Genomic DNA, 41,846 nt, shown 5'->3' on the forward strand with positions numbered 1-41,846 from the left:
CCGATCTCCAAGGTCCGGGGCGGATGTCAGTGCCGGGCTCTAGGCTGGCCGGGTGTCCAAAACGCCGGTGAGAGCACAGGCCAAGGGGGCTGGGCGGGTGGTTGTACGTCGTGATTCCGCTGTGGGCGAACAGAACCCCGGCGGTGGAAGAAAACCGGCAAAGGTGACGAAAAGTGCTCCGGTGAAGAAGGCGGCCGCCAAGCCGCCGAAGGAGGAGTCGCGCACCGCGCTGGTCCGCCGCGCCCGCCGGATCAACCGCGAGCTCGCCGAGGTGTATCCGTACGCCCACCCGGAGCTGGACTTCGACAGCCCTTTCCAGCTCGTGATCGCCACGGTCCTGTCGGCGCAGACGACCGACCTCAGGGTCAACCAGACGACGCCGGCCCTCTTCGCCAAGTACCCCACCCCCGAGGACCTGGCCGCGGCCGTCCCCGAGGAGGTCGAGGAGATCCTGCGGCCGACCGGCTTCTTCCGGGCCAAGACCAAGTCCGTCATGGGGCTGTCCAAGGCGCTGGTGGAGCAGTTCGGCGGCGAGGTGCCCGGTCGGCTGGAGGACCTGGTCAAGCTGCCCGGCGTGGGCCGCAAGACGGCCTTCGTCGTGCTGGGGAACGCCTTCGGGCGGCCCGGCATCACCGTGGACACGCACTTCCAGCGGCTGGTGCGGCGCTGGCGGTGGACGGACCAGACCGACCCGGACAAGATCGAGGCCGCCGTCGGCGCGCTCTTCCCCAAGAGCGACTGGACCGACCTCTCGCACCACGTGATCTGGCACGGCCGCCGCATCTGCCACGCCCGCAGGCCCGCCTGCGGTGCCTGCCCCATCGCTCCGCTCTGCCCGGCGTACGGCGAGGGCGAGACGGATCCTGAGAAGGCGAAGAAGCTCCTCAAGTACGAGAAGGGCGGCTTTCCGGGCCAGCGCCTGAGGCCCCCGCAGTCGTATCTCGACGCGGGCGGGAAGCCGGCCCCGCCGCTGGGCGCCGGATGACGGGCGCCCCAGCGCTCAGGGCCCCGATCGGGTGGCCCAGGAACGATCTCGGGCACCCGGGACGTTGGACTCGGCAGGACGGGGGTGGCGATGACGCGCGCGAGTGAGACGCAGGGTGGGCCGGTGACGCTCAGCACCGAGGGGCTGCCCGAGTGGCTGGACCCGGTGGTCCGGGTCGTGGAGACGATTCAGCCGCTCCAGCTGAGCCGCTTCCTGCCCCCGAAGGACGGGGCGGGGCGGCAGTCCGCCGTGCTGGTCCTCTTCGGCGAGGGTGAGCGCGGGCCCGAACTGCTGCTCATGGAGCGGGCCAGTTCCCTCCGATCGCATGCCGGGCAGCCCTCCTTCCCCGGCGGCGCCCTCGACCCCGAGGACGGCGACCCGAAGGCTGACGGGCCGCTGAGGGCCGCTCTGCGCGAGGCCGAGGAGGAGACCGGGCTCGACCCGGCCGGCGTCCAGCTCTTCGGCGTCCTGCCCAGGCTGTACATCCCGGTCAGCGGCTTCGTGGTGACCCCGGTGCTGGGCTGGTGGCGGGAGCCGACCCCGGTCGGCGTCGTCGACCCGAACGAGACGGCGCGGGTCTTCACCGTCCCCGTGGTGGATCTCACGCACCCCGACAACCGCGCCACCACGGTGCACCCCAGCGGCCACCGAGGTCCGGCATTTCTGGTCGAATCCGCCCTGGTGTGGGGCTTCACGGCCGGAATCATCGACCGAGTGCTGCACCACGCGGGCTGGGAGCGCCCCTGGGACCGTGACAAGCAGGTCCCGCTCGACTGGCGGTCATGACAGGGTGTCTGCCGTGCTGTGTCTTCCCGGGGGACGCCGTATCGGATCGCCGCTGCGCGGCGGGCCGGCCCCCGGCCGACCTGAGATGACCGCGAAGTGACGAGGCGAGGCTCGAACCGGTGAACGTGCTGGACATCCTGTTGCTGGTCGCCGCCGTGTGGTTCGCGATCGTGGGCTACCGACAGGGCTTCGTCGTCGGCATCCTGTCGGTGATCGGTTTCCTGGGCGGCGGTCTCGCCGCCGTCTACACCCTGCCCGTCATCTGGGACGCCCTGACCGACAACGCCGAGGTGAGCACGACCGCCGCCGTCGTCGCGGTCGTGGTCGTCATCGTCTGCGCGTCGGTCGGCCAGGCACTCACCACCCACCTGGGCAACAAGCTGCGCCGGTACATCACCTGGTCCCCGGCCCGCGCCCTGGACGCGACCGGCGGCGCCCTCGTCAACGTCGTCGCGATGCTCCTGGTGGCGTGGCTGATCGGCTCCGCCCTCGCCGGCACCACCCTGCCGACCCTCGGCAAGGAGGTCCGCAGCTCCAAGGTGCTCCTCGGCGTCTCGCGGGCACTGCCCGACCAGGCCGACACCTGGTTCGCCGACTTCTCCTCGGTGCTCGCGCAGAATGGCTTCCCGCAGGTCTTCAGCCCGTTCGCGAACGAGCCGATCACCGATGTCCGGCCGCCGGACCCGGCCCTCGCGAACAGTCCCGTGGTCACCCGCGCCAAGCGCTCCATCGTCAAGGTCACGGGCACGGCGCAGAGTTGCGGCAAGGTCCTGGAGGGCAGCGGCTTCGTCTTCGGCGACCGCCGCGTCATGACCAACGCGCACGTCGTCGGCGGCGTCGACGAGCCCACCGTCCAGATAGGCGGCGAGGGCAGGAAGTACGACGCGAAGGTCGTCCTCTACGACTGGCACCGCGACATCGCCGTGCTCGACGTGCCCGGTCTCAAGGCGCCGGCCCTGAAGTTCACGGCCAAGGACGCCCGCAGCGGCGACAGCGCGATCATCGCGGGCTTCCCGGAGAACGGCTCCTACGACGTCCGGGCGGCGCGCGTGCGGGGCCGCCTGCCGGCCAACGGCCCGGACATCTACCACCGGGGCACCGTCCGCCGCGAGGTCTACTCGCTGTACACGACCGTCCGCCAGGGAAACTCCGGCGGCCCGCTGCTCACACCCGAGGGCGCCGTCTACGGGGTGGTCTTCGCCAAGTCCCTGGACGACGCCGACACCGGGTACGCGCTCACCGCGGACGAGATCCGGGAGGACATCGTCAAGGGGCGTACCGCGAACCATCAGGTCGACAGCGACAGCTGCGCCCTCTGAGCCTTCGCGCGAGCGGGGCGTCAGCCCCGGGGGTGACGCAGGCGTACGGAGACCCAGCGTGCCCTGCGGCGCAGGATGCGCGGGATGCCCACCCGGAGGTCCGTGCCCGCTATCTGCGGGGCGGCACCCCGCTGGTGGGAGCCCAGGCCGCCGGCCGAGCGTCGGGTACGTGCCGCGTCACTGTAGTCGTGCGTCCAGCCCATACCCCGACGTCTGCCCCTGCCCCAAGGTCGATAACCGCCCCCAGGGTCCCCAATTGGCCTATGCGCCAGGCAATTGGCCGTTCGTAGGACACGCGTTCAGGTCCCGATACCGGGCGCGTCCGATCGGTCACCGATCGGGTTCGGAATCCTTCAGCCAATTGACCAGTTCTGCACTGAAAGCGGCCGGATCCTCCTCGTGCGGGAAGTGGCCCAGCCCGTCGAACAGCCGCCAGCGGTACGGCGCTTCGACGTACTCGCCGGATCCGGCCGCGCTCCGCGTGCGCATCACGGGGTCGAGCGAGCCGTGCAGATGGAGGGTCGGCACCCGCAGCGGCCGCTTCATCCGCCGGTTGAACTGGATGCCGTCCGGGCGGGCCATCGAGCGGACCATCCAGCGGTACGGCTCGATCGCGCAGTGGGCCGTGGACGGGATGCACATCGCGCGCCGGTACGTCTCCAGGGCCTTCTCGTCGGCCAGGTCCGGCCCGGACCACTCGCGGATCAGCTCGCCGACGAGCGCGCCGTCGTCCGCGGTCAGCTGCCGCTCGGGGATCCAGGGCCGCTGGAAGCCCCAGATGTAGGAGCCCGCGCGCGTCTGCCTGACGTCCGAGAGCATCGCCGAGCGCCAGCGCCGGGGATGCGGCATCGAGGCGACCGCGAGCCGTCGGACGAGCTTGGGGCGCATCACGGCCGCCGTCCACGCCAGATAGCCGCCCAGGTCGTGCCCGACCAGCGCGGCGTCCGGCTCGCCCAGGGAGCGGATCACGCCGGTGATGTCGAGCGCGAGGTTCGCCGGGTCGTAGCCGCGCGGGGTGCGGTCGCTGCCGCCGACACCGCGCAGATCCATGGCGACGGCCCTGAAGCCCTCGTCCGCGAGCGCGGTCAGCTGGTGCCGCCAGGTCCACCAGAACTGGGGGAAGCCGTGCAGCAGCAGGACGAGCGGCCCGTCGCCCACCTCGGCGATGTGGAAGCGCGCGCCGTTGGCGGCGACGTCGCGATGGGTCAGCTTCGTGCCGTCGGGGAGGACGTCGGGCCGTACGACCGAGGCCGGCTGCGCCGAAGGTGTGGCGGGATCCGTCATGAGGACGAGCGTGCCACAGCCTCGATGGCCTCGGGGGCGCGGTCCTCGAGAGCGGGGAGTTCGGGTCGCGGGTGCGGCTTGGCCTTCTGCAGCACGTTCGCCGTCTCCTTCATGGACGCGGCGACCTTCTGCGGGCCCTTGCCCTTCTTCGCCTTCTTCGCGAAGACGACGCCGATCAGCACGAGGACGACGGCGATCAGGACATTGGCCGCGAAGGACAGCAGGAAGCACCAGCCGAGGTTCCAGCCGCCCTCGCCGTTGTGCCCGCCGGTCCAGGCGTGAATGCCGTACGCCAGCGCGAAGTTGAGCATCGGCAGCGAGAACACCAGGATGGCGGCGGCCACCGTGAACGCGCCGCCGCTCGTCGCGCCGCGTTTGACGTCCTGCTTGAGCTGCGCCTTGGCCAGTGCGATCTCGTCGTGCACGAGCGCCGACATCTCGGCCGTCGCGGAGGCGAACAGCTGGCCGATGCTGCGTTCGGCGCCGACCGGGCTGCCGTCGGGTGCGCTCATCGCGGTCTCCCTCTTCTGCCGTACTGCCTTTGAGCGGTCCTTTTGTACCGTCCCGTCAGATCATGCCGGACGGTCGTCGTCCTCGCCTGCCCCGCCCGGTACTTCGGCAAGCGCGCGTCGCTCGGCGGCCTTCACCTCGGCGAGCCTGCGGTGCTCCGCGGCCTTGTTCTCGTGGATCACGGCCATGCGCAGGTGGTACGCCGGATCGTCCTGCTCGTAGATGTCCGGCACGCCGTCGAGGTCGTCGTCGCGCTCCTCGTCCTCGCACATCTCGCGGTACTTGGCGTTGCGTATCTTCAGCAGCACCGTCGCGAGCAGGGCCGCGATCAGCGACCCGCACAGGACGGCGGCCTTCACCTCCTCCGTCAGCACCGTGCTCCCCTCGAAGGCGAGCTCGCCGATCAGCAGCGACACGGTGAAGCCGATGCCGGACAGGGTCGCCACGGCGAACACGTCCGCCCAGGCGAGGTCCTCGCTCAGGGACGCCCGGGTGAAGCGGGCCGTCAGCCATGTGCCGCCGAAGATCCCGACGGTCTTGCCGACCACGAGCCCGAGGACCACGCCCAGCGTCTCCGGCTTGGTGAACACATCGCCCAGGGAGTGGTGGGAGATGGTGACACCGGCGCTGAACAGCGCGAACAGCGGCACCGCGAGACCCGCCGACAGAGGCCGTACGAGATGCTCCACGTGCTCCCCGGGGGAGTGTTCCTCACCCTCGTGGCGGTGGCAGCGCAGCATCAGGCCCATGGCGACGCCCGCGATGGTGGCATGCACGCCGCTGTTGTACATCAGCCCCCAGATGACGAGGGCGAGCGGGACGTAGACGTACCAGCCGCGTACCCCTTTGCGCAGCAGCAGCCAGAAGACGGCGAGGCCCACGACGGCGCCGCCGAGCGCGGCGAAGTCGATGGTGCCGGTGAAGAAGACGGCGATGATCAGGATCGCGAAGAGGTCGTCGACGACGGCGAGGGTGAGCAGGAAGGCACGCAGGGCGCTCGGCAGGGACGTGCCGATGACGGCGAGGACCGCCAGCGCGAAGGCGATGTCGGTGGCGGTGGGCACCGCCCAGCCCTCGAGCGAACCGTGGCCGGTGAGGCTGGTGAGGGTGTAGACGAGCGCCGGTACGGCCATCCCGCACAGGGCCGCGACGACCGGCAGGACGGCTGCCCTGGGGTCGCGGAGATCGCCCGCGACCAGTTCGCGCTTGAGCTCGATGCCGGCGACGAAGAAGAAGATCGCGAGCAGTCCGTCGGCGGCCCAGTGCGCGACCGAGAGGTGCAGGCCGAGGGCCTCGGGGCCGAGGTGGAAGTGGCTGGCGGTCTCGTAACTGTCGTGCAGCGCGGGCACGTTCGTCCAGACCAGGGCGGTGACCGCGGCCACGAGCAGCAGTACACCGCCGACCGTCTCGGTGCGCAGCGCGTCCGCGACGAAGGTCCGCTCCGGCAGGGACAGCCGTCCGAGAACCTTGCGGGCAGGGGTGGTGCGGGGCGCGGCCACGGTGGGGACCTCCGGTCGGTGGGCAGGACTGGCTACTTGCCGACCAGACTTCCCGGCGCACCTTTGCTTAGTTTACCTAAGGTGCAGACGGAGGAATCCGGCGATCCCTACGTTAAGCGGGAAAAGGGCACCCGGCGCGCCTGTGGCCGGGTGCCCTCCCTGACGTTCGCGTCCTCGCGGACTCCTCGCCGGGTGCTCAGTTCTCGCGGGGTGTTCAGTCCTCGCTGGGCGCCGAGGGGAGCTTGGCCTGGATGAGGTCCATGACCGTGGAGTCGGTCAGCGTCGTCACGTCGCCGAGCTGGCGGTTCTCGGCGACGTCGCGCAGCAGGCGCCGCATGATCTTGCCGGAGCGGGTCTTGGGCAGCTCGGCGACCGGCAGGATCCGCTTGGGCTTGGCGATCGGGCCGAGGGTGGTACCGACGTGGTTGCGCAGCTCGCCGACCAGGTCCTCGCTCTCGGCGGCCGTGCCGCGCAGGATCACGAAGGCGACGATGGCCTGCCCGGTGGTCTCGTCCGTCGCGCCGACGACGGCCGCCTCGGCGACCGAGGGGTGCGACACCAGCGCCGACTCGACCTCCGTGGTGGAGATGTTGTGGCCGGACACGAGCATCACGTCGTCGACGCGGCCCAGCAGCCAGATGTCGCCGTCGTCGTCCTTCTTCGCGCCGTCACCGGCGAAGTACTTGCCCTCGAAGCGGGACCAGTAGGTGTCGATGAACCGCTGGTCGTCGCCCCAGATGGTGCGCAGCATCGACGGCCACGGCTCGGTGAGCACCAGGTAACCGCCGCCGCCGTCGGGCACCTCGTTGGCCTCGTCGTCGACGACGGTGGCGGAGATGCCGGGCAGCGGGGTCTGCGCGGAACCGGGCTTGGCCACGGTGACACCCGGCAGCGGCGAGATCATCATCGCGCCGGTCTCGGTCTGCCACCAGGTGTCGACCACCGGTGTGGTGTCGCCGCCGATGTTCTTGCGGTACCAGATCCAGGCCTCGGGGTTGATCGGCTCACCGACCGACCCGAGGACCCGCAGGCTGGACAGGTCGAACTTCGCGGGGATCTCGTCGCCCCACTTCATGAACGTGCGGATGGCGGTCGGCGCCGTGTACAGGATCGACACCCCGTACTTCTGCACGATCTCCCAGAAGCGGCCCTGGTGCGGGGTGTCCGGGGTGCCCTCGTACATGACCTGGGTGGCGCCGTTGGCCAGCGGCCCGTAGACGATGTACGAGTGCCCGGTGACCCAGCCGACGTCGGCCGTGCACCAGTACACGTCGGTCTCCGGCTTGAGGTCGAAGACGGCGTGGTGGGTGTACGCGGCCTGTGTGAGGTAGCCGCCGGAGGTGTGCAGGATGCCCTTGGGCTTCCCCGTCGTGCCGGACGTGTACAGGATGAACAGCGGGTGCTCGGCGTCGAAGGCCTCCGGCGTGTGCTCGGCCGGCTGGCGGTCGACGGCCTCGTGCCACCACACGTCCCGGCCCTCGGTCCAGGCGACCTCCTGGCCGGTGCGGCGGACCACGAGCACGTGCTCGACGTTGTCCACGCGCGTGACGGCCTCGTCGACGGCCGGCTTGAGCGCGGCCGGCTTGCCGCGGCGGTAGCCGCCGTCCGAGGTGATGACCACCTTGGCGTCGGCGTCCTGGATACGGGTGGCGAGCGCGTCGGCGGAGAAGCCGCCGAAGACGACGGAGTGCGCGGCGCCGATCCGGGCGCACGCCAGCATCGCCACCGCCGTCTCCGGGATCATCGGCATGTAGACGGCGACCCGGTCGCCCTTCCGCACGCCCAGCTCCAGCAGGGCGTTGGCGGCCCTGCTCACCTCGTCCTTGAGCTCGGCATAGGTGATGGCGCGGCTGTCGCCGGGCTCGCCCTCGAAGTGGATGGCGACGCGGTCGCCGTGCCCGGCCTCGACATGGCGGTCGACGCAGTTGTACGCGACGTTGAGCTCGCCGTCCTTGAACCACTTGGCGAACGGCGGGTTCGACCAGTCCAGCGTCTCGGTCGGCTCCTTGGCCCAGCTCAGCCTGCGTGCCTGCTCGGCCCAGAAGCCGAGCCTGTCAGCCTTGGCCTGTTCGTACGCGTCCGCCGTGACGTTGGCGTTCGCGGCCAGGTCGGCCGGCGGCGCGAAGCGTCGCTCCTCCTTCAAGAGGTTGGCCAGGCTTTCGTTGCTCACGACATCTCCCTTTCTCAGGGTGTCCGTTGTGTCCCGGGCCACAGCTCATCAGACCCGGGGGGCCGATGACAAGGGCCGACGGCAAAGTGGTTTAGACCTTTCAAGGGAGTGCTGCGGCTCGTGGCGTCATCCGTACCCACGGACCCCGGGGAGACGAAGTTCAGCCTTTGTTACGCCTCTCACATCCCGGTCCGCCGGCACCGCGGGGAGCCGGTCACATCTTTGCCGCTCGGGGAGTGTCCGGCAGGCCGGCCGCCTCCACATGGCCGAACACCCCGTCACCGTCCGCCCCGGTGAGCAGATACGCCTGCGCCTCGCCCACCTGGAAGTACATCCCGTGCAGCGCCAGCGTGCCGTTGCGCAGGGCCCGGGCCACCGATGCGTGGGCGCGCAGATGCTCCAGCTGCTGGACCACGTTGGTCAGGCAGAGCCGCTCGGCCGCGTCGGCCGGCGCCCGGCCCGCCAGCCGCGCCGGCGGCCGGCCGTCGTCGGCCATCCGCTCAAGGCTCGGCAGCCCGTGCCGCAGCCAGCGCCGCAGCGGGGTCGCGGCGCCGCCGGGCTCGGCGGTGAGCAGCGCCTGCATGGCGCCGCAGCCGGAGTGCCCGCACACCGTGATGGAGCGCACCTTCAGCACGTCCACCGCGTACTCGATCGCCGCCGCCACCGAGTCGTCGCCGCCCTCCTCGCCGGGCAGCGGGACGAGGTTGCCCACGTTGCGCACCACGAACAGGTCGCCGGGACCACTGGAGGTGATCATCGAGGTGACCACCCGGGAGTCGGCGCAGGTGAGGAAGAGCTGGGAGGGCTGCTGCCCCTCCCGGGCCAGACGGGCCAGCTCACCGCGCACCAGCGGTGCGGTGTTGCGCTGGAACGCGCTGATGCCGCGCGCCAGTTGGTGTTCGGTGCCGGCGCCGACCCCGGGGCCGTCGCCGTTGCCCGATCCGTCCCGTCCCTCCCGTCCGTCGGGCGCACCGGGGGTGCCGGCGGGACGCGCGGGCCCGGGCCGCTCGCACCGGTGGTTGCGCCACGGCGTCCAGGGACGGCAGCGGCAGCCGACGGATGCCTCGCCCCGGCCCGGCTCGCCCTGCTCCACCCCGGCGCCGGGCGTGGGCCCGTCGGCACGCGCGCCGGTTGCGCGGCCCGCCACCTCGGCGGTGCCACCGCGCGCGGTGTGCGTGTTCTGCCAGTCCTGCAGGGACTCGTACGCCGCGTGGTCCATGAAGGACCCGTCCAACTCCACGACGGCATGGGTGCCTTGGGGGACGAGATGCAGGGCCCGGCTCAGCCGGGGCACCGCGAGGAACGTCAGCTGGCCCCGGACTCGGACGTGATGGACTCCTTGCCTCTCCTCGTGCGTGATGCGGGTGCGGGCGAGGCGGTGCATGGCGACGGCGACGGCCACGGCGATCCCCAGGGCCACGCCCTGCAGGACGCCGAGGAGCACGACGCCGAGGGTGGTGACGGCGTACACCAGCACCTCGCGGTGGCGGGTCACCGTGCGGATGTGGTGCAGGGACACCATCTGGATGCCGACGGCCATCACCAAGGAGGCGAGTGCGGCGAGCGGGATGCACTCCAGGAGCGGGACCATCAGCAGCGCGGCGATCACTACGAGAACGCCGTGCAGCATCGTGGAGTTCCGGCTGACGGCACCGGCCTTCACATTCGCCGAACTCCGCACCGCCACACCGGCGACGGGCAGTCCGCCGAGCGCGCCGGAGACGATGTTGGCGGCGCCCTGCCCGAGCAGTTCACGATCCAGGTTCGCGCGGCGCACACGGGTGGTGAGGCCGGGCCGCGCCGCCACCAGCTTGTCCACGGCGACCGCCCCGAGCAGCGACTGCACACTGCACACGAGGGTGGTGCTGAGCACGGCCGCGGCCAGCCCGAGCACCGGGCCCTCGGGCAGTCCGGCCAGGGCGTGGCTGCTCCAGGACGGCAGGTCGACCCTGGGCAGGCTCAGCCCGGCGAGGGTGGCGGCCGCGGTGGCACCGGCCACGGAGACGAGCGCGCCCGGGATTCTGCGCAGGGCACCGCCCACCCGGCCGGGGATCCGCGGCCAGAGCAGCAGCAGCGTCAGGGTCAGCGCGCTCACGGCCACGGCGGCGGGGTGCAGGTGCGCCAACTGGGCCGGCAGAGCACGGAGGTTGGCGAGCACGGAGCTCTGCGGAGTCCCGCCGAGGACGATGTGCACCTGGGCGACGGCGATGGTGACGCCGATACCGGCGAGCATGCCGTGCACGATGGCGGGGCTGACGGCGAGCGCGGAGCGCGCCACGCGCAGGCAGCCCAGGCCGAGCTGGGCGAGTCCGGCGAGGACGGTGATGGCGCAGGTCGTGCGCCAGCCGTACCGGTGGATGAGGTCGGCGGTGACCACCGTGAGTCCGGCGGCGGGGCCGCTGACCTGGAGCGGGCAGCCGCCGATCCATCCGGCGACGAGCCCGCCGACCGCGGCGGCGACCAGCCCGGCCTGGAGCGGGGCGCCGGTGGCCAGGGCGATGCCCAGGGACAGCGGCAGGGCGATCAGGAAGACGGCGATCGAGGCCGACAGGTCGGCGCCCGCGATGCGGAAGCGGCGGTGCGGGCCGGGCGGTGGGCTGTGGGGCTGGTGGGCGTGCTCGGTCCGGGTCGGGTCGGTGGCGTGGGTGGGGGCGCAGGCGGACATGGTTCCCGTCTCCTCCGGGCGGCGCGGTCGCGGTTCTGGTTCGGCCCCGTCGATGGGCGGGGTGTCGGTCGCGGCCGTGGGTCACGGCGTGCAGCGGCGGGATGCATCAACGCTCGGTAAACAGATCGTAATTCAGAGTAAAGGACGGGCATGGACTTTGCTGGCAAATGGGGTATCGAACCGTTCCAATGAGTGAAGCGGTCATTTCATCGGCTTGTCGTACTAATTCCTTCTCGGCCTCGTGCGACCTTGGCGGCGCTGCCGGGTCTTCCCGGCAAAACACCAGAAAACGCCTCCATCGGCGTTGGCCTGAGAGAAGGAAGAAGGTGAGCGGAACATGGCCGCCACCCACAGGATCACCGCGGGCGCCGTGCTCGCCGCGGCCTGTGCCGCGTCCGTCGCCGGCTGTGCGCTAGGCCCCAACGGTCACAAGGACGGGGCTCCCGGCCCGCAGAAGGCCAAGCCGGCCCGGGCGCCGGGGAGCGTCGTCCGGCTGATCGGTGACGGCTCCACCGCGTACACCGGAGCCCAGCCGCACCTGCCGAGACCGCAGCGGCTCGAGCCCGGCCAGAAGCCCCCGCAGTTCGTCGTCTTCTCCTGGGACGGCGCGGGCGAGGACAGCCAGAAGCTGTTCTCCCACTTCCGCAAGGTCGCCAAGGCCAACAACGCGACAATGACGTTCTTCCTCAGCGGCGTGTACATGCTCCCGGAGGAGAAGCGCGACCTCTACAAGCCGCCGCAGCACTCGCCGGGCCGTTCCGACATCGGCTTCAACGACGAGAAGGGCATCGCCGACACCGTGAAGCAGCTGCGCCTGGCGTGGCTGGAGGGCAACGAGATCGGCACCCACTTCAACGGCCACTTCTGCGGCAAGAACGGCGGGGTCGGCGAGTGGTCGGTGGATGAGTGGAAGAGCGAGATCTCGCAGGCCAAGCAGTTCGTCAAGACCTGGAAGACCAACACCGGGATGAAGAAGGCGGCCCCGCTGCCCTTCGACTACGACAAGGAACTCATCGGCGCGCGCACACCCTGCCTGGAGGGCCAGAAGAACTTCATGCGGGCCGCGAGCCAGATGGGCTTCCGCTACGACACCAGTGGCGTCAACGAGCAGGTCTGGCCGAAGAAGAAGCAGAACCTGTGGGACCTGTCGATGCAGCTCGTGCCCTTCCCCGGGCACTCCTACGAGCAGCTCACCATGGACTACAACTTCATGGTCAACCAGTCCGGCACCCGGACCCAGGGTGATCCCGACAAGTACGCGTACTGGGGCGACCAGATGCGCGACGGCCTGCTCAAGGGCTTCCGCCGCGCCTACTACGGCAACCGCGCGCCCCTGATCATGGGCAACCACTTCGAGTCGTGGAACGGCGGCACCTACATGCGGGCCGTCGAGGAGGTCGTCGAGAAGGTCTGCAACAAGCCCGACGTGCGCTGCGTGTCCTTCCACCAGCTCGCCGACTGGCTGGACGCCCAGGACCCGAAGGTCCTGGCGAAGCTGCGCGCCCTGAACGTCGGCGAGGCCCCGAAGCAGGGCTGGGCCCACTATCTGTCGGGCAGCCCGGCCCCGGCTCCGAAGGGCGCTCCGGGGGCGCCGCCGGCCAAGGGATAGCCCCGCGTCACACGGGGGCGGTGACGCTCTCGCCCAGCACGAAACCGGGGTCGACCTGCGCCGCCAGGTCGGCCCCCGCACGGGCGCTGCCCCACGCGTCCGCGTTCTTCAGGTGGAAGTGCACCATCTGGCGGGTGTAGCGCTCCGCGTCGCGCAGTTCGTACGTCGCGTCCGCGGCGATCCGCAGGGCACGCAGAGCGCTGTGGTTGACGTCCTCCAGGAGCTCGAACCGGGGCGGGCGGCCCTTCTCCATGGCGCGCACCCAGTCCGACTGCCCGACCGTCACCAGCAGGTCGTCGCCGACCTCGGCGCGCAGGAAGTCGACGTCCTCCCGGCCCTGCACCTTGTTGCCGACGACCTTGACCACGACGCCGAAGTCACGGGCGTACTCCTTGTACTGGCGGTAGACGGAGACCCCCTTCCGGGTCGGCTCGGCGACGAGGAACGTGATGTCGAAGCGGGTGAACATGCCGGAGGCGAAGGAGTCCGAGCCGGCCGTCATGTCCACCACGACGTACTCGCCGCGGCCGTCCACCAGGTGGTTCAGGCACAGCTCCACCGCCCCCGTCTTGGAGTGGTAGCAGGCGACCCCCAGGTCGGCGTCGGTGAAGGGGCCGGTGACCATCAGACGGACGGCGTCGCCGTCGAGTTCCACCGGCCGGGCGCAGGCGTCGTAGACCGGGTTGTCCTCGCGGACGCGCAGCAGCCGCGAGCCCTCGCCGGGCGGCGTGGTCTTGATCATCGTCTCGGCGGAGGCGATACGCGGGTTGGAGCCGCGCAGGTACTCCTTGATCAGCGGCAGCCGGTCGCCCATCGCGGGCAGCGCGGCGGCCTCCGCCTCGTCGAGGCCGAGCGCGGCGCCCAGATGCTGGTTGATGTCCGCGTCCACCGCGACGACCGGCACCCCGGTGGCCGCGAGATGGCGGACGAACAGGGAGGACAGGGTGGTCTTGCCGCTGCCGCCCTTCCCGACGAAAGCAATTTTCATGTTCACGAAGAGTAGTCGCCGTATAGCTGTATGTGACAGAGGGGCGTGAAGAAGACCACTCGATCGTGGGGCGCGCTCCGGAGGTGGCTAGGGTCGTACTCATGAGTACGACAGGCGCGACCGCCGATCCGCTCGCGGCCCTGGGCTCGCTGCCCGGCGTGGCCGAGTCCGTGGAGTCCGTGCGCAAGGCCGTGGACCGGGTCTACGGGCACCGGGTGATGCGGCGCCGCAGCAACGAGATCACCTCCGAGGCGGCACTGCGCGGTGCCCGCGGTTCCGCGGCGCTCTCCGGCGCCGACTGGGAGCTGGAGGAGGTGCGCCGGCGCAGCGACTTCGCTGGCGACGACGCGCGCGTGATGGGCGCGGCGCTGCGGCTGACCGCGGAGGCCGGCCAACTGCTGTCCATCTGGCGGCAGTCGCCGCTGCGGGTCCTGGCCCGGCTGCACCTGGTGGCCGCCGCGACCGGCGGCGACGAGGTCGGGCGGCCGCGGCAGGCCGGCGAGCCCGTCGACGAGCCGCTCGTCGAGCTGGACCTGCCGGGTGCCGACGAGGTGCACGGCCGGCTGGAGGGGCTGTCCGATCTGGTCATCGCGGGCAGTTCCGCCCCCGCCCTGGTCATGGCGGCCGTCGTCCACGGCGAGCTGCTCGCGCTGCGCCCCTTCGCCTCCTGCAACGGCCTGATCGCGCGCACCGCCGAGCGCATCGTCCTGGTGGGCAGCGGTCTCGACCCCAAATCGGTCTGCCCGGCCGAGGTGGGCCACGCCGAACTGGGCCGCGCGGCCTATCTCGCCGCGCTGGAGGGATACGTCTCCGGGACGCCCGAGGGGATGGCCGCCTGGATCGCCCACTGCGGCAGGGCGGTCGGGCTGGGCGCGCGCGAATCCACGGCCGTGTGCGAGGCGCTGCAGCGCGGGGCGGCGTAGCGGGGCTCGAAAAGATGCGGCGGTACGAGGATTCGTACCGCCGCTGGCATGCCCACCGGGTTACCAAGCGTCCTCGATGTGTTGCCCATCAGGTCGGGACTTTGCCCGTCACCTGGTGCGGCTGGCCCGTAATCGACGGGTCGACGTCGCGTGGGTGCTCGGTGTTCATGCTCGGTCCGTGGGGCCAAATGCGTTTTTAAGGTGATCCTTTCGGATGTCCTTGGTCTCGCGGGCCGTTAACCCCTTTGTACTCCAGGACCGAACCAAGCGGAACCCCTCGCTGTACTTCTTTACTTTTGGTCTCAAATAGGTTGCAAACGGGCGCCGGTATGGCGAACGAGGCCCGAGTGTTGCGGATTCAACGGGTTGTTGTTCCCGGGATTCCGTAACTCAAAGAGGCATCGCCCGGCGACGGTTGGCGTACCAGACCAGACCCGCGGTAGCGGCCGCGGCGCCTATCGCGGCGGCCGCGACGAGGGCCGGGCGGGGCGGTACGGAGAACCCCGGGATCCGCTGCTTGAGCCGGACCGGACGGTGGAAGTCGAGGATCGGCCACCCGCGCGCGAGTGCCTCGCGACGCAGCGTCCGGTCGGGGTTCACGGCGTGCGGATGACCGACCGCCTGGAGCATCGGCAGGTCGGTCACCGAGTCGCTGTAGGCGTAGCAGCGCTCCAGGTCGTACCCCTCCGACAGGGCCAGCTCCTTGATGGCCTCGGCCTTCGTCGGGCCGTAGGCGTAGTACTCCACCTCGCCGGTGAAACAGCCGTCCTCGCCCACGACCATGCGCGTGGCCACCACGCGGTCCGCGCCGAGCAGCTCGCCGATCGGCTCCACGACCTCCGCGCCGGACGTCGACACGATGACGACGTCGCGGCCGGCGGTGTGGTGCTCCTCGATGAGGGAGGCGGCCTCGTCGTAGATGATCGGGTCGATCAGGTCGTGCAGCGTCTCGGCGACTATCTCCTTGACCTGCTGGACGTTCCAGCCGCGGACGAGTGAGGACAGGTACGCGCGCGTCCGCTCCATCTGGTCGTGGTCCATGCCGCCGACGAGGAAGACGAACTGGGCATATGCGGTACGCAAGGCGGCCCTGCGGTTGATCAGGCCGCCTTGGTAGAACGACTTGCTGAACGTGAGTGTGCTCGACTTCGCAATGACCGTCTTGTCCAGGTCAAAGAAGGCCGCTGTGCGGGGCAAGGAGTGGTTTTCCACGACCCCGAGCATAGGCGCAGCCCATTCGGCGTAAGGTGAGGCGCGTGGGTTTGCCTGAGAGGGCTCTCGGGTACACCATGGAAGTCACGGATCGTTCGCGACCGTGCTAACCCGGCCCGGCTCCTCCCCCCCCGAGTCGGCCGTGGAGACGACCCCCACTCTCCCCCCCGGTGGGGGTCGTCGCATGTCCGGGCGGGTTTTTCCTTTTTTCATGCGGTTGTACGGCCGTTGCGTGGCGGCCCCGGCCGTCGCGTCGCCATGCCCAAGATTCGTCACTGTGTGTAGTTGTCGGGCTGCTCTGCGGCAGTCGTGCGGGGCGTGTGGAGGCGTCACCGCTAAGGGTGACGGCGATATTCACAACCGCTGAGCCGTCCACAGTTATCGACCAAGATCCACACGATTTCCGGGACCGCTGCACGGTGATTCAAACGCGTCTCGCCCGGGCCGAGTTCATGGCCGGTTCCGGTTTGCCGGGCGGGTTTGGCCGGTTCGTATCGGCCGTTCATATGAAGGCCGGTTGCCGGTTCTTCGGACGTTTGGGAATCGCGTGACCGCAGGGGCTGCGCGAGAGATGCAGCGAAGGGGGATGGAAACCGTGACCGGAGCCGTCACACACGAACCACCGTCCGCCGCCTCGGGGCGGCAGGCCGGACCACTGATCGTCACGGAGGACGCCGAACTGCTCGACGACCTGTTGCGCCTGTGCGCCGCGGCGGGCGCGACACCCGAGGTCCACCACTCGTTCCCGGAGCGCGCGGGCAGCTGGGAGGCGGCACCGCTCGTCCTGGTCGGCGACGACGCCGCGCGGCGGGTGCGCGGGGCCGCGCGACGGCGAGGGGTGGTGCTGGTCGGCCGCGACCAGGACGACTCCGGGGTCTGGCGCCGCGCCGTCGAGATCGGCGCGGACCACGTCCTGATGCTGCCCGACGGCGAGCAGTGGCTGGTCGACCGCATCGCGGACGTGGCCGAGGGGGTGGGCCGGCCCGCTCTCACGGTGGGCGTCATCGGCGGTCGCGGCGGGGCCGGGGCGTCCACGCTCGCCTGCGCCCTCGCCGTCACCTCCGCGCGGGAGGGACTGCGCACCATGCTGGTGGACGCCGATCCGCTCGGCGGCGGACTGGACGTCCTGCTCGGCGGCGAGAGCGCCGCGGGGCTGCGCTGGCCCGCCTTCGCCGCCTCCCGCGGCCGGGTCGGCGGCGGCGCGCTGGAGGAGTCGCTGCCGCAGCTCCACTCCCTGCGCGTGCTCAGCTGGGACCGCGGCGACCGTGTGGCCGTCCCGCCCCAGGCCGTGCGGGCGGTGCTGGCCGCGGCCCGGCGGCGCGGCGGCACCGTGGTGGTCGACCTGCCGCGCCGCGTCGACGACGGCGTCGCCGAGGCGCTCGCCCAGCTCGACCTCGGGCTCCTGGTGGTCCCCGGCGAACTGCGCGCCGTGGCGGCCGCCGGACGGGTGGCGTCCGCCGTCGGCATGGTCCTGCGCGACCTGCGGGTGGCGGTACGGGGGCCGTACGCACCCGGGCTCGACGACCGCGAGGTGGCCCGGCTGCTCGGACTGCCCCTGGCCGGAGAGATGCCCCTGGAGTCGGCGCTGCTGCGCCCCGGGGAGGCCAAGGCGCCGCCGGCGGCCGGTGGCCGCGGCCCCCTCGCGCGCTTCTGCAAGGAGTTCTGGGAGCGGTCGCTGGCGGAGGCGGGTGCCGCATGAGCGCGGGATCGAAGGCGCCGCCCGCGCTGTGGCGGCCGGGCCGGACGGTGGCCCGCACCGAGGCGGCGGACATGCCGCCCGGGCTCCTGGACGGCGTACGGCGGTGGCTGGTGGAGAGCGGAGCCGAGCCGACACCCGCGCGCGTGGCGCAGGCGCTGCGGGAGCAGGGGCGGGTGCTCGGGGACGCCGAAGTCCTCGGCGCGGCGGCACAGTTGCGGTCCGAGCTGGTCGGCAGCGGCCCGCTGGAGGCGCTGCTCGCCGACCCGTCGGTGACCGACGTGCTGGTGACGGCCCCCGACCGGGTCTGGGTGGACCGGGGCGGTGGGCTGGAGCTGACGCCGGTCTCCTTCCCGGACGCCACGGCGGTGCGACGGCTCGCGCAGCGGCTGGCCGCGGTGGCCGGCCGGCGCCTCGACGACGCGCGGCCGTGGGCCGACGCCCGGCTGCCGGACGGGACACGGCTGCACGCGGTGCTGCCGCCGGTGGCGGTGGGCTGCACCTGCCTGTCGCTGCGGGTCGTACGGCCACGGGCGTTCACCCTCGACGAGCTGGTCGCGGCGGGCACGGTGCCGCCGGGCGGGGGACGCGTGCTGCGGGCGCTGATCGAGGCACGGCTGTCCTTCCTGATCAGCGGCGGGACCGGCAGCGGCAAGACGACTCTGCTGAGCGCGCTGCTGGGGCTGGTCGGACGCGGCGAGCGGATCGTGCTCGCGGAGGACTCGGCGGAGCTGCGCCCGGACCATCCGCATGTCGTCCGCCTGGAGACCAGACCCGCCAACCAGGAGGGCGCGGGACGCGTCACGCTCCAGGACCTCGTGCGGCAGGCGCTGCGGATGCGCCCGGACCGGCTGGTCGTGGGTGAGGTGCGAGGGCCCGAAGTGGTGCATCTGCTGGCCGCGTTGAACACCGGGCACGAAGGCGGCTGCGGCACCCTGCACGCCAACGCGGCGGCCGACGTGCCGGCCCGGCTGGAGGCGCTCGGCACGGCGGCCGGACTCGACCGGGCCGCGCTGCACAGCCAGTTGGCGGCGGCGCTGTCGGTGATCCTGCATCTGGTGCGGGACCGGTCCGGGCGGCGCCGCATCGCCGAGGTGCATGTGCTGGAACGGGATCCGTCGGGGCTGGTGCGGACGGTGCCGGCGCTGCGGTGGGGTGCGGAGGCGTTCGCGTACGAGCAGGGCTGGGAGCGGCTGCGGAGCCTGCTGCGGAACGAGGGGGAGCGATGACGGGTATGGACGGTACGGCGACGGGGGCCGCCGTGATGTGTGCGGGTGCGGCGGCCGTGCTGATGAGCGGGTGGCACTCAGGGGCGCGGCGGGCCCGGCTGCTGCTCGCGGGCGGCGGTGCGGCGGCGAGCGGGCCACCCGCCCGGCGGGAGGTGCCCCAGGGACTGCGACGGGTTCGCGGGCGGCTGCGGGCCGAGTGGTGGGCGCCGGCCGCCGGGGTCCTGCTGGCGGTGCTGGGCGCCTCGGTACTGCCGGTCGTCGCGGGGGCGGCCGGGGTACCGCTGCTGCGGCGGCTGCGGCGGGCCGCCGAGGCGCGGCGGGCCCGGGAGCTCCGTCGCGACGCGGTGATCGCGCTGTGCGGGTCCCTCGCCGGTGAGGTGCGGGGCGGGCGGCAGCCGGGCGAGGCGCTCTTGAGCGCGGCGCGGGACTCCGGCGGGCTCGGAGACGCGCGGGCCGCGGTGCTGGCGGCGGCGCGGTTCGGCGGTGACGTGCCGGGTGCGCTCACGGCGGCGGCCCGGCAGCCAGGCGCCGAGGGGCTGCTGGGTCTCGCCGCGTGCTGGCGGGTGGCCGTGGATCAGGGCGCGGGTCTGGCGGCCGGACTCGACCGGCTCGAAGGGGCGCTGCGCGCGGACCGGGACCGGCGTGCCGATCTGCGGGCGCAGCTGGCCGGGCCGCGGTCCACGGCGGCGATGCTCGCGGGGCTGCCGGCCGTCGGTCTCGCCCTCGGTGCCGCCCTCGGGGCCGATCCGCTGCGTGTGCTGCTCCACACCGGCGCCGGGCTGGGCTGCCTGTGCGTCGGCGGTGCGCTGGAGGGCCTCGGGCTGTGGTGGGCGCTGTCGATCGTACGGCGGGCGGAGGCGGCATGAGCGCGGAAGTTGTCCACAGGCTGGGGGCGGCCTCGGGGGTTCTGATCGCCCTCGGGTGGCTGCTGCACCGGCTGGAGGCGGTCCGGCGGGAGCGGAGGGTGGCCCGGCGGCTGGCCGCGCTGGTGGCGGACGCCGAGGAGAAGCGCCGCGGACCGCACGTCGAGGTACGGGACGCCGTGCGGCGGTGGCTGCCCGCGGCGGGCGTGGTGTGCGCCGGGTGGGTTCTGGCCGGCGGCCTCCTCGGTGCCGTCCTGGGGCTGGCCGTCGCGGGCGCGCTGTGGTGGTGGCGCGGCAGACAGACGGCCGCGACCGGCGCGGAGGTGTACGACCGGGGCGAGGCGGCCCGTCAACTGCCGCTCTCCGCCGACCTGGTGGCCGCCTGCATCGCCGCCGGGGCGGGGCCCGTCCTCGCGGCGCGGGCCGTGGGCGAGGCTCTCGGCGGGCCGGTCGGGGACGCGTTGGCGCGGGGTGCGGCCGAGGTACGGCTCGGTGGTGAACCGGCCGACGCATGGCGGAGGCTGGCCGCGCTGCCCGGCGCCGAGGCGCTGGCGCGGCTGCTGGAGCGGGCCGACGTGTCCGGGCTTCCCGCCGCCGTGCCGGTCGCCCGGCTCGCGGCGGACGTCCGCGCCGACTGGGCCCGCACCGCCGCGGCCCGGGCCCGCCGGGCGGCCGTGCTGGTCACCGCACCGGTGGGGCTGTGCTTCCTGCCCGCCTTTATCGCGGTCGGCGTCCTGCCCGTGGTGATCGGGCTCGCGGGCGGGGTGCTGGGAGGAGGCGGTGGATGACCGGAGCGGGCGGTCGGTGTCGTACGGCGGATGGTCAACGGGACGGAACCTCATGGGGGTCGGGATGAGCAGGACGGTGCGGACGCTGGTGTGCAGGGCAGGGGCGGCGCGGAGGGATGCGGGGATGGTCACCTCGGAGTACGCGATGGGGATCGTCGCGGCGGTGGCCTTCGCGGTGGTCCTCTACAAGGTGGTGACGAGCGGTCAGGTCAGTGCGGAGCTGCAGGGCATCGTGAAGCAGGCGCTCGATGGCCGGATGTGAGCGGGGACGGAGGACGGGCACGGACCGGGGGTTCGTGACGGCGGAGTCGGCCGTCGTGCTGCCCGTGCTGGTGATGTTCACGACGGCACTGGTGTGGGGGCTGCTGGTGGTGGCCGCGCAGATCCAGTGCGTGGACGCGGCGCGGACCGGGGCGCGCGCGGCGGCCCGGCAGGATCCGCCCGGCTCGGTGGTCGAGCTGACCCGCGCGGCGGCCCCGCGCGGAGCGCGGGTCACGGTCGGCCGGGAGGGGGACCGGGTCCGGGTGGTCGTGGTGGCGAGGCCGCCCGTGCTGCGCGGCCTGCCCTTCGACGTACGGGAGGAGGCCGTGGCCCTGGCGGAGGAGACGGCGGGGGTGGGGTCGTGAGGCCCGGTCGCGGGAGGCGCCGGTGGGTTCACGGGAGAGGCGGTGACCGCGGTTCCGCCTCCGTCTGGAGCATCGGTGCGATCGCCGTGCTGTGCGTGGTGTTCGGCGTCGTGCTGGCTCTCGGGCAGGCCGTCGTGGTCCGGCACCGCGCGGCGAGTGCCGCGGACCTCGCGGCGCTCGCCGCCGCGGACCGCTGGGCGGACGGCGGTCCGGCTGCCTGCGCCAGGGCGGGGCGGCTGGCCCGGGCTCAGCGTTCCCGGCTGGTGCGGTGCGTGGTCGTGGGCGAGATCTCGGACGTGACGGCGGCGTCGGGACGAGGTCCGTTCGCGGCGGAGGTCAGGGCACGGGCGGGGCCTGCGGGGCCGGCACCGCGGACGCCTCCGTGACGGGCCGCGGGCCGGGTGGCTCCTGCGGCGCCCCCCGAGCGGCACCCGCCCCGTCCGCCTGCTCGTCCTTGTCCGCCCCCGGCGCGGCATCTGCCCCGTCCGCCTGCTCGTCCTTCTCGGTCCGCTCCTGTGGTGCCCCTCGCAGCAGCACCGTCAGCAGCCGTACCGCCCCCCTCTTGTGCAGCGGGTCGTTGCCGTTGCCGCACTTGGGCGACTGGATGCAGGACGGGCAGCCGGCCTCGCACTCGCAGGAGGCGATGGCCTGGCGGGTGGCGGTGAGCCAGGCGCGGGCGGTGTGGAAGGCGCGCTCGGCGAAGCCCGCGCCGCCCGGGTGGCCGTCGTAGACGAAGACCGTGGGCAGGAGCGTGTCGGGGTGGAGGGGGACGGAGACGCCGCCGATGTCCCAGCGGTCGCAGGTCGCGAAGAGGGGCAGCATGCCGATGGAGGCGTGCTCGGCGGCGTGCAGGGCGCCGCCGAGGATCTCCGGGCCGATCCGGGCCTCGTCGAGCTGGTCCTCGGTGACCGTCCACCACACGGCGCGGGTGCGCAGCGTACGAGGAGGGAGGTCGAGCTTCGTCTCGCCCAGGACTTCGCCGGTGATGAGCCGGCGGCGCAGGAAGGAGACCACCTGGTTGGTGACCTCGACGGAGCCGTAGCACAGGCGGCCCGAGCCCCAGGGGATCTCGGTGTCCGTCTCCAGGACGGCGATGGACGTCGTGTCGCGGGCGACCGTCGAGTACGGCGGGCCGGCCTGCTCGACGAGGGCCACGGACTCGTCCAGGTCGAGCGAGCGGACCAGGTACGTCCGGCCCTGGTGGAGGTGGACCGCGCCCTCGTGGACGGCCGTGTGGGCGGCGCCCTCGTCGACCGTGCCCAGCAGCCGGCCCGTTCCGGACTCGACGACCTGGACCGGGCGGCCGCCCCCGCCGCGGATGTCGGTCAGGTCGGCGGCCCGTTCCCGGCGCGTCCAGTGCCAGGTCTTCGTCCGGCGGCGGAGCAGCTTGGCGGCCTCCAGCTGGGGGAGCAGGTCCTCGCAGGCGGGGCCGAAGAGTGCGAGGTCCTCGTCGGTGAGCGGCAGTTCCGCGGCGGCCGCGCACAGGTGCGGGGCCAGGACGTAGGGGTTGTCGGGGTCGAGGACCGTGGACTCCACGGGCTGGTCGAAGAGTGCCTCGGGGTGGTGCACGAGGAAGGTGTCCAGCGGGTCGTCACGGGCGACCAGGACGGCGAGGGCGCCCTGCCCGGCGCGGCCGGCGCGGCCCGCCTGCTGCCACAGGGAGGCGCGGGTGCCCGGGTAGCCGGCCATCACCACGGCGTCCAGGCCCGAGACGTCGATGCCGAGTTCCAGGGCGGTGGTCGCGGCGAGGCCGAGGAGCTCGCCCGAGTGCAGGGCCTGTTCGAGGGCGCGGCGCTCCTCGGGGAGGTAGCCCCCGCGGTAGGCCGCCACACGGCGGGCGAGGGAGCGGTCGACCTCGGCCAGGCGTTCCTGGGCGATCACGGAGATCAGCTCGGCGCCACGCCGGGAGCGGACGAAGGCGACCGAGCGGACGCCCTGCACGGCGAGGTCGGTGAGCAGGTCGGCCGTCTCCGCGGTGGCGGTGCGGCGGACCGGGGCGCCCTTCTCGCCCTGCATCTCGGTGAGCGGGGGTTCCCAGAGGGCGAAGACCAGCTCACCGCGCGGGGAGGCGTCGTCGGCCACCTCGACCACCGGGAGGCCGGTCAGGCGGCGGGCGGCCAGCGAGGGCTCCGCGGCCGTCGCGGAGGCCAGCAGGAAGACCGGGGAGGCGCCGTAGCGGGCGCACAGGCGGCGCAGCCGGCGCAGCACCTGGGCGACGTGGGAGCCGAAGACGCCCCGGTAGGTGTGGCACTCGTCGATGACGACGTACTTCAGCGACTTCAGGAAGGAGGACCAGCGGGGGTGGGACGGGAGTATGCCGCGGTGCAGCATGTCCGGGTTGGTGAGGACGTAGTTGGCGTACTGGCGGACCCACTCGCGTTCCTCGAACGGGGTGTCTCCGTCGTACACCGCGGGTCGGACGGCATTTCCCAGAGATTGTGAAAGTTCCTTCACCGATCGGCACTGGTCGGCCGCAAGAGCTTTCGTCGGAGCCAGGTAGAGCGCGGTGGCTCCGCGGCCGTTCGGGGCCTCGGAGCCGTCCAGGAGCGTCGAGAGCACCGGGACCAGGTAGGCGAGGGACTTGCCGGACGCCGTGCCCGTGGCGACGACGACCGAGTCGCAGTCCAGGGCGTGCTCGGCGGCGCGTGCCTGGTGGGCCCAGGGGTGCTCGATGCCGCAGGCCTGCACCGCGGCGAGGACCTCCGAACGAATCCGGTCAGGCCAGACGGCATGGCGGCCCTCGCGCGGGGGCAAGTGCTCCGTATGAGTGATGCGCGAAGCCCGGCTCGGCCCGGAGGCGAGCCGGCCCAGGACCGCCCCCGGTTCAGGCCGGGATGCGGGCCCCGTCGGGGATCGATCGGATCGGTGATTCTTGGCCATCGGCATCGAGTGTGTCACCGGCGTGACGGACAATGGGACCAAGGCGTCGTGCACGCCTGCCGTTAAGTGATTGAATGCCATCGCGGCTGGCGAACCGTTCCGGGGGCTGAAGCCGAGATGTCCCAAGGAGCGACCGCTCGATAGCAAGGTGCTGGAGGATCCGTGGACCTGTCCCTGTCGACCCGTACCGTCGGCGATCGTACGGTCGTCGAGGTCGGTGGTGAAATCGACGTATATACCGCGCCCAAGCTGCGCGAGCAGCTGGTCGAGCTGGTGAACGACGGGAGTTTCCACCTCGTCGTCGACATGGAGGGCGTGGACTTCCTCGACTCCACCGGGCTCGGCGTGCTGGTCGGCGGACTGAAGCGGGTGCGTGCCCATGAGGGCTCACTGCGCCTGGTCTGCAACCAGGAGCGCATTTTGAAGATCTTCCGCATCACCGGACTCACCAAGGTGTTCCCGATCCACACCTCGGTCGAGGAAGCGGTGGCGGCGACCGACTGACCACCACCGCCCCCTGGAGCGGGAAGGGATCGCTCCGGGGACGGAAGCAGCTTCATGGGGGGTCCGGGCTTTCGGCGGCCCGGTCCCCCCGACAGCACGCCCGTAGTTCCGAGGGGGACGCATGGCCACCGTTGAACTCCGCTTCAGCGCGCTGCCCGAGCACGTCAGGACCGCCCGGCTGGTGGCGGCAGCGGTGGCGCGCAGGGCCGGAGTGGACGAGGCCGTTCTCGACGAGGTCAGGCTCGCCGTGGGCGAGGCCTGCACCCGTGCCGTCGGACTGCACCAGAGCGCCGGGATCACGGCGCCGGTGAAGGTGCAGCTGGTCGAGGAGGAGAAGCAGTTCTCCATCGAGGTCGGCGACGAGGCGCCGCGTACGGCTCCCGGAGGCCGGGCGCCCGGCTCCCACGGTGACGACGTGGAGAGCGACGAGGACGAGATGGGTCTCGCGGTCATCAGCGGGCTCGTGGACGACGTCGAGGTCACCGCCGGTGAGCACGGCGGTCAGATCCGGATGACCTGGCCGACCACGCCGCCCGTCGCGGTGCTCCCCTGACCGCACCCTCATGGAAGTCCCAGGGCCCTGCTGAGCAGGGCCCTTGCTGTTTTTCGGGTGTTCCCGCGAATTCGTGAAGGAATTCACGATCAATCAGTCGATCATTTGATCAAGCATCAATCCAGGCGTCAATGCCTTTGGGGCATTACCTCTTTCGGGTCCTGTGGCCTGATGTCGATCATTTGCTGAAGAGCATGTGAAGGCTAATTCCGTTTACCGCGGACTGTTTTGATCAGGTTGCGGTACCTACAATCCGTCCACATCTTGAGCTCAGCCCAAGCGTCAAGGAGGACGAATGGCGGGGCTTTCTACCCCTCATCAGTTGGATCACCCCACTAACCTCGCAGCCGCCGTACTGACGGACGACAACCGGATCATCGTGATGATCATCGGGGTCGTCGCGCTGGCGGCGCTCGCGGTCGCCGGCGTCCTGGTGCGCCAGGTGCTCGCGGCGGGCGAGGGCACCGACAGCATGAAGGAGATCGCGGCGGCGGTCCAGGAAGGCGCGAACGCCTATCTGGCCCGGCAGCTGCGCACGCTCGGCGTATTCGCCGTCATCGTGTTCTTCCTGCTCATGCTGTTGCCCGCGGACGACTGGAATCAGCGCGCCGGGCGATCGATCTTCTTTCTGATCGGCGCGGCGTTCTCGGCGGCCACCGGCTATATCGGCATGTGGCTCGCGGTGCGCAGTAATGTCCGCGTCGCCGCGGCGGCCCGGGAAGCGACTCCCTCGGAAGGTGAGCCGGAAAAGGATCTCACCGCCGTATCGCACAAAGCCATGAAGATCGCTTTCCGCACGGGCGGCGTCGTCGGCATGTTCACAGTGGGGCTCGGTCTGCTGGGCGCCTCCTGCGTGGTGCTGGTGTACGCGGCCGACGCGCCGAAAGTGCTTGAGGGCTTCGGCCTCGGGGCCGCCCTGATCGCCATGTTCATGCGTGTCGGCGGCGGCATCTTCACCAAGGCCGCCGACGTCGGCGCCGACCTGGTCGGCAAGGTCGAGCAGGGCATTCCGGAGGACGATCCGCGCAATGCCGCGACCATCGCCGACAACGTGGGCGACAACGTCGGCGACTGCGCGGGCATGGCGGCCGACCTCTTCGAGTCGTACGCCGTGACCCTGGTCGCCGCGCTGATCCTCGGCAAGGTGGCCTTCGGCGACTCGGGACTCGCGTTCCCGCTGCTCGTACCGGCGATCGGCGTGCTCACGGCGATGATCGGCATCTTCGCCGTGGCGCCGCGCCGCTCCGACCGCAGCGGCATGTCCGCGATCAACCGCGGTTTCTTCATCTCCGCGGTGTTCTCGCTCGTGCTGGTGGCCGCGGCGGTCTACGCCTATCTGCCGGCGAAGTACTCGGACCTCGACGGTGTCACCGACGCCGCGATCCAGGCCAAGGACGGCGACCCGCGCATCCTCGCGCTCGTCGCGGTGGCGATCGGCATCCTGCTGGCCGCCGTCATCCAGCAGCTGACCGGCTACTTCACCGAGACCAACCGCCGTCCCGTCATGGACATCGGCAAGACCTCGCTGACCGGCCCGGCCACCGTCGTCCTCGCCGGTATCTCGGTGGGTCTGGAATCGGCCGTCTACACCGCCCTGCTGATCGGCCTCGGCGTCTACGGGGCGTTCCTGCTCGGCGGCACGTCGATCATGCTCGCGCTGTTCGCGGTGGCGCTGGCCGGCACCGGCCTGCTCACCACGGTCGGCGTGATCGTCGCGATGGACACCTTCGGACCGGTCTCCGACAACGCGCAGGGCATCGCCGAGATGTCCGGCGACGTCGAGGGGGCGGGCGCGCAGGTGCTCACCAACCTGGACGCGGTCGGCAACACCACCAAGGCCATCACCAAGGGCATCGCCATCGCCACTGCCGTCCTGGCGGCGTCGGCGCTCTTCGGGTCGTACCGTGACGCCATCACGACCGGCGCGCAGGACGTCGGCGAGAAGCTCTCCGGCAAGGGCGCGCCGATGAGCCTGATGATGGACATCTCGCAGCCGAACAACCTGGTCGGTCTCATCGCGGGCGCCGCGGTCGTCTTCCTCTTCTCGGGGCTGGCGATCAACGCGGTGTCGCGGTCGGCCGGGTCCGTGGTGTACGAGGTGCGGCGGCAGTTCCGCGAGAAGCCCGGGATCATGGACTTCAGCGAGAAGCCGGAGTACGGCAAGGTCGTCGACATCTGCACCAAGGACGCCCTGCGGGAGCTCACGACGCCGGGTCTGCTGGCGGTCATGGCACCCATCGCCATCGGGTTCACGCTCGGTGTCGGCGCGCTCGGGGCATACCTGGCCGGCGCGATCGGCACGGGCACGCTGATGGCGGTGTTCCTCGCCAACTCCGGTGGCGCCTGGGACAACGCCAAGAAGCTCGTGGAGGACGGCCACCACGGCGGCAAGGGCAGTGAGGCCCACGCCGCCACGGTGATCGGCGACACGGTCGGCGACCCCTTCAAGGACACCGCCGGCCCGGCGATCAACCCGCTGCTGAAGGTGATGAACCTGGTCTCGCTGCTCATCGCGCCCGCGGTGATCAAGTTCAGCTACGGCGACGACAAGAACATCGGCATCCGGATCATGATCGCGATCCTCGCCCTGCTCGTCATCGTCGGCGCGGTCTACGTCTCCAAGCGGCGCGGTATCGCCGTGGGCGACGAGCCCGGCGCCGAACGGGTGGCCAACTCGGCCGATCCCGCGGTGGTTTCGTAGGCGGTCCTACGAGGCCCGGCTCAAGGGACGGGCGGGAGACGCGTATTGACGCGTCACCCGCCCGTCTCGTGTGTTCACCCCCTCCCCGTGAGCCTTCTCTCGCCCGAAGCAAAAGGTGACAAAAGGTAATGGATCGGACGTTCGGCGTGCGGTTGCCGCGTGGGTGCCGTGTATGTTCCGGGGCCGAGAGCCATGGAAGGGACCGATCCGGTGAACAAGAAGCTCGCGGCCGCACTGTCCGGCGGTGCGGTACTGGTACTCGCGCTGTCGGGATGCAGCGGCGGCAAGGGCAACGACAAGCTGGACGCCTGGGCCAAGCAGGTCTGCGACGCGGTGCAGCCGCAGGCCAAGAAGATCGAGGCCGCCAACACCGCGATCCAGAAGGAGACGTCGGACAACAGCACGCCGGAACAGGTCCAGAAGACCGACGCGCAGGCCTTCCAGGACATGTCCGACGCCTACAAGGCGATCGGCGCCGCCGTGCAGAGGGCCGGCGCGCCGGACACCGACAACGGCGAGAAGAAGCAGAAGGACGCGGTCAAGGAACTCGACCAGATCTCCGCGTCGTACGCCTCGCTGAAGACGCAGGTGGACAAGCTCGACACCAAGGACCAGGCGAAGTTCGCCGACGGCCTCAAGGACATCGCGACCTCGCTGGACAAGCTCGGCAAGAGCGGGAACGACGCGCTGAAGACCCTGGAGGAGGGCGACGTCGGCAAGGCGATGGCGCAGCAGGAGAGCTGCAAGACCGCCTCCAGCTCGGCTCCGGCGACGGCGAGCTGACGCCGGGCAGGAGCTGCAGCCGGACCCCCGTCCCCGCCACAATGGGGGCGTGAGTACCTCAGGCCTGCCCTCGCTGCCCGCTGTCCCCGTCCCCGGCCGCCCCGACGTCGCCGCCCGGCTGCGGGACGCCCTGCTCGCGGCGTCCTTCACCGCCGACGGGCTGCTCGAGCTGCTCGGCGCCCCCGCGTACGCGGCGCTGGCGCGCAGCGAGACCGTGCCCGCGCTCAGGGCGACCCGCGGTGACACCCCGCTGGAGATCCTCGTCCGGCTCTTCCTGCTCCAGCAGCCGGTGCCGCACGCGCGCGTGGAGGCCGTACTGCCCGTCGCGGCCTGCCTGGAGAGCGGGTGGCTGGTGGCGGCCGGCGCGGACGAGGTCGCCGCGACCGTGGACGTACGGCCCTACGGGGGGCCCGACGGCGAGGACTGGTTCATCGTCTCCGACCTCGGCTGCGCCGTCGGCGGCGCCGGCGGCATCGGCAGCCGTGAGGAGGGCGTCGTGCTCGGCGTGGGCGGGGCGTCCACGACCCTGGCGGGCATCACCGTCCGCACGCCCGTCGCCGCCGCCCTCGACGTCGGCACCGGCTCCGGGATCCAGGCGCTGCACGCCGCACGGCACGCCACGCGCGTGACGGCGACCGATCTCAACCCGCGCGCGCTGCACATCACGGCCCTCACCCTGGCCCTCTCCGGCGCCCCCGCGGCCGACCTGCGCGAGGGCTCGCTCTTCGAGCCGCTGCGCGACGACGAGACGTACGACCTGATCGTCTCCAACCCGCCCTTCGTGATCTCGCCGGGCGCACGGCTGACCTACCGCGACGGCGGGATGGGCGGGGACGACCTGTGCCGCTCGATCGTCCAGGGGGCGGGGGAGCGGCTGAACGAGGGCGGATTCGCGCAGTTCCTCGCCAACTGGCAGCACGTCGAGGGGGAGGACTGGCAGGACCGGCTCCGGTCGTGGGTGCCGCGCGGGTGCGACGCCTGGATCGTGCAGCGCGAGGTGCAGGACGTCACGCAGTACGCCGAGCTGTGGCTCAGGGACGCCGGTGACCACCGGGGCGACCCGGCCGAGTACCAGGCGCGCTACGACGCATGGCTGGACGAGTTCGAGGCGCGCAAGGTGCGGGCCGTCGGCTTCGGCTGGATCACCCTGCGGCGCACCGGCGCGGCCGAGCCCTCGGTCACCGTCGAGGAGTGGCCGCACCCGGTCGAGCAGCCGCTGGGCGAGACGGTACGGGCGCACTTCGACCGCATCGACCATCTGCGGGCGCACGACGACGCGGCCCTGCTGGAGGGGCACTTCAGGCTTGTCGCCGAGGTCGTCCAGGAGCAGGTCGGGCTGCCTGGCGCCGAGGACCCGGAGCACGTGGTGCTGCGGCAGAACCGCGGCATGCGCCGGGCCACCAAGGTGGACACGATCGGCGCGGGCTTCGCCGGTGTCTGCGACGGCACGCTCAGCGCGGGCCGCATCCTCGACGCGATCGCCCAACTGGTGGGCGAGGACCCGGTGCTGCTGCGCGACCGCACGCCGGCGCAGATCAGGATGCTGGTGGAGCAGGGGTTCATCGAGCCGGTGCGAGCCGCGCGCCACGGCTGAGGCCTCGCCACGGCTGAGGCCTCCTGCCCGTGGCAGGTGCGAAGCTCCCTCTCGCGCGCACGGCGGGACACCGCGTCGGCATCCTCCACCGGGATGTGAAACCGGCCAACATCCTTCCGGCGCCCGGCGCCCGCGCGAGCCGGAGCGGGGAGGCCGTCGGCGCGCTGCCGGACGCGAAGCGCTACGCCGTCCTGCCGACCCGGGAGGGGCTCACCCCGGCCGACAGCGGTACGCCATCTCCCGTACTCGGCCGGCATGCCGCGACAGGCGTCGGTCCGATGAGCGTCGGTGATCGCTGGGACTGCTGAGGAAGTCCGGAACGGTCAAAGGCGCCGTTCATCGACCGCCCAGAACCCCGCACCGAGCAGATCGTCGGGTCCGTACCGGCCCCCGGCGGAATGGGCCGCAAGAACGCCATCGACAACGCGAACAAGCTCTGCGGCAACAAATTCGAGTCGACCTTGGCGTTTACCTCCCGCGCCCGGCGCCGTCCGAGCCTCCGGGACCAAGACCAGGACCAAGACCAGGACCAAGACCAGGACCAGAACCAGGACCGGGACCAGGACCGGGACCAGGACGGCGACCGGGGCAGGGGCGGCGGCACGGCCGGAGCCGGGCCGCGGCCGTGGGGTGACCGCACGGGTCCGTCGGCTCCCCGTTCACCCCGGGTTCGCCTGTGCGCCGCCCGTGCGTGCCAGTCTCGCGGGACCGGGCACTCGCGAACGGGAGAAAAGGGGCACGGGAGCCATGGAGAGCGGACCGGCGATCTTCGCCGGAGTGGTGTTCGCCCTGTTCGGAGGGGCGCTTCTGGTGTGGACCGTGGCCCGGGTGCGGCACGGCGAGCCTGTCGCGCACGGTGTGAGCCCTGTCGCATCGGCGACTCTCGCGAGTGTCGCCTCGGTGATCGCGCTCGTTCTCGGATTCTGGTGCTTCACGCGGGTCTGAAAGCCGCCCCGGAGCTGCGGCTCCGATAATTGAGAGGTGATCCTCCGGACCGGCTCGAAAAGGCCGGCGGGTACTCCGGGCGGCAGGAATGGCGGAAGTCGGGTTACCGTTCGAGTGGCCGTTGCGGGCTTTTCCCGTTTGACACGGGGGCGGGATGTACCGTCACACTCCGCAGCGTCACCACGACCCGACCCCGGGACGAACACTCCCGGGCAGGCCCCAGCGTCGACCGGAGAGAAGAGCGAAGTTGTCCCCGACCAGCGAGACCGCACAGGGCGGCCGCCGACTCGTCATCGTCGAGTCGCCTGCCAAGGCGAAGACGATCAAGGGCTATCTCGGCCCCGGCTACATCGTCGAGGCCAGCGTCGGGCACATCCGTGACCTTCCCAACGGCGCCGCGGAGGTGCCCGAGAAGTACACCGGCGAGGTCCGCCGCCTCGGCGTGGACGTCGACCACGACTTCCAGCCCATCTATGTCGTCAACGCCGACAAGCGCGCCCAGGTCAAGAAGCTCAAGGATCTGCTGAAGGACTCCGACGAGCTCTACCTCGCCACCGATGAGGACCGCGAGGGCGAGGCCATCGCCTGGCATCTCCAGGAGGTGCTCAAGCCCAAGGTCCCGGTCAAGCGCATGGTGTTCCACGAGATCACCAAGTCCGCGATCCAGGCTGCCGTGGCCAACCCGCGCCAGCTCAACCAGCTGCTGGTCGACGCCCAGGAGACCCGCCGCATCCTCGACCGCCTCTACGGCTACGAGGTCTCTCCGGTCCTGTGGAAGAAGGTCATGCCGCGCCTGTCGGCCGGCCGCGTCCAGTCCGTCGCCACCCGGCTCGTGGTGGAGCGCGAGCGCGAGCGCATCGCCTTCCGCTCGGCCGAGTACTGGGACCTGACGGGCACCTTCGCGACCGGCCGTGCCGGAGACCCGTCGGACCCGTCGTCGCTGGTCGCCCGCCTGCAGACCGTCGACGGCAGGCGCGTGGCGCAGGGCCGCGACTTCGACTCCCTGGGCCGGCTGAAGGGCGCGAACACCCTCCACCTCGACGAGGCGAACGCCCGCGCGCTCGCCGCCGCCCTGGAGCACACCCGGTTCTCGGTGCGGTCCGTCGAGTCGAAGCCGTACCGCCGCTCGCCGTACGCCCCGTTCCGTACGACGACGATGCAGCAGGAGGCGAGCCGCAAGCTCGGCTTCGGCGCGAAGGCCACCATGCAGGTCGCGCAGAAGCTGTACGAGAACGGCTACATCACCTACATGCGTACGGACTCCACGACGCTCAGCGACACCGCCGTGAACGCCGCCCGCGCCCAGGTCACCCAGCTCTACGGGGCCGACTACCTGCCGGCGCAGCCGCGGACGTACGCCGGGAAGGTCAAGAACGCGCAGGAGGCGCACGAGGCGATCCGGCCCTCGGGTGATCGTTTCCGCACGCCCGCCGAGACCGGCCTGACCGGCGACCAGTTCAAGCTCTACGAGCTGATCTGGAAGCGCACGGTCGCCTCCCAGATGAAGGACGCGACCGGCAACTCGGTCACGGTGAAGATCGGCGGCGCCGCGGCCGACGGCCGGGACGTCGAGTTCAGCGCGTCCGGCAAGACGATCACCTTCCACGGCTTCCTCAAGGCCTACGTCGAGGGCGCCGACGACCCGAACGCCGAGCTGGACGACCGCGAGCGCAGGCTGCCGCAGGTCGCCGAGGGCGACGCCCTCACGGCCGAGGAGCTCACCGTCGACGGCCACGCGACCAAGCCGCCGGCCCGGTACACCGAGGCCAGCCTGGTCAAGGAGCTGGAGGAGCGCGAGATCGGCCGCCCGTCGACGTACGCGTCGATCATCGGCACGATCCTCGACCGCGGCTACGTGTTCAAGAAGGGCACGGCGCTCGTCCCGTCCTTCCTGTCCTTCGCCGTGGTCAACCTCCTGGAGAAGCACTTCGGGCGGCTCGTCGACTACGACTTCACCGCCAAGATGGAGGACGACCTCGACCGCATCGCCCGCGGCGAGGCACAGGCCGTGCCGTGGCTGAAGCGGTTCTACTTCGGCGAGACGGTGCCGGGCCACAACGGCACCGCGGCCGAGGCGGGCAACGGCGACGGGGACCACCTCGGCGGCCTCAAGGAGCTGGTGACCGACCTGGGCGCGATCGACGCGCGCGAGGTCTCGACGTTCCCCGTGGGCAACGACATCGTGCTCAGGGTGGGACGCTACGGCCCCTACATCGAGCGCGGCGAGAAGGACTCCGAGAACCACCAGCGGGCGGACATCCCCGAGGACCTCGCCCCGGACGAGCTGTCCGTGGAGCTCGCCGAGGAGCTGCTCGCCAAGCCGAGCGGCGACTTCGAACTGGGCAGCGACCCGCAGACGGGCCGCCAGATCATCGCCAAGGACGGCCGTTACGGCCCGTACGTCACCGAGGTGCTCCCCGAGGGCACCCCGAAGACCGGCAAGAACGCCGTCAAGCCGCGTACGGCCTCGCTGTTCAAGTCGATGTCGCTCGACACGGTGACGCTCGAGGACGCGCTCAAGCTGATGTCGCTGCCGCGCGTCGTCGGCGCCGACGCCGAGGGCCAGGAGATCACCGCGCAGAACGGCCGCTACGGGCCCTACCTGAAGAAGGGCACGGACTCGCGCTCGCTCACCTCCGAGGAGCAGCTCTTCACCATCACCCTCGAAGAGGCGCTGCAGATCTACGCGCAGCCCAAGCAGCGCGGCCGGGCCGCGGCCAAGCCGCCGCTGAAGGAGCTGGGCACCGACCCGGTCAGCGAGAAGCCGGTGGTGGTCAAGGACGGCCGCTTCGGTCCGTACGTGACCGACGGGGAGACCAACGCGACCCTGCGCTCCGGCGACAGCGTCGAGACGATCACCCCGGAGCGCGGCTTCGAACTCCTCGCGGAGAAGCGGGCGAAGGGCCCCGCGAAGAAGACCGCGAAGAAGGCGGCCGCGAAGAAGGCCCCGGCCAAGAAGGCGACGGCCGCCAAGAAGACCGCCGCGAAGAAGACGACCACGAAGACGGCCGCCAAGAAGACCGCCACCAAGAAGACGGCGGCTTCGAGGACGGCGACGGACGACTGAGCCGGTACGCCTTCTTCACGGAGACTTCGCACCACGCGCACCCCGATATCGCTTTGGTGTCGGGGCGTGCGCACGTCCGGGCGCGCCCCGCGGGCTGTCGGTCGGTCCCGATAGGCTGAACGCATGACGCGTGCCGAGCAGCCAACGGCCCATCACCCGGCCCCCGACGACGCCCTTGCCGCGGACTCCCGTGAGCGCGCCGTCCGCTCCCTGCTGCGCCGACCGCAGTTGCGGCGGCTGTGGAGCGCACAGCTCGTGGGCGGCATCGGTGACACCCTCGCCCTCCTCGTGCTGGTGCTCCTCGCCCTCCAGGCGGCGATCAGCCAGGGCTCGTTCGGCGGTGGTTATCGCGGTGTGGCGTTCGCGGTGGCGACCGTTTTCGGAGCGCGCATCCTGGCGACGCTGCTGTTCGGGGCCGTGCTCCTCGGGCCGCTGACCTCGCTCACCTCGCAGGAGGGTCCGCTCGACCGCCGCTGGACCATGGTCGGTGCCGCCGGACTGCGCGCCGCGGTGCTCATCGTCGCCCCCCTGTGGATCGACTGGACACCCGAGAACGCACTGGCCCTCCTTCTCGTCAGCACCTTCGTGACCGGGGTGGCCGAGCGCTTCTGGACGGTCTGCCGCGAGAGCGCGGCGCCCGCGCTGCTGCCCGCCCCGCCCCCGGAGGGGGCGACGGTACGGCCGCTGCCGGACCACCTGGACGCGCTGCGCCGCCTGTCACTGCGCACGAGCTTCGTGGCGATCCCCGCCGCGGCCGCCGTGCTGGTCGTCGCGGGACTGCTCAACAACCTCCTGGGCACCGGGATCGACTGGTTCGAGCAGCACCAGGCGGCACTCGCCTCGTACGTCGCGGCCGGGCTCTTCGCCGCGTCCCTGTCCGTGCTGACCTACCTGGAGCTGCCCGACACGCGCACGCCCCGCGCGCGCTCCCCGCTGGAGGGGCTGCGCCGCCCGAAGACGGGCACGGGCGTGGACAAGGGCCGCACGGGCGCCATCCCGCTGCTGGTACTCGCCTGCGCCGCCGTCGCGGGCGCGATCTCCGCGGCCGTCGCGGTCTGCGTGCTGCACGCCAAGGACCTGGGCGGCGGCCCGGTGCTGTACGGGCTGCTGGTGTTCGCGCTGACCGGCGGTGTCGTCGTCGGCATCCGTACGGCCCCCTCCCTGCTGCCCGCCCTGTCGCGGCGCCGCCTGCTCGCGCTCGCGATCGCCTTCACCGGCCTCGCGCTGCTGGCCGCCGGGCTCGTCCCGGACGTCACCACCGTGCTGCTCATCGTCGCGCTCGCCGGCGTGGGCGCGGGCGTGGCCGCCAACACCGGGCACACCCTGCTCGACCAGGAGGCCGAGGACTACCGCCGTACCCGGACGACCGAGCACCTGCACGCGGTCGTCCGCGTATGCGTGGCGCTCGGCGCGGTGATCGCGCCCGTGGTGGCGGCGGCGATCGGCCCGCACCGCCTGGAGAACGGCAGGTTCGTGTTCGCACACGGCGGCGCCGCGTTCACGCTGATGCTCGTCGGCGCGCTGCTGCTGCCGGTGGCCGCGCTGGTCCTGGCGAAGGTCGACGACCGCTCGGGCGTGCCGCTGCGGCACGACCTGCGGGACGCGCTGCTCGGCGGCGACGACCCGCTGACGGCGCCCGCCACGAACGGCTTCTTCATCGCCCTGGAGGGCGGCGACGGAGCGGGCAAGTCCACCCAGGCCGAGGCGCTCGCCGAGTGGATCAGGGGCAAGGGCCACGAGGTCGTCCTGACGCGTGAGCCGGGTGCGACCCCCGTCGGCAAGCGGCTGCGCTCGATCCTGCTCGACGTGTCGAGCGCGGGGCTCTCCCACCGCGCGGAGGCGCTGCTGTACGCCGCCGACCGCGCCGAGCACGTGGACACCGTGGTCCGGCCCGCGCTGGAGCGCGGCGCCGTCGTCATCACCGACCGCTACATCGACTCCTCGGTGGCCTACCAGGGGGCGGGCCGCGATCTGTCCCCGACCGAGATCGCCCGCATCAACCGCTGGGCGACCAACGGCCTCGTACCGCATCTGACCGTGCTCCTCGACGTGTCGCCGGAGATCGCGCGCGAGCGGTTCACGGAGGCGCCGGACCGGCTGGAGTCGGAGCCGGCCGAGTTCCACGCACGCGTGCGCTCCGGCTTCCTGACGCTGGCCGCGGCCGACCCCGGGCGGTATCTGGTGGTGGACGCGGGCCAGGAGCCCGAGGCCGTCACCACCGTCGTACGGCACCGGCTCGACCTGGTGCTGCCGCTGTCCGAGGCCGAGGTGAAGGCCCAGGAGGAGGCCCGAAGGAAGGCCGAGGAGGAGGCGCGCAGGAAGGCCGAGGAGGAGGCCGCGCGCAAGGCCGAGGAGGAGCGGCTGGAGCGCGAGCGCAAGGAGCAGCTCGAGCGGCTGCGCGCCGAGGAGGAGGAGCGCAAGCGGCGCGAGCTGGAGGAGGCGCAGCGCCGCGAGGCCGAGCGGCAGGCGGAGGAGGCGCGGCTGCGGGCCGAGGAGGCGCGCAAGCGTGCCGAGGAGGAGCAGGCACGGCTGCTCGCCGAGGAGCAGGCGCGCGCCGAGCAGGAGGCCCTGCGCAAGGCCGAGGAGGCCCGGCGCCGCAAGCAGGCCGAGGAGGAGGCCCGGCTGCATGCCGAGGCCGAGGCACGGCGCCTGGAGAAGCAGCGCAAGGCCGAGGAGGCGCTGCTGCGGGCCGAGGAGGCCCGGCGGCTCGCCGAGCAGGCCGCGGCCGCCGCGGAGGCGGGACCCCGGAAGCCCGGGACGCCCGCGGCTCCGCCGGAGGCGACGACGGTGCCGACGCCGGTGGTGACGCCGACGAACGCGTCGGGCGGGCCCGTCGACGAGACGGCGGTGCTGCGGCCGGTGCGCGGGGACGGACGGGCCGGGGCGAAGGCCGGCGGGCGCCCGGCCGCCGAGTCCGAGTCCGAGGTGACGGCGCAGCTGCCGCAGCCGCCGGCCCCCGAGGACGCCGCGGAGGAGACGGCGGTGCTGCCGCCCGTCGCGCCGGGGGCGGCCGACGAGACGGCCGTGCTGCCGCCGGTGGCTCCCGGGCCCGAGGAGGAGACCGCCGTGCTGCCGCCCGTGCGGGACGACGACCCCGCGCACCGGGTGCCGCCGGGGTACTTCCGGGAGGAGCAGGACCGGGCGCGGCCGGAGGAGGCCGACGACCGCACGCGTGAGATGCCGCAGATCGGTGCGGAGGAGCCGCGGCGCCGGGCCCGCCCGGACTGGGCCGAGGAGACCCCGCTGGACGATCTGCCGACGCTGGCGGACGAGCTGCTCGGCCCGCGGGACGACGAGCAGGAGGAGGACCAGGGCCGGGGCAGGCGCGGCCGGGGGCGCCGGGGCTGAGGACGGGGCCCGCGCCGCCGGTGCGCCCGTTGTCAGTGCCGCCCCGCACAATGGATCCCGCAACGTGACGTGTGACGAAGGGGCGGGGTGACCTCATGACCGTCTGGGACGACCTCGTCGGCCAGGAGAAGGTGGCCGGGCAGCTCGACGCCGCTGCCCGGGACGCCGACGCGCTGGTCACCGCGGCCGCTGCCGGTACGCCGCCGCCCGAGGCGTCGAAGATGACCCACGCCTGGCTGTTCACGGGACCGCCCGGTGCGGGCAGGGCCCAGACGGCGCGGGCGTTCGCCGCCGCGCTCCAGTGCGTGAGCCCCGACCGCGCGCTCGGCGGGAGTCCGGGGTGCGGCTTCTGCGACGGCTGCCACACCGCGCTCGTCGGCACGCACGCCGACGTCACCGGCGTCGCCGCCGTCGGCTCGCAGATCCTCGCCGAGGACATGCGCGACACCGTCCGCAAGTCGTACACGTCGCCGGCGAACGGCCGCTGGCAGATCATCCTCGTCGAGGACGCCGAGCGGCTGAACGAGAAGTCGGCCAACGCCGTCCTGAAGGCCGTGGAGGAGCCGGCACCCCGCACGGTCTGGCTGCTGTGCGCGCCCTCGGTCGAGGACGTCCTGCCCACCATCCGCTCCCGCTGCCGCCACCTCAATCTGCTGACGCCGTCGGTGGACGCCGTGGCCGACATGCTCGTACGGCGCGAAGGCGTCGAACCGGCCGTCGCCGCCGCCGCGGCCCGCGCCACGCAGGGGCACGTCGACCGGGCCCGTCGGCTGGCCACCGACCCGGCCGCCCGCGAGCGCCGCGCCACCGTGCTGAAGCTGCCGCTGCGGGTCGAGGAGATCGGCGGCGCGCTCAGGGCCGCCCAGGAACTCGTCGACGCGGCGGCCGAGGACGCCAAGCAGCTCGCCGAGGAGCGGGACGGCAAGGAGGCCGACGAGCTGAAGGCGGCCCTGGGCGCGGCCCAGGGCGGCCGGCTGCCCCGGGGCACGGCGGGTGTGATGAAGGACCTGGAGGACAAGCAGAAGCGCCGCAGAACGCGCACCCAGCGCGACAGCCTGGACGTCGCCCTGACCGATCTCACCGGCTTCTACCGCGACGTCCTCGCCCTGCAGCTCGGCTCCCGGGCGGCGATCGCCAACGCGGACGCGGAGGACACCCTGGAGCGCTTCGCCCGCGGCAGCTCGCCGGAGTCCACCCTCCGCCGTATCGAGGCGATCTCCGCCTGCCGCGACGCCCTCGACCGCAATGTGGCCCCGCTGCTGGCGGTGGAGGCGATGACGATGGCGCTCAGAGCGGGCTGACGGCGCGGGTGGGCAAGGTGCGTTGACGTTGTCATTCGTACGAGCCACTGCATGCGCGGACAGCGATCGTGCGGCTGCGCAGAGTTACGCTCGCCGCATGTACCTCAGGCGCAGTTCCCGTCCCCGTCGGCCCCGCACCGTCGCCGCCCTTCTCGCGGCCGCCGCGCTGCTCGTCTCCGCCTGCTCCTCCGGCGGCAGCGCGGACACCGCCGCCGGTGACCACGCGGCACAGGCGGCACTGGCCGCGCTGCCGCAGTCGACGCCGTCCGCCCTGACGCCGTACTACCGACAGAAGCTGAACTGGCGCAGCTGTGGTGTGCCGGGCTTCCAGTGCGCCACGATGACGGCGCCGCTGGACTACGCCCGGCCGGACGCCGGGGACGTGCGGCTGGCGGTGGCCCGCAAGAAGGCCACCGGCCGGGGCAAGCCGCTCGGTTCGCTGCTCGTGAACCCCGGCGGGCCGGGCGGCTCGGCGATCGGGTACCTCCAGCAGTACGCCGGCATCGGCTACCCGGCGAGTGTCCGCGCCCGCTACGACATGGTCGCGGTCGATCCGCGCGGCGTCGCCCGCAGCGAGCCCGTCGCATGCCTCGACGGCCGCCAGATGGACGCGTACACGCAGACGGACAACACCCCCGACGACCGCAAGGAGACGGACCAACTCGTCGCTGCGGACAAGAAGTTCGCGAACAGCTGCGAGAAGCGCTCCGGGAAGCTGCTGCAGCACGTCTCCACCGTCGAGGCGGCCCGCGACATGGACATCCTGAGGTCGGCGCTGGGCGACGCGAAGCTGACGTACGTGGGGGCGTCGTACGGGACCTTCCTCGGCGCGACGTACGCCGGGCTCTATCCGGGCCGGGTGGGGCGCATGGTCCTGGACGGCGCGATGGACCCCACCCTGACCTCGCTGCGGATGAACCTCGACCAGACGGCGGGGTTCGAGACGGCGTTCCAGTCCTTCGCGAAGGACTGCGTGCGGCAGTCCGACTGCCCGCTCGGCCACAAGGGCACCTCACCCGCCCAGGTCGGCAGGAACCTGAGCGCCTTCTTCAGGAAGCTGGACGCGCACCCCGTCCCCGCTGGCGACGCCGACGGCCGCAAGCTCGGCGAGGCGCTCGCCACGACCGGCGTGATCGCCGCGATGTACGACGAGAGCTCGTGGGGGCAGCTTCGCGAGGCGCTGTCGTCGGCGATGAAGGAGGACGACGGCGCCGGGCTGCTCGTCCTCTCCGACAGCTACTACGAGCGCGAGGCCGGCGGCCGCTACTCGAACCTGATGTTCGCCAACGCCGCGGTGAACTGCCTGGATCTGCCCGGCGCCTTCTCCGGTCCCGGTGATGTGCGCAAGGCGCTCCCGGCGTTCGAGAAGGCGTCCCCGGTCTTCGGCGAGGGTCTCGCCTGGGCCGCCCTGAACTGCGCGTACTGGCCGGTGAAGCCCACGGGCGCGCCGCACCGCATCGAGGCGAGGGGCGCCGCCCCGATCGTCGTCGTCGGCACCACCCGCGACCCGGCCACGCCGTACCGCTGGGCCCGGTCCCTGTCCCGCCAGCTCGCCTCGGCCCGGCTCCTGACATACGTCGGCGACGGCCACACCGCCTACGGCCGCGGCAGCACCTGCATCGACTCCGCGATCGACGCCTACCTGCTGCAGGGCACCCCTCCAGCCAAGGGAAAGCGCTGCTCGTAGCGCCGCCCCCGGCCCCGCGGCCGCCCGCCCCGGGGCCGGTACGGAGCACCCCTCGAAACTGTGTAGACTTACCGACGTTGCTGATCGCACCATGGTGCGGACAGCGCGCCGCCTTAGCTCAGATGGCCAGAGCAACGCACTCGTAATGCGTAGGTCTCGGGTTCGAATCCCGAAGGCGGCTCCAAGGTGAACCGCAGGTCAGGCCTCTGACCTGCGGTTTCTTTGTTTTCTTGACCTTGGAATGTGTCTGTCGAGGGTCTTTTGACCTGCGTTCGACAGAAGTCGGTTCGCCTAGAGACACAAAGTGGGCCATGACCTGCAACTCCATCACCTCCCGCCCGAATTATCCGTGTCTCTAGGCGCTGGCATTCCCGCTGGTCAGGGGACTGGCGAGAGGGGCGTGATTCTCTGACAATGCCGCGAGATTCGAGGATGATTCATCACATTTTGTCACCTTTGCGGGCCCGTCTCGGCGAAGCGCGACGGGGCTCGAAGTGCGCTATGTGATCGGGTAGCGTGGTGGCAACGCCCCAGCATCAAGGGGTCACTTGGCGGCCGCCACCGCGCTGACCAGCGAGAATGTCAGCGCCTAGAGACACGCCTCCTCTCCATGACCTAATGCATCCCCCCTGGTCAGACCGCATCTTGTGACTCTATGTGATGGGAATTCTGTCGAACCCAGGTTTGAGGCTGTGCATGGAATGCGTAGGTCAGCGACGCGGCGCACCTTCGGTGCGCGCCGGGGGCGTGGTAAATCCTGTGGTGCGCGCCGAAGGTGCTTCTGTCTGCCCTGACGGGGGCTGATGTCGGTCCGGGACGCTGGTGAGGTTCGTTCCGGCCGAAACCGATAGCTCTGTGATGCCGGTGAGCTCGCAGGTCAGCGTGGTACTGGGGGCCGTCCACGGGAACCGTGGAGTGTTGCTCTGAGCACGTGCGTCAGAATTCCTGATTCACCTTGGCCCTCCCGGAACGGCGTACTGCTCGGACGCCTGGCAAGGGAGGGATCGGGACGTGGACGTGCTGCACGAACGCTGTGCCGGTGTGGACATCAGCAAGAAGGACGCCAAGGCGTGCGTCCGCACCCCAAGCGCCAAGCGGCGGGGGTCTTTCGCCACCGAGACCACCACCTGGGGATCGACGACGAACGCGGTGCTCGCCCTGCGCGATCACCTGCTCGCCGCCCAGGTCACCCTGGTCGTGATCGAAGCGACCTCGGACTACTGGAAGCCCTTCTACTACCTGCTGGCCGACGAGTTGAACGTGATCCTGGTCAACGCGCGGCAGGTCAAGAACCTGCCCGGCCGCAAGACCGACGTCTCGGATGCAGCCTG

Annotated in this window: 33 protein-coding genes and 1 tRNA gene; 25 read left to right on the forward strand and 9 right to left on the reverse strand. The window is 71.8% G+C overall.

Features of this window, described 5'->3' with window-relative positions; translation table 11 throughout:
- Positions 1-97: 97 nt before the first annotated feature.
- From nth to ACIRPX_RS27145, 3 genes are all read left to right on the forward strand, one after another.
- Positions 98-985 (forward strand): endonuclease III, encoded by an 888-nt coding sequence (gene nth, locus ACIRPX_RS27135; RefSeq protein ID WP_404199664.1) that lies wholly within the window; start codon positions 98-100, stop codon positions 983-985.
- A gap of 90 nt (positions 986-1,075) precedes the next feature.
- Positions 1,076-1,771 (forward strand): NUDIX hydrolase, encoded by a 696-nt coding sequence (locus ACIRPX_RS27140; protein WP_404199666.1) that lies wholly within the window; start codon positions 1,076-1,078, stop codon positions 1,769-1,771.
- Positions 1,772-1,890: 119 nt separating this feature from the next.
- Positions 1,891-3,090, forward strand: coding sequence for a MarP family serine protease (locus ACIRPX_RS27145; RefSeq protein WP_404199669.1), 1,200 nt, complete (start codon positions 1,891-1,893; stop codon positions 3,088-3,090).
- A 20-nt stretch (positions 3,091-3,110) separates the two neighbouring features.
- Here ACIRPX_RS27145 and ACIRPX_RS27150 read toward each other — a convergent pair whose 3' ends face one another.
- The 6 genes from ACIRPX_RS27150 to ACIRPX_RS27175 form a co-directional block, all read right to left on the reverse strand.
- Positions 3,111-3,293 carry a hypothetical protein gene (locus ACIRPX_RS27150; protein ID WP_404199671.1) on the reverse strand — a complete coding sequence of 61 codons (183 nt, stop codon included), beginning with the start codon at positions 3,291-3,293 and terminating at the stop codon, positions 3,111-3,113.
- A 127-nt stretch (positions 3,294-3,420) separates the two neighbouring features.
- The gene (locus tag ACIRPX_RS27155; RefSeq protein ID WP_404199673.1) at positions 3,421-4,374 is read right to left on the reverse strand and encodes an alpha/beta fold hydrolase; all 954 of its coding nucleotides are present in this window, start codon (positions 4,372-4,374) and stop codon (positions 3,421-3,423) included.
- Entirely contained in the window at positions 4,371-4,886 is a 516-nt protein-coding gene (locus tag ACIRPX_RS27160) for a phage holin family protein (protein WP_404199676.1), read from the reverse strand. Before ACIRPX_RS27160 ends, ACIRPX_RS27155 begins: the two co-directional genes overlap by 4 nt.
- A gap of 60 nt (positions 4,887-4,946) precedes the next feature.
- The gene (gene nhaA / locus ACIRPX_RS27165) at positions 4,947-6,383 is read right to left on the reverse strand and encodes a Na+/H+ antiporter NhaA (RefSeq protein WP_404199679.1); all 1,437 of its coding nucleotides are present in this window, start codon (positions 6,381-6,383) and stop codon (positions 4,947-4,949) included.
- Positions 6,384-6,597: 214 nt separating this feature from the next.
- On the reverse strand, positions 6,598-8,553 hold the full coding sequence (gene acs, locus ACIRPX_RS27170; RefSeq protein WP_404199682.1) for an acetate--CoA ligase: 1,956 nt from the start codon (positions 8,551-8,553) through the stop codon (positions 6,598-6,600).
- A 214-nt stretch (positions 8,554-8,767) separates the two neighbouring features.
- Positions 8,768-11,218, reverse strand: a complete 2,451-nt coding sequence (locus tag ACIRPX_RS27175) for a SulP family inorganic anion transporter (RefSeq protein ID WP_404199684.1) — start codon at positions 11,216-11,218, stop codon at positions 8,768-8,770.
- A 337-nt stretch (positions 11,219-11,555) separates the two neighbouring features.
- On the opposite strand from ACIRPX_RS27175, the gene ACIRPX_RS27180 reads away from it, so the two are divergent.
- Positions 11,556-12,827 (forward strand): hypothetical protein, encoded by a 1,272-nt coding sequence (locus tag ACIRPX_RS27180; RefSeq protein WP_404199687.1) that lies wholly within the window; start codon positions 11,556-11,558, stop codon positions 12,825-12,827.
- A gap of 7 nt (positions 12,828-12,834) precedes the next feature.
- Here the strand turns inward: ACIRPX_RS27180 and ACIRPX_RS27185 are convergent, their stop codons facing one another.
- Positions 12,835-13,815: an ATP-binding protein gene (locus ACIRPX_RS27185; protein ID WP_404199689.1), complete on the reverse strand. Its 981-nt coding sequence runs from the start codon at positions 13,813-13,815 to the stop codon at positions 12,835-12,837.
- A gap of 101 nt (positions 13,816-13,916) precedes the next feature.
- Between ACIRPX_RS27185 and ACIRPX_RS27190 the strand changes: the two genes are divergently transcribed.
- Positions 13,917-14,738: an oxidoreductase gene (locus ACIRPX_RS27190; protein ID WP_404199692.1), complete on the forward strand. Its 822-nt coding sequence runs from the start codon at positions 13,917-13,919 to the stop codon at positions 14,736-14,738.
- Between the two features lie 390 nt (positions 14,739-15,128).
- Here ACIRPX_RS27190 and ACIRPX_RS27195 read toward each other — a convergent pair whose 3' ends face one another.
- On the reverse strand, positions 15,129-15,962 hold the full coding sequence (locus ACIRPX_RS27195; protein ID WP_404199694.1) for an HAD family hydrolase: 834 nt from the start codon (positions 15,960-15,962) through the stop codon (positions 15,129-15,131).
- 574 nt (positions 15,963-16,536) lie between these two features.
- Between ACIRPX_RS27195 and ssd the strand changes: the two genes are divergently transcribed.
- The 7 genes from ssd to ACIRPX_RS27230 all read left to right on the forward strand — a co-directional run bounded on the left by ssd (position 16,537) and on the right by ACIRPX_RS27230 (position 21,538).
- Positions 16,537-17,649, forward strand: a complete 1,113-nt coding sequence (gene ssd, locus ACIRPX_RS27200) for a septum site-determining protein Ssd (protein WP_404199697.1) — start codon at positions 16,537-16,539, stop codon at positions 17,647-17,649.
- Between the two features lie 71 nt (positions 17,650-17,720).
- Positions 17,721-18,875 (forward strand): TadA family conjugal transfer-associated ATPase, encoded by a 1,155-nt coding sequence (locus ACIRPX_RS27205; protein WP_404199755.1) that lies wholly within the window; start codon positions 17,721-17,723, stop codon positions 18,873-18,875.
- Positions 18,872-19,741, forward strand: a complete 870-nt coding sequence (locus tag ACIRPX_RS27210; protein ID WP_404199700.1) for a type II secretion system F family protein — start codon at positions 18,872-18,874, stop codon at positions 19,739-19,741. Before ACIRPX_RS27205 ends, ACIRPX_RS27210 begins: the two co-directional genes overlap by 4 nt.
- Positions 19,738-20,526 (forward strand): type II secretion system F family protein, encoded by a 789-nt coding sequence (locus ACIRPX_RS27215; RefSeq protein ID WP_404199703.1) that lies wholly within the window; start codon positions 19,738-19,740, stop codon positions 20,524-20,526. The genes ACIRPX_RS27210 and ACIRPX_RS27215 overlap by 4 nt, the downstream gene beginning before the upstream one ends.
- Before the next feature lie 52 nt (positions 20,527-20,578).
- Positions 20,579-20,788: a DUF4244 domain-containing protein gene (locus ACIRPX_RS27220; protein WP_404199705.1), complete on the forward strand. Its 210-nt coding sequence runs from the start codon at positions 20,579-20,581 to the stop codon at positions 20,786-20,788.
- A complete protein-coding gene (locus tag ACIRPX_RS27225) occupies positions 20,775-21,152 on the forward strand; it encodes a TadE family type IV pilus minor pilin (RefSeq protein ID WP_404199707.1) in 378 nt (125 codons plus the stop codon). Before ACIRPX_RS27220 ends, ACIRPX_RS27225 begins: the two co-directional genes overlap by 14 nt.
- 98 nt (positions 21,153-21,250) lie before the next feature.
- A complete protein-coding gene (locus tag ACIRPX_RS27230; protein WP_404199758.1) occupies positions 21,251-21,538 on the forward strand; it encodes an Rv3654c family TadE-like protein in 288 nt (95 codons plus the stop codon).
- Here ACIRPX_RS27230 and ACIRPX_RS27235 read toward each other — a convergent pair.
- Positions 21,489-24,113, reverse strand: a complete 2,625-nt coding sequence (locus ACIRPX_RS27235) for a DEAD/DEAH box helicase (protein ID WP_404199710.1) — start codon at positions 24,111-24,113, stop codon at positions 21,489-21,491. The two genes, ACIRPX_RS27230 and ACIRPX_RS27235, sit on opposite strands and share 50 nt — an antisense overlap.
- Positions 24,114-24,194: 81 nt before the next feature.
- On the opposite strand from ACIRPX_RS27235, the gene bldG reads away from it, so the two are divergent.
- The 13 genes from bldG to ACIRPX_RS27300 form a co-directional block, all read left to right on the forward strand.
- Positions 24,195-24,536 carry an anti-sigma factor antagonist BldG gene (gene bldG / locus ACIRPX_RS27240; RefSeq protein ID WP_003975386.1) on the forward strand — a complete coding sequence of 114 codons (342 nt, stop codon included), beginning with the start codon at positions 24,195-24,197 and terminating at the stop codon, positions 24,534-24,536.
- Positions 24,537-24,657: 121 nt separating this feature from the next.
- Positions 24,658-25,089: an ATP-binding protein gene (locus ACIRPX_RS27245; protein ID WP_404199713.1), complete on the forward strand. Its 432-nt coding sequence runs from the start codon at positions 24,658-24,660 to the stop codon at positions 25,087-25,089.
- 295 nt (positions 25,090-25,384) lie between these two features.
- Positions 25,385-27,790, forward strand: coding sequence for a sodium-translocating pyrophosphatase (locus tag ACIRPX_RS27250; RefSeq protein ID WP_404199716.1), 2,406 nt, complete (start codon positions 25,385-25,387; stop codon positions 27,788-27,790).
- Between the two features lie 192 nt (positions 27,791-27,982).
- Entirely contained in the window at positions 27,983-28,573 is a 591-nt protein-coding gene (locus ACIRPX_RS27255) for a small secreted protein (RefSeq protein WP_404199719.1), read from the forward strand.
- A gap of 49 nt (positions 28,574-28,622) precedes the next feature.
- The gene (locus ACIRPX_RS27260; protein WP_404199722.1) at positions 28,623-30,167 is read left to right on the forward strand and encodes a methyltransferase; all 1,545 of its coding nucleotides are present in this window, start codon (positions 28,623-28,625) and stop codon (positions 30,165-30,167) included.
- Between the two features lie 29 nt (positions 30,168-30,196).
- On the forward strand, positions 30,197-30,475 hold the full coding sequence (locus ACIRPX_RS27265) for a hypothetical protein (RefSeq protein WP_404199725.1): 279 nt from the start codon (positions 30,197-30,199) through the stop codon (positions 30,473-30,475).
- Between the two features lie 439 nt (positions 30,476-30,914).
- Positions 30,915-31,112, forward strand: coding sequence for a hypothetical protein (locus ACIRPX_RS27270; protein ID WP_404199728.1), 198 nt, complete (start codon positions 30,915-30,917; stop codon positions 31,110-31,112).
- Positions 31,113-31,359: 247 nt separating this feature from the next.
- Positions 31,360-34,179 carry a type I DNA topoisomerase gene (topA, locus tag ACIRPX_RS27275; RefSeq protein WP_404199731.1) on the forward strand — a complete coding sequence of 940 codons (2,820 nt, stop codon included), beginning with the start codon at positions 31,360-31,362 and terminating at the stop codon, positions 34,177-34,179.
- Between the two features lie 123 nt (positions 34,180-34,302).
- On the forward strand, positions 34,303-37,527 hold the full coding sequence (tmk, locus tag ACIRPX_RS27280) for a dTMP kinase (RefSeq protein ID WP_404199734.1): 3,225 nt from the start codon (positions 34,303-34,305) through the stop codon (positions 37,525-37,527).
- Between the two features lie 95 nt (positions 37,528-37,622).
- A complete protein-coding gene (locus ACIRPX_RS27285) occupies positions 37,623-38,828 on the forward strand; it encodes a DNA polymerase III subunit delta' (protein WP_404199737.1) in 1,206 nt (401 codons plus the stop codon).
- Between the two features lie 97 nt (positions 38,829-38,925).
- Positions 38,926-40,515 carry an alpha/beta hydrolase gene (locus tag ACIRPX_RS27290; RefSeq protein WP_404199740.1) on the forward strand — a complete coding sequence of 530 codons (1,590 nt, stop codon included), beginning with the start codon at positions 38,926-38,928 and terminating at the stop codon, positions 40,513-40,515.
- Between the two features lie 107 nt (positions 40,516-40,622).
- A tRNA-Thr gene (locus ACIRPX_RS27295) sits at positions 40,623-40,699 on the forward strand.
- 827 nt (positions 40,700-41,526) lie between these two features.
- A partial coding sequence (locus ACIRPX_RS27300) for a transposase (protein WP_404199743.1) occupies positions 41,527-41,846 on the forward strand: 320 nt, incomplete at its 3' end.

It is taken from the genome of Streptomyces sp. NPDC101225 (genome assembly GCF_044767585.1).
Taxonomy (GTDB): Bacteria; Actinomycetota; Actinomycetes; order Streptomycetales; family Streptomycetaceae; genus Streptomyces.

What these genes read in the sequence shown, in the direction of transcription:
- ACIRPX_RS27270 (WP_404199728.1), top strand. Translation starts at nt 30,915, where the DNA reads ATGGAGAGCGGACCGGCGATCTTCGCCGGAGTGGTGTTCGCCCTGTTC.
- ACIRPX_RS27140 (WP_404199666.1), top strand. Translation starts at nt 1,076, where the DNA reads ATGACGCGCGCGAGTGAGACGCAGGGTGGGCCGGTGACGCTCAGCACC.
- ACIRPX_RS27195 (WP_404199694.1), bottom strand. Translation starts at nt 15,962, where the DNA reads ATGCTCGGGGTCGTGGAAAACCACTCCTTGCCCCGCACAGCGGCCTTC.
- ACIRPX_RS27160 (WP_404199676.1), bottom strand. Translation starts at nt 4,886, where the DNA reads ATGAGCGCACCCGACGGCAGCCCGGTCGGCGCCGAACGCAGCATCGGC.
- ssd (WP_404199697.1), top strand. Translation starts at nt 16,537, where the DNA reads ATGGAAACCGTGACCGGAGCCGTCACACACGAACCACCGTCCGCCGCC.
- ACIRPX_RS27180 (WP_404199687.1), top strand. Translation starts at nt 11,556, where the DNA reads ATGGCCGCCACCCACAGGATCACCGCGGGCGCCGTGCTCGCCGCGGCC.
- ACIRPX_RS27155 (WP_404199673.1), bottom strand. Translation starts at nt 4,374, where the DNA reads ATGACGGATCCCGCCACACCTTCGGCGCAGCCGGCCTCGGTCGTACGG.
- ACIRPX_RS27290 (WP_404199740.1), top strand. Translation starts at nt 38,926, where the DNA reads ATGTACCTCAGGCGCAGTTCCCGTCCCCGTCGGCCCCGCACCGTCGCC.
- ACIRPX_RS27175 (WP_404199684.1), bottom strand. Translation starts at nt 11,218, where the DNA reads ATGTCCGCCTGCGCCCCCACCCACGCCACCGACCCGACCCGGACCGAG.
- ACIRPX_RS27245 (WP_404199713.1), top strand. Translation starts at nt 24,658, where the DNA reads ATGGCCACCGTTGAACTCCGCTTCAGCGCGCTGCCCGAGCACGTCAGG.
- ACIRPX_RS27255 (WP_404199719.1), top strand. Translation starts at nt 27,983, where the DNA reads ATGGAAGGGACCGATCCGGTGAACAAGAAGCTCGCGGCCGCACTGTCC.
- ACIRPX_RS27235 (WP_404199710.1), bottom strand. Translation starts at nt 24,113, where the DNA reads ATGGCATTCAATCACTTAACGGCAGGCGTGCACGACGCCTTGGTCCCA.
- ACIRPX_RS27185 (WP_404199689.1), bottom strand. Translation starts at nt 13,815, where the DNA reads ATGAAAATTGCTTTCGTCGGGAAGGGCGGCAGCGGCAAGACCACCCTG.
- ACIRPX_RS27285 (WP_404199737.1), top strand. Translation starts at nt 37,623, where the DNA reads ATGACCGTCTGGGACGACCTCGTCGGCCAGGAGAAGGTGGCCGGGCAG.
- ACIRPX_RS27250 (WP_404199716.1), top strand. Translation starts at nt 25,385, where the DNA reads ATGGCGGGGCTTTCTACCCCTCATCAGTTGGATCACCCCACTAACCTC.
- ACIRPX_RS27210 (WP_404199700.1), top strand. Translation starts at nt 18,872, where the DNA reads ATGACGGGTATGGACGGTACGGCGACGGGGGCCGCCGTGATGTGTGCG.
- ACIRPX_RS27220 (WP_404199705.1), top strand. Translation starts at nt 20,579, where the DNA reads ATGGGGGTCGGGATGAGCAGGACGGTGCGGACGCTGGTGTGCAGGGCA.
- ACIRPX_RS27225 (WP_404199707.1), top strand. Translation starts at nt 20,775, where the DNA reads ATGGCCGGATGTGAGCGGGGACGGAGGACGGGCACGGACCGGGGGTTC.
- tmk (WP_404199734.1), top strand. Translation starts at nt 34,303, where the DNA reads ATGACGCGTGCCGAGCAGCCAACGGCCCATCACCCGGCCCCCGACGAC.
- ACIRPX_RS27150 (WP_404199671.1), bottom strand. Translation starts at nt 3,293, where the DNA reads ATGGGCTGGACGCACGACTACAGTGACGCGGCACGTACCCGACGCTCG.
- ACIRPX_RS27190 (WP_404199692.1), top strand. Translation starts at nt 13,917, where the DNA reads ATGAGTACGACAGGCGCGACCGCCGATCCGCTCGCGGCCCTGGGCTCG.
- ACIRPX_RS27205 (WP_404199755.1), top strand. Translation starts at nt 17,721, where the DNA reads ATGCCGCCCGGGCTCCTGGACGGCGTACGGCGGTGGCTGGTGGAGAGC.
- ACIRPX_RS27215 (WP_404199703.1), top strand. Translation starts at nt 19,738, where the DNA reads ATGAGCGCGGAAGTTGTCCACAGGCTGGGGGCGGCCTCGGGGGTTCTG.